This is a genomic window from Longibacter salinarum, assembly GCF_002554795.1.
Classification (GTDB): domain Bacteria; phylum Bacteroidota; class Rhodothermia; order Rhodothermales; family Salinibacteraceae; genus Longibacter; species Longibacter salinarum.
In genome coordinates this window covers 173014-230684 of record NZ_PDEQ01000006.1, presented here as the reverse complement: position 1 = coordinate 230684, position 57671 = coordinate 173014, and the positions used below count along the sequence as shown (strand labels likewise).

The following is a 57671-nucleotide window of genomic DNA, read 5'->3' as shown; positions in this document are numbered from 1 at the left end:
GCCATTACACGTCAAACAAGTTCTGGAATTTGGTCGCCATCGCCATGGAGCCGGAAACCGACATCTCGCCCTGCATCATCAATGACATCGGGTTGGCCTCTCCACGGTGAATGTCCAGCCAGTGCTGGGCCGTCGTCTTAATCGTGACTTCCGGGTCGGCGTGTCTGCCTTCCTCAATGTCTAGCGATTGATCCGCAATCTCGAGATAGTAGGTCCCTCCCTTCTCTCCAGAAATGTCAAGTTGCACGACGCCATCCATTCCCTTTGCCGCCTCCGGATTAAAGGCGTTCGGGTACAGCTCAAGCAATTCGGGCACAGTCGAAAAAGCAGGCATCGTGTTCAGCGGTTTTTGCCGTCATGTAGGGATCGAGAGAAGCGTCCACCCTCACGCACAAAAAAGCGGACAGGGTATTTCGGCAATCGTCCCTACAATCGCAGGTTTCCCCGTCGAGGAATCATAACAACTTTGTGGGACCACACTCGCACCGCTTTCTCTCGCTCGTCGCGCTACGCATTGGCTCGCTCGCGCTCCTGCTTCACGAGATCACGACGTAGGATTTTACCGGAAGCTGTTTTCGGAATCTCATCAACGAACTCGACGAGGCGGACCTTCTTGTACGGCGCAACCTGGGATGCCACGAATGTCATGATGTCCTCCGCGGTCAGGTCTCGGGCGTGCTGCTTGCGCACGATGAATGCCTTTGGGACCTCGCCCGCTTCTTCGTCTGGACTCGGGATCACGGCCGCATCGGCCACGTCGTCGTGCGACTGAAGCACCTCCTCAAGCTCTGCCGGAGCGACCTGATATCCCTTGTATTTGATGAGCTCCTTGACGCGATCGACGATGTACACGTATTCGTCCTCGTCGACGACCGCCACATCTCCGGTGTGAAGCCAGCCATCTCGATCAATCGTATCGTCGGTCGCCGCCTTATTGTTGTGATAGCCTTTCATGACCTGCGGTCCACGGATCCAGAGTTCTCCTTTCTCGCCCGGATCCACATCGCTCTCGCCCGCCACGTCCACGACGCGAAATTCGGTATTCGGCACGACGTGGCCGACGGAATCGATCGGCGTATCCGTCGCATCGCGCGGCACCAGGTGGGTCACGGGACTCGTCTCGGTCATTCCGTAGCCCTGCTTCACCATACAGCCGATGCGTTCTGCACAGTTTTCAGCCACCGAAACAGGGAGCGGCGCGGCCCCGCTTGTAATGTAGTCCAGACTCGAGAGATCGTAGTTGTCAATCACCGGCTGCTTCGCGAGTCCGAGGATGATCGGCGGGACCAGGTACGCGCTCTTGATCTTGTGCTCCTGGACGAGGCCACAGAACGGCTCCATCTCGAACTTCGGCATGGTAATCACCGTCGCCCCTTGACGGAGCGCCATGCTGAGGATGACGGTCATCCCGTAAATGTGGTAGAACGGAAGTATGCCCACCGTCCGCTCCTCAGGCTGGATTCCCTCGATCGGAACGCACTGGCACACATTTGCCACGAGGTTCCGGTGGGTCAGCATCACGCCCTTCGGTAGACCCGTCGTGCCGCTCGAGTACGGCAGGGCGGCGACATCATCTGAAGGGTCAATATCAAGCTCCGGCGCTGGCGAATCCTGTCGCATGAGGCTGGAGAACGGCGTCGCCCCCTCGGCCTCGCCAAGCACAAAGACCTCCTCTATCCCGGATGCGTCGGCAGCCTCCTTCGCTTTGTCGAGGAAGGGCGGGACCGTCAGAAGGAAACGAGCGCCGGCATCCTCGAGCTGATGCTGCGCCTCGTTCGCCGTGTAGAGCGGATTCAACGTCGTGACGACGCCCCCCGCACGCAAAATGCCGAAAAACGCAATCGCGTATTCCGGCACATTGGGCATGTAAATGGCAAACACATCGCCCCGTCCGAAGTCGCGTTCGGCGAGACCCGCTGCGAAGGCTTTGATCGCACCTCCGAGTTCACCGAAGCTGATCGTGCGACCGCTGGGTCCATCGATCAACGCCGGCTGTTGCCGACGGTCTTCGAATCCGGACATGACATACTCCGGCAGCGATACATTCGGAATTTCGACGTCAGCGTACGGGCTGGTGTAAGGCATGGACGGATCAATTGGCTCGCGGACGGGAGGACGAACACCGGCAGCGGCTTCTCTCAAACGCTAGAAGCTCTCAACGGCCGCACCGGCAGCAACACGTCCATCATACGGCGCGGACACCGACTTCGCAAATCCTTCACGGTGCCCTTATCTGTGCCAGAACCGATCCATGCAACGGGAATGGTATTCCTCGTTGTCGGGCGCCGATGCATCTGCGTCACGTCGCAGACCCACAGAAATCCGTGCGCAGCCCTTATGCCAGAACCGTATGTCCGGCCGTTGATCCGACTGGTCAGGCCGACCGTTCGTGAGCAGTCACTTCCGGTGCCTCAGACGCGGCTCCGTCCGATCCAGGGGCATCGCCGAGCGCGTCGGCATTGCGGACGATCTGCATGTAATAGGCGATCATCGTCCGGTAGCAAGAGATAGAAATACGCTCGTTGATCCCGTGAATGCGGTGCTTATCATCCTCCGTCAGGCGGAACGGTGCGAAGCGGTACACATGCTCCGAGATCGATGCGTAGTGGCGACTATCCGTCGTCCCCGGCACCAGGAACGGGGCAACAACAACACCGTCGGCGACCTCTCGGATGGTGCGCTGGACGAGATCGAACCACTCATCGTTCATCGGAGAAACGCGCGTCGGCTCGCCCTGCTGTTGAGGATGCAACGTGATCGGCAGGTCGGACAGTTGGGAGCGAACGTGATCCATGACATCTTTCACGCTCTCGCTCGGCCGGATTCTGAAGTTGACAACGGCACGGGCGGTGCTCGGGACGACGTTGTCCTTGACTCCGGCATCGAGAATGGTCGGCGCCGTCGTCGTGCGGATGGCAGCATCCGTCGTGGGATCCTTCGTCAGAGCCCACGTGATGAGGCCGCGCAGCAGCCACAGGTTCGCAAATGCCGTTTTGCCGGCCGGTCCCATCTCGGGAGCGATAAACTGGAGCGTTTCGCCGGTGACGCCCGACAGGCTCGCCCGCAGCGGGTTGTCCCGAAGACGCTGGACCGCCGTGGTGACAACATCGATGCTCGTTTGCTCCGGTGGGATGGACGAGTGACCGCCCATGCCGTCGGCACGAATTTCTACGCTGAGGTAGCCTTTCTCCGCGACCCCAACGAGTGCGACCGGCTCAGACACATCCGGAACGGCGCCCACCGTGATTGCTCCCCCTTCGTCAATAACAACCGAGGGCGACACCCCGTGTTGCTCAAGATAATCTGCGATCGCAGCGGCACCATCTTCCCCGCCGACCTCCTCATCGTGACCGATTGCAAGGTACACGGTACGGCGCGGCGAGTAACCCGCGGCGATGAGCATTTCCATCGACTCGAAGAGCGCGATCGCTGATGCCTTGTCGTCGAGGGCACCGCGACCGTAGACGAAGTCGTCTTCAATCACCCCGTCGAACGGACCGTGGTCCCACTGGTCAGGCGCATCGACCGGTACGACATCATAGTGTGCTGCAAGAACGACCGACCCCGAGTCGGAATCGGTTCCCTCCCAGCGATAGAGGATGCTGTGCTCATTGATTTCCGTCCGGTCCATGGCGTCATGAACCTTCGGAAAGGCCTCCTCCAGGTACTCCCGGTAGGCACGATACGCATCGGCGTCGATCTCAGACGGATCCCGCTGCGTGATGGTCTTAAACTGAAGTGCCCGCGCGAGCCTCCGAGGTGCCTCAGGGTCCAGGTCAGGAGCGTCAATTCCGCGGACCGCGACCTGACGGGTCCGGAACATTGCCGTGCGAATGGCAAGGACGGCGAGCAAGACGAGCAGGGCAAGACCCGCCAAGAGCAAGGGATCGAGACTCATACAGAGTGGAAAACCGGAGCGATGCTGGTAGTCTGTGGAATATAGCGCCGTGATCGGGATCCAGAGCCGCGCACACTAGATCGAGATGCGCTCAACCTCACGGTAGGGGCTACGCTTAGAAAGCGCAATCAACGCGTTGACGTTTCGGTAACGCCTCAATGGGTCTTGACGGCTTCTCCATGCGCAGCAAGGCTCATCAAAGGAGCAGACGTTATTCAGGTGCTTCTTCCCTATTTGCCGGAGAAGTTCGGCGCACGCTTGTCCATGAACGCCGAGACTGCTTCCGCAAGATCTTCGGACTGCAAAAAGGCGCTATTCCAGAGAGCGACATGTTCAAGGCCTTCCTCGACCGTCTGAGATCGTCCGGCACGAAGGACGGACTTCGCACCCTGGACCGCGAGCGGAGAATTCGAGGCGATCTCCTGTGCCATTTCGCCGGCCGCACGATGAAGGGATTCATCGCTATCGTACCCGTGGTTGACCAGTCCGATTTCCTTTGCTCGCACCGCGTCGACGTCTTTTCCCGTATATACCAGTTCAGCCACGTGCCCGTCGGAGACGATTCTGGGAAGGCGCTGAAGCGTCCCGAGGTCTGCGACCATGGCCAGCCTCGTTTCTCGGACGGAGAACGTCGCGTCGGATGCGGCAAGCCGGATATCGCAGGCCGTCGCGAGATCGACCCCTCCGCCGATGCACGCACCATGAATCGCTGCGATCACCGGTTTCCTGCATTCGTCCACCGTGGTCATCGCTTTCTGCATGTACCGAACCTTCTCGAGAAGCTCCTGTCGGTTCTGCACGGGTGATTTATCAGCGTCCGGCTGCAGCACATCCATTCCCATCGTCTTAAGGTCGAGCCCGGCGGAAAAGGCCGATCCTCGCGCTGCAATGACAATGCACCGGACCGACGAATCCTCGCTAAGTGCCGCCATAGACGCCGGCATGTCAGCGAAGAAGTCCGGGCCCATCGCATTGAGTGCACCCGGCCGGTCGAGCCAGACCGTTGCGACCGCTCCATCGCGCTCAACGCTAAGGACGTCGGAGTCAGGAATCGCTTGCGCTTCAGTAGACGTGTCTTCAGGCATCGACAGATTTCGGAACCGGTGTAGGAGACGGCGAACATTCGCTGATCACGCATACAATTTACGTCATGCTCCTGTACCCGATGCGACGGACTTCGATCCAACTCCGGTCAAGCAAGACGGAATCCCTTTCCCTCCACCAAGGGGAGTGGATCGGCGCTTGCGTTTCGTCAAGCAGACCATCACTCTGATGGATGATACCGTTCACTCACCGGCCGCTCTCTGCCGGCTGTCCCGGTCGCGAACAAAGTGCCCACATGGTACTGAGCACCTCCGCGAACGGTGACCGCAGAAAGAAATGCATCTTTCTGGTCCGGCGCGCGTCCATGTTTATGCATCGGGCGTCTGTACCGGTGCCCCTATGTTCTCGCCTTTCAACTGCCCACGCTTCCCACATGTCTAAGCGTACCCTCGCCCTCGGCCTCCTCGTGATCGTGATTGGAGCGATCGGCTATTTCGGATATGGAATGCTAACCGAGTCCGAAGCGGAGAAACAGGCTCAGACGCAACAGCAGCAATTCCCGAGCGGCATCCTGCAGACCACTGGCGGCGGCACATTTGAATTTGCCAGCGTCCCGAAGGACCGACCCGTTGTGCTGATGTTCTTCAGCCCCACATGCCCCTACTGCCAGCAGGAAACTGCAGAGATCGTTCAACACAAGCAGCTTCCACAGGACGCAACGATCCTGATGGTCTCAACCTTTGCGCGGAATGCCCTGCAGGCCTACGTGAAAGAGTACAACCTGGACCAGTTCGACAATATTCGCGTGCTTCGCGATTTCGGTGGATCCCTCTTCCAGAAATACGGCGTGGAGGGCGTGCCGTACACGATCGTATATGACGAGTCGCACCGGTACGTGCGCGCTTTCAAAGGAAAAGCCGACGTAAACCGCCTCTACGCCGCAGTCTCATCACCGGAAACAGTAGAGTCCGCCAACTAGGTACATCCTTTAACCGGAAAACGCCGGGTACGGCTTACAGAGCGCCCCACCCCGTTCTCTGATTCTCGTCAGAGAACGTGCGGTGCGGGCGTTTTCCTTTTGCCATTCGATGCGCGAACGGCCCGCCACCGGTCCGTTCCATTACGCCTCCGCTTTCTGCGAAGCATCGGTCAGCAAGATGCCGGTCAGGATAATGGCGAGAAGGACCAGGTTACGCACGAGGGTCCCTTCAGCCGATAGATCGAGTCCCAGCGCCCCGAAACAACCACAGGTGGCGACCACCTGATCGCTCATCACGATGGACCCAACGACGAAGGTAAAGATCGCCACCAGAACGAAGGTCGCTGTAAACGCAGCCATTAGGTGCCGTCCCCAGGCCAGCCAACCGACGAGGACGAGCTCACTCAGTGTGACGAGATAAACGATGAGCGTGGCGTAGTCGACGAACACAGAGTCCGCTCCCATGACCACGCCGACAAGAGATTCGGCGCCCGTCGGATCGAGCAATTTCCCAATCCCGGACAGGAGCAGAACCAGACCAAGGAGGAAGCGGACCGCAATGCGGCCGATGCGGGTCAGAGATGTGCTCATAACGATTTTTGCGTGTCGAATCAGGGTCGCGCTTCTGACGGAGTCGCTAACTCGTTCGAGAAGCCGAAATCAGTATGCAGAAGCCTCCGTGAAGGTGTCCACCGACCGGCGTGCCCCCGGCACCAGCTCGCGCGCAACAGCGTCCTCGGGAGCAACGATGACCGTATCTCGTGCCTGCAGTTGACCGCTCACCTGGGCCACAGACTCCGAACGCAAGCCGACAGCCACCTCGACCATGTGGACCACACCGCCTGTTAGCACGAACACGACGCGTCGGAGGTCATCCGGTTCTCCGGTGGGCGGGCGACGCAACCGTGCGAACTCTGCCACGGCACTGGAGTCCAGTCGTGATACGTTCCTCGTCGTGACGGCCGCCCTCGGGACGGCGAGTGCATCCGCGATCGACGCCGCCAGAATTCGCACCTCCCCGCTCATCCCCGGACGCAGCACGGGCACGCCCGATTCGTCAGCAGAATCGGTAGCGGTCACCGACACGGGCTCGAGCCGGGCTGCTAATTTATGTGGGCTCGTGACTCGAACGTGGACCGGATACTCGGGCTCCGACGCCGATCCGATCCCTCCCTCTCCCATCCGGGCGGCATTTGCCAGTTCGACGACCCGCCCTTTCAGGAGACGCTCGCCGTACGACTCCGTCTGAATCTCGGCCGCGTCGCCGACATCCACGGTGCGGATCTGGTCTTCCGGGACGGAAACGACAAACTCCATGGCTTCGGGACCGCCGAGTCGCATTATTTCCGTCCCTTGAACGCGCATCGTTCCGAGGACACGCTCACCCACCTCCACGTTGAGCTGGGTAACGATTCCTGTTATCGGCGTAGAAATACGAGTCTGCTGCGCCAGCTCGCGCGCCCGATCGAGTAGGGCTTCCGTCTGCTTGACGGCCGCTTCTGTAGCCTCCAGCCGGGCAACGGATTGATCGTAAGCGGACTGCGCTTCCTGCACGGACGACTGCGGCACCATTTCGCGTTCGAACAAACGCTCTTCTCTCGCGAGCGTCCGGGCAACACGGAACGAATCCGCACGGGCCGCCGCGACATCTGCCTGTGCCCGAAGAACCGACGCACGACGCTGCTGGATGGCCGCTCGATAGTCGTCGTCGCGAAGACGGACCAGTGGGTCACCTTCTCGCACACGATCGCCCTCTTTGACGTAGAGCTCCATGATCTCGCCGGATACCTCCGACCGGATCGGGATCTCAACCGACGGGCGGGCACGGCCGAACCCTTTCACGACGCTCTCGATGGGCCGCTCGGAAATGCCGGCCGTATGAACACCCGGCTCATCGGACCGAAAATACGTTTCGTACGCAAACGCGCCGCCGGCAGCAAAGAGAATCAGAGCCGCGATTCCGGAGAGGACCAGTGACTGTCGGCTTAACTCCATGGGGGTATCGGTAGAGAGAGGATGGGGACCGGCCCATGGTCGGCCGGATCGAGGTGAAAAAGCAGGGTCTTGAATGTCAGCCTGTTTTGCGAGTTTCCCAAACCCACCCTCTGTCGCAACGCGACCGTAGGCAAAGCCTGGCCGATCCGAGCAGGCGAAACGCATAGCACCTTCGCGCGACCATCACATTGCCTTTCGCGACGGATCGTCCTATGTTGCAGCATCAACTTAACGACGTTAACCGACCGGGTTCATCCATGAGCGACACGCCGACTCCAGACGCGCTTTCCGCTGACGCACCCACGTACGAAACCGTCTTGTTCGAACGAGACGGCGCGGTCGTCACGCTGACCATGAACCGGCCGGAACGCCGAAACGCCCTTCATCCCTCACTCGACCGCGACCTGCGAGACGCTTTCGATCATGTAAGCGAAGATGACTCGATTCGAGCGGTGGTCCTCACCGGCGCGGGAAATGGGTTTTGTGCCGGAGCTGACCTTTCGGTGCTAAAAGACAGCCCCACGCCTGAGGATCTGTACGATCACCTGACGACGCGGTATCTTCCGTTGATCGAGGGAATCCAGTCGTGTCCCAAACCGATCATTGCCGGCGTCAACGGGATGGCTGCTGGAGCCGGAATGGCCCTCGCCCTTGCCTGCGACCTGATCGTCATGGCCGATGACGCCGCCATGATCATGGCCTTCAGTCAGATCGGCTTCGTCCCCGACAGTGGAGCGTCATACTTCCTCGTCCGCCAGGTCGGCTACAACCGAGCCTTCGAACTAGCGGCCGAGGCCCAACCCATCGGCGCCGAGCAGTGCCATGACCTCGGCATTGCAAACAAAGTCGTCCCCTCTAGCACCCTCCTTGAGGCGACCGCAGACTGGGCGCAACACCTTGCGGAGCGACCGACGACCGCCCTTGCGCTCACGAAGGAAGCCCTACAGTTCGCACAGGATCACGACCTAAAGGAAACCATCGAGTTCGAGTCGGAACTCCAGATGAACGCGATCCAGACGCGAGACCATCGCGAAGGGTTGTCGGCCTTTCTTGAAAAGCGAGAGCCTGAGTTTCGCGGTGACTGACCCGCCGGCTACATCGCCTTCCCTACTCCCGCCCTCCCCCTGTTTTTCCTGGAAACACCTCATGCCCGACCCCAACGCTCGCTTCGACGTCCAGGATCGTGTTGTTCTCATCACCGGTGCCAGCCGCGGTATCGGGCGAGCCTTCGCTGAAGCCTTCGCGGATGCCGGCGCCCGTGTCGTGCTAACGAGCCGAACGCAGGAGACGCTGGATGAAGTCGCGTCAGACATCGAGGCGGACGGTGGCACCGCTCTACCCGTCGCGGCGCACGTCGGGGAAATCGATGCCATCGACGACCTCCTGGACACCGTGGACGAAGCGTTCGGGGGCGTCGATGTCTTGATCAACAATGCAGCCACCAACCCGCACTTCGGCCCGCTACTAACGGCCGAGGACAGTCACTGGGACAAGACCTTCGACGTGAACGTCAAGGGATACTGGCGGATGGTAAAGGCGTGCTATCCACGCATGAAAGCACGCGGAGGAGGCAAGGTAATTAATATCGCGTCCGTCGCCGGTGAACAGCCGATGGCAGGCATGGGCGTCTACGGCGTCACGAAAGCCGGTGTACTTATGCTCACAAAAACGCTGGCCGCTGAACTCGCTCAGGCAAATGTTCAAGTCAACGCGATCGTGCCTGGCTTCATCAAGACGAAGTTCAGCAAAGCCATCTGGGCGAATGACGACCTCAGCGAGTCGGTCCTGAAGTCGACACCGCAGCATCGCATGGCGGACCCGGACGAACTCGCGGGGCTCGCGCTGTATCTGGGCTCACCAGCATCTGACTTCGTCACCGGCTCCGCCTTCCGGGCCGACGGTGGACTCCTCGTGGGATCCGGGATGCTTGAATAGTCCGGGATGCCCATCACACTCGCTCTACAGAACCGAGCCACGCACTTCAGTTATGACGACGACCACGGCGACGGACATGGACACCCTCCTCTCCGATGTGCGGAATTTCGTGGAGGAACGCCTTATCCCTCTCGAACCCAAACTTCGAACCGACGGTCTCGCGGCGATATCCTCCGGCATTGAGTCGGCTCGCGAGGTGGCGAAGGAGAACGGCTGGTGGTGCCCGCAGATGAACGCCGAGCACGGTGGCATGGGGCTCTCGCTCCACGACTTTGGACGCCTGAGCGAGGTCCTCGGTCGATCGCCTCTGGGACACCTTGCATTGAACTGCCAGGCACCGGACGCAGGCAACATGGAGATCCTGGCTGATCATGCCTCTGAGGCGCAAAAAGACGCCTTCCTTGACCCGCTGACTGCGGGCGAGGTCCGGAGTTGCTTTGCTATGACGGAACCGGAAAACGCAGGCTCGAATCCAAAGCAACTCTCGACGACGGCCGAGCGCGTCTCCGACGAAAATGGTGAAGCATACGTTCTCAACGGGCATAAGTGGTTTACGACGGGGGCCGACGGCGCGGACTTCACGATCGTTATGGCCGTCACGAATCCCGACGCCGACAACCCCTATCAGCGGGCCAGCATGATCATCGTGCCGATGGACGCCGAGGGACTGGAGCACGTTCGCAAGATCCCGATCATGGGCGAAGAAGGAGAGGGCTGGCTCTCCCACTCCGAGCTTCGATTTCATGATGTGAGAGTGCCGGTGGACAACCGGCTGGGGCCGGAGAAGCACGGATTCACGATTGCCCAGGAGCGGCTCGGTCCGGGACGCATCCATCACTGCATGCGATGGATCGGCATCTGTGAACGGGCCTTCGAAATGATGTGTGAACGGGCCGCCTCGCGGGAACTGTCACCCGGGACGCCCCTGGCCTCGAAGCAGACGATCCAGAACTGGGTCGCCGAGTCCCGCGCCCGTATCGATGCCGCGCGGCTGATGGTGCTGAAAGCTGCCCGGACGATCGATGAGAAAGGCGCTAGAGCCGCGCGCGTCGATATTTCGACCATCAAGTACTTTGTGGCGGATACACTGCACGAGGTTCTCGACCAGGCAATTCAGGTTCATGGCGCCCTTGGCGTGACGGACGACACACTCCTCAGCTTCTGGTATCGCCATGAGCGCGGGGCGTCGATCTATGATGGGCCGAGTGAGGTCCACAAATCCGTTGTCGCTCGGCGCGTCTTCAGGGAATATGGAGTAAACCTGTAGACCACGTCTTTGTACTCGTAGCGTATGACCCCTCCAAGTGCGGGCGTGTTTACGCTTTATGTTACACCTCCGCGGTTACGCCAATTTTACCCCATCCGCTCGACCGATATGCCGTACGTTACCGTCAATGGTTGCGAGTACTTTGTCAAAGATACAGAAGAGGGTCCGGAGACCATCGTCTTTGGACACGGCTACCTGATGACACACCGTCTGTTCGACGCTCAGGTCGACGCGCTTAGTGACTCCTATCGCTGCATCGCATTCGACTGGCGGGGGCAGGGGATGACGCAGATTACGACCGGTGGCTACGACGTCCGGGATCTCGCGCGAGATGTCGCCTCCCTACTCGACGCGATGGACGTGGACCGATGTCACTACGTGGGGCTGTCCATGGGCGGGTTTGTCGGCTTCCGCCTGCTGGCTCACTACGGCGACCGCTTGCACTCGGCCGTCCTTCTCGACAGCGATGCCGGCGCGGAAAGCATGTTGCGCTGGCTAAAGTATCAGGCCATGCTCACCATGGTTGAGCATTTCGGCTACGACAGCGTGATCGACCGTGTGATTCCTCTCATGTTCGGTGAAACCTTCCGACGAGAACAGCCCGAAGCGGTTGAAATGTGGACCGAGCGCATCACGGCGCAGGATCCACGCGGCATCGTTCCGGCCGGCCGGGGCATCTTTTCGCGGGAAAGCGCGCTGCCGCTCCTCGGGAAAGCGCGGACGCCTACCCTCCTCATGGTCGGTGGTGAAGATGTAACGACCCCTCCCGAAAAAACTGCCGCTGCACACGACGCCCTCCCCAATTCGAAGATGCTCATCGTCCCACAGGCTGGCCATTCCTCCGCGGTCGAGCAACCCGAAGCCGTAACGCATGCGATCCGAAGATTTTTGGCCGAGGACATCTCCGTACCGTCCTGATCGCTGAAAGCAACCGATCGAATCCATACACACGAGCAATCCCGCTGGCCACAACCCGCCCCTGCTCATTTCTGGCGCAATAGCAGGGTTTTTCCCTGCGTGGGTTTCGCTTAAAGTGCTCGAAGTAACGACGAGTTCGGCATAGTGACTGCAGTATTTTCAGACTGCGCAGTGACTGCCCAACGTGCGCACTGTTAGACGCTGACCTTTTGCACGACGACGCCTCGGCTGCATGCCTCCTAACGCCTCCAAAATTGCACAACTCGACAATCAGTTCTCCGATGACCGCGTTCTCCAGGGATATCTGGAGCGCCTTCTTCCGGACAACGTGCTCAACGACGTACGCCCCGATCTCGAAGCATTGGGCGAAAAGGCAGGGGGCGAGCTTTACGATCTACAGCTGTCAGATCGCACGTCTCGCCCTGAGCTAACTCAGTGGGATGCTACCGGCAACCGGATCGATCATGTCGAGCTGACGGATAGCTGGAAACGCGCCATTGAGGTAGCCGCGGAGCACGGGATTATCGCCACGGCCTACGAGCGGGAGCACGGCAAGTACAGTCGCGTCCATCAGATGGCGAAAGCCTACCTGTTTACGCCATCCACCGACATGATCGGATTCTTGATGGCGACGACCGACGGGGCGGTGCGTACGCTGCTTGATCTCGGGCAGCCCCGCGACACGGCCGAGGCCGTCCAACACTTTCTCTCCCGCGATCCGGAATCCATCTGGACATGCGGGCAGTGGCGCACCGAACAGGCCGGCGGAACGGATCTCTCCCGGATCAAAACGAGAGCTGTGCCAAATGACGACGGCACGTGGTCCCTCCACGGCCGAAAATGGTTCACCTCCTCGAGCGCTGCGAATGCAGCTCTCGTCCTGGCGCATCCAGAACGTCCTGGGAAGAGCGCCGAAAACGGCGAAAGCAATCACGACGAACTCGGTCTCTTCTACGTCCCGATTCGCGAGAATCCCGACACGCCTCCGAACGAAGGGATTGGCGTCAACCGAATCAAGGAGAACCTCGGCGCCCGAAAGATTCCCGTTTCCGAGATTCGTCTCGACGGAGCGAAGGCGCTTCCTCTCGAAACGCGTCATGGCACGCGGTACCTGACGCCGATGGTCGAGATCGCGCGCGTCTGGAATGCCGTGATGGCGACCGGTTTCATGCGTCGCGGCCTGGCACTGGCCCGCGACTTCTCCCGGAAGCGCGAGGCCTTCGGCACGCCGATCATCGAGAAACCCCTTCATTACGATACGCTCGCCTCGCTTCAGTCGACGATGGAAGGAGCCTTCCACCTGACGTTCCGGACGGTCGAACTGCTGGGCGAGCTTGAAGCCGGTGAACTGGATGACGACGGCGTCCAGCTACTTCGCGCACTCACGCCCATCGTCAAACTACTGACGGCGAAGCAGTCGGTGCAGGTGATCGGGGAAGTCGTGGAAGCCTTCGGCGGGGCCGGTTACGTCGAGGAAACAGGCATTCCCCTCTTGCTCCGCGACGTCCACGCACTCACGATCTGGGAGGGAACGACGAACGTCATGTCCCTCATAGCACTCCAATCGCTTCGTCGCGAACGCCGCCTGAAAGCCATCCGAAACGAACTGAACCGGTGCCGCGAGGCCGTTGAATCGCCTGTCCTCGTTCAGGCCGTCGAGTCCGCACAGTCGGCCTTCCGGTCGGCCGTCATGTGGCTGGCGGAATCGCTGGAGGAGTCGCCGGATGCCACCGAAGCGGGCGCACGCCGCTTCGCCATGACCATTGGCAAAAGCCTCGAACTGGCCCTTCTCGCCCGTCACGCGCAGTGGGCAATGCCGCGCGAAGGAAATCGCGCCGTCGCGGTCGTCGAGCACTTTGCCACCCAGGGCATCGACGACATCGCCGCGCGCCGAACCTACGATGCACGGATGCTTGGCCAGGACTCCACGGCCCAGTCGCTCTTCCGCTCCTAGCTGCAACCTGTAACGACCCGGCTCTGGACGGTACCGAATGGGCGATTATTCCATAATGAACGGCGCATTCACTCTCATGCGGCGTACAACAATAAGGGTCTGTTGACATCTCCGGTGCACCGATTGAACTCGGCGTACGTGATTCTACCGATGTCCATCCTGACCGAAACGTTTTCCACGAAAGCCCTCGCCCCGCCATGACTCCCTCCGATGCTGACGTTACACAGGAGCCGCCCGCACTCGGAAATCAGTATGACAATGACCGCGCGCTGGTAAGCTATCTCGCTCGCACGCTTTCAGCCGATCAGCTTGAACGCGTCGAGGGAGAGCTTCGGTCACTCGGCGAGCTCGCGGGAAACGAGCTGTACGATCTGTTTCTAAACGACCTGCAAAACGAACCTGTTCTGACGCGGTGGGGCGCATGGGGGGATCGCGTCGACGAGATCGAGGTCACGGATGTGTGGACGCGCGCTGAGCGCGTCGCGGCAGAGTATGGCGTTGTAGCTGCAGGCTACGAGGGCACGCTGGGCGACTGCAGTCGCGTTCATCAGTTCGCACTCGCGCATCTCTTCATTCCCTCCACGGACATGTACGGCTGCCCCCTCGCGATGACGGATGGCGCGGCCAGCACGCTTCTCGCCTCCGGCAATGAGGACCTCATTGAGAAGGCCGTTCCGCACCTGACGAGTCGCGACCCAGCGACCTTCTGGACCTCGGGTCAATGGATGACCGAGTTATCCGGTGGCTCGGATGTCGGTCGGTCGAAAACGACCGCGCGACAGGACGAAGATGGAACGTGGCGGCTCTACGGTCGAAAGTGGTTCACGAGCGCGATCACGGCAAACATGGCGCTCGCACTTGCCCGACCGGAGGGAAACCCGGATGGTGGTCGCGGCCTCGCCCTGTTTTACGTGCCAATCCGTGAAGACGATACGCTTGCCAACGGTATCGCCGTCAACCGGCTCAAAGACAAACTGGGGACGCGCAAACTGCCGACCGCGGAGCTCGACCTCGATGGCGCGCGCGCCTACCCCGTTGGTGAGCTGAAGAACGGGACGCGCAACATTGCGCCGATGCTCAACGTGACGCGGACCTGGAACGCGGTGACGGCGACGAGCTTCGTGCGGCGGGGACTCGCCCTCGCCCGGGATTATGCGCGGAAACGAGAAGCCTTCGGCGATACCATAATCAACCATCCGCTCCATCAAGAGACCCTTGCCGATGTGCAGGCAACCTATGAAGGAATGCTGCATCTCTCGTTTCGGGTCGCTGAGCTTTTGGGGAAAGCCGAGCATGGCACGTTGACAGGTGAGCAGCAGGGCCTTCTTCGACTCCTTACGCCGATCACAAAGCTCACCACGGGCAAACAGGTCGTTCCCGCCGTAAGCGAACTCCTCGAAGCATTCGGCGGAGCGGGCTACGTTGAAGACACCGGCCTTCCAACTCTGCTTCGCGACGCTCAGGTGCTACCGATCTGGGAAGGCACGACCAACGTGCTGTCCCTCGACACCCTGCGAGCGATCCAGTCGGTCGGAGGCGTTGCGCCGCTCAAGGAAGAATTTCAGCGATGTGCACGTGGCGTTCAGGCCCCTCGCCTGCAGGAAGCGATGGCCGTGGCCGTGCGCGCCTTCCGGGACGCTGTCGTTTGGCTGAAAGAAGCGATGGGCGACGAAGACGCCATGCAGGCCGGTGCTCGTCGATTTGCTCTCACGCTCGGCAACTCGCTCGAACTGGCGCTCACCTGCAGCCATGCCCAGTGGGCGCTCGATAACGAACAGGATGGTCGATCCGCGGCCGCGGCAGAGCGCCTCGCGGCACAGCGAATCTCACACGTGACAGACGTTGACCACCATGGCGCCTACGTGCTGGTGTGGGATTTCAATTGCCCGACCCTCTACGAATGTCACTCGACGTCCGGTGACGGAGCGTCGCGTGCAGATGAACGGCTCACCGAACTTATCGACACGTCGGACGACTGACCGCCCCAAAATACGCTGACACACAAAAACCTCCCGGCGCTTTCGTAGCCACCGGGAGGTTTACCCTTTTTGCCCAGTAACCTTGCTCAGGTTAGCTGCACACCGAGAACGTCAGGTCGTCGAAGGGCGTCCCCGCTTGAAACGAGTCATCCAGGCAATAGCCATTTTGACCAGCAGCGGTGATGTCCTCCACGCGCCCGAGTTCACTCAAGCGGGGGGGCTCATACGACTTGCTCTTCTTGTTATCCATTGGAAGGCGAGTGATTGTGAGAAGAAACGAAGACCGCCGAAACGGCCTTCTCGATCAGGCGCGGCACGAAAACGACACCGGCGCCCGAGTTTGACGGGCATGAGTCAAATCGACCCTATGCCATAGTGAATTACCTCATCGGCGGATGGGTAAATGCGGTCTGAAGGGAATAGGGAGCCAAGATCGTGGTGCCGAACCGGTATCGTATGCTCCATCCCTCCATCGCCCCTTCCGTTCTTGGTTTATTCCGCAACTGTTTTTTCTGGGGGCTTCTCGCAAGAACTCCCTCCTCGAATCTCATCTACGATTCTGTTCGCCATCTCCGGAAGCGCCGACAGATCCGCTGGGCGAACCAGGTGACGCACGGGGACATGGCTAACGACTTCTCCGTACTGCGCCACGGGTGTTGCGGCGCGGTCAGCCGTTTGGAGACGCTCTCGTAAATCGGGTAAGTGATACGAAAACGAGTGCAGCGTAATAAATGCCTTCGATGGGGCGAGCGGCTCGATCGCCAGTTGATCGCCTCGCTTGAGAACGAACAGTCGACGGAGCGGAATCGGCGTATCCGGCGCAACTTCAGGCGGTAGCGTGCAAAGACGTTTTTCGACACGTTCGTGCAAGGTCGGCCAAGCTTCCGCTCCTGTCCCTGTTGCGGGCGAAACCGACTCGGGCCACAGCTTCAGTACGGGAAAACCCGGCCAGACCAGCGGCGTCGAGCCGTCCTGCGGGACATGCACCGCGAGAAGGTCGTCGGCGATGAGAGGATGTCCCTGCGCGTGAAGTGCGGCAGCGGTCGTCGACTTTCCGTATCCCTTGTGGCCGAGAAATGCGACGACGCCGTCGTCCACCACGACGGCACTCGCGTGCAACACCAGAAACCCACGCTGAAGGAGGATGGCCCCGAGCACGAGTCCCAACAGAGGGAGCCGTGCGATGTCCGGATCGACATTATCGTTTAGATCTGCGATCACGTGTTTTCCCCGACGCGCCTCGAACCGTCCCACCTCTTCCCACGAAAAGTATGCTGTGTCCGGTTCGTCCATCTCTTCCCGATCCGGGTCGAGAGACTGCAGGCGAATAACGACATCTGGGGCTGCGTTGCCTTCTGCCGGGACGAGTTCGGGAAGAGGGAGGTCGGAGTGAATACGTAGACCGTACGCGATGTATCGATTCATCGGTGTCAAGGGGTGGGGATAGCAGGGTTGGCGTGTGAGCCTTGGCGCGGAAAACAGGCGGATCCCGAAGCGACGGAGTCCAGATCATCCTGAAGCGTTTTGAGCCAGGCAAAGAGAACGAGGACTCGCCATAGAAGAAGCAGGTCGCCGGGATGGGTTTCCGGGTCGCACGCCACGTTCAGCAGAGAGCGGACCGTATCAATCTGAACGAACGGTCGCGCAGGATTCGATTCGTCCTCAATGAGGTTACGGGCGCTCTCAATCTCGGCCCGCAAGCCATCGCGAAAGGACGGAAAGAAGTTGGTTTTTTCCGTACGCCAGCGGATCGCATCGGGAAGGACGCCCGCCGTCGCGTCGCGGAGGATGTACCGATCCCAACCGTCCCTTAACTTCCACTCGCCTGGAAGGGAGAGGCAAAATTCCACCAGGTCACGATCCCAGAAGGGAAACCGCAATTCCACGCCGTGTGAGGCTGCGAGACGCGTCAGTGATTCTAGAAAAAACGGCTGGTCAGTCCCGCTTACGAGCCGACGGTGGGCTTCGTGACTGGTGGACGCGGCCCTGTGGTCAAGCCGACGAGCCTGTTCTACTCGTCCGGAACAGACGTCCACGAGGTCTGGACGCAGCACGTCGCGCCATGTCGCCGTGGGTGATCCGCGTTCGGGCGAGGCCATTGCCTGCATTCGACCTATCAAACTCTGAACTCGGCTTCGAACGCGGTGAGGGAGATTCTGCGTCAACCGGTGCCCGACGCCACGATAGACGGCCAACCCCCAGAGGAGCGCAGCGTGATGAGGGATCGTCGGATCGGCCATTCCCCGCGCCTCTCGCGCGAGCTGCCACCAGCGACCGCTCACGGCCAGCTCTCTCATTCGCACCGGCCCGTGTGACACGACTTCGTCGCCTCCGTGTCCATCCAGAAGGATACGGACGCCGGCGTCGCGGGCCGCCTCGAACCGGTCCTCCGAGGCGGAGGCATGTGGGGCAAAAAGAGGCTCGCGTAGCCGAGAGACGATCTGCAGAAGATGATCGATTGGACGGAGATCGTCCGCCGGAACGGGCATCCAGTCGAATCCGCCGGTTTCGGTCACGGCCTCCACGAAGTCGATTTCCGAACACTCCTCCCGGGAATAGACCGACGTGAGTGCGGTGACGGGTCCGCGGTCGCGAGTCTGGGCATGATCTCGTGCACAGCAGGCGATGAGCGACGAATCCAGGCCTCCGCTCAGCAGAACGGCCGGCGGACGATCATCCAGTTCGTCCGGGGTACCTCCGGCATCACAACGCACTCGAACGGCCGACCGGAACCGCTCAAGAAAAGCAGCCCGAACATCGGACGGGTCCTTTCGGCGAAAACAAGCATCGGAGTGAAATGCATCATAGCGCTCCACCCGTGTACCCGCACCGTCCGCCACGAGCATATGCCCGGGAGGGACGCGGTGGACCCGCTCGTACATCGTTGCGGATGCCAATCGTGGGGCACCTGCAAGAAATTCGGCTACGGCGTCCTCTCGTACCCGATCCAGCCCGCCAAAGGCCCTAAACGCGACCAACTCGGATGACACAACGATGCCATCGCTCGTTTCCTGGTAGAAGAGCGGGCGCGTTCCAATGCGATCCCGTGCTGCCAGAAGCTGTTCCTTGCGTTCGTCCCAGATCACGATGGCCAGATCCCCCGGAAGGTATCGAGGCGCATCTCCATCATATTCCCGATACGCAGCCTGGACAATGTCCGCAGCGGGTGCGTTCGGAGAAACGGGGAATCCGGCTCTGAGGTCATCGATGTGATCGAACCTCGCGTCTGCTACGCACGCCGTTTCCCCATCGTCCGCGATCCACGTTCGCTCGGTCGCTCCCTCCGGCCGGACGCACGACATGCCAGCAAACGGAGACACCAAGCTGACGTCCAGCACGCCGGGGACGACCTCGAGCAACGATGCCGCCTCCTTGCGCAGTTGAGATGCGGTGAGTGGAGCACCTTGGCGCCGAACGTGAACAAACAGAGGGATCATGAAGCGCGAAGGGCGGGCAGCGGACCTGTCGGATCGGAAGGGATAGCAGAGATGCTCCACAGTATCCGCTGACCGGCCTCGCACATTGTACCGACTGCGGCGCATCGGTGCGCAGGATTAGGCATCAGCGAGGCAATCCTCTGGAGCACGCCGTCGCGACACATACGTCGTCAGACTCTCCCAAGTCGCCACATATCCCCCACGGACGTGGCTCATCATGATCCACTCATAAAAAGTTATGATATGGATACACGATAAACCTCAGTGCGCTCATCCAGATGGCCCTTCGCCATCACGACCACACTAAGCGTACGTTTTTTATGCCCACCTACACGCCCACAGTTCGCTATTCTTGTTCTTACGAGAATCACATACCGAGTTTGCCATCGCTCGACGAGTCTGAAATAACACATGTATGCCTGCAGTCATTCACGCGCATTCGCGCATTTGCGCCTAGAATGCAAAGGAAGAGCACACTCGTGGTTGGGCTGTGGGTCTTCAAAGGTTGTACATCAATGATCCAGAAGTAATCGATACCGATCCTAGCGTGGTTGACGCGATAGCACGTACAAGAACCATACATTCAATGTACTCAATCTCTCCCGGCCTCCTGATGCTCGGTTAAATACAGAATGAATCGTAGCAAACAGGTTGGCCACCTCCCATTTCTACTTCCGGCTGAATCATGAGCGGTTTACGAAGAGTCACGCGACGGTATTTTACGTCCTGGGCGACGACCCTCAATGGATACCTGTTCCTCCTCCTCCTCCTCGTCTCGCTGCTGTTATACCCTGTCTCTGCAGTAGCGCAAAGCTTTACTACCAGCACGCTGCAAAACCTCGATCTCTCCGCTCCAACCTCGCTCCAGTTTGGCCCGGACGGTCGACTGTACGTAGCCCAGCAGAACGGACTGATTCAGGCCATCACGATATCCAAAGGTTCAGCTAACAACTACACAGCGACAGCGGTCGAGTCGATAACCGCCATTCAGAGTATTCCGAATCACAACGACGATGGGACGCTGGCACCGTCTGAGTGGCAAGGGCAACGACAAGTAACCGGTATTTACGTTAGCTCGAATCCGCAAGATGAGTCGCTGCCAGTGCTTTACGTCGGATCAAGCGACCCACGCATAGGAGCAGGAAGCGACGGTTCAGATGCAAATCTCGATACGAATTCCGGTGTGTTGACGAAATTGACGTACGATGGCACGTCATGGTCTGCCATCGACTTGGTGCGAGGTCTACCAAGATCCGAGGAGAATCATTCCGTAAACGGGATTCAAATGGACGCGACCAGCAATACGCTCTACGTCGCGGTCGGCGGCCACACGAACGCTGGTGCCCCGTCGAACAATTTTGCTCTAACAACGGAATACGCCTATTCGGCAGCGGTCTTAACCATCGATCTCGCAACGATCGAGGCGCTCCCGACGAAGACGGACTCGAACGGGCGCATGTACAAATATAACATGCCGACCTTGAACGATCCGACACGAACCGATGTCGGAATCGGGGTGTGGCAGACGGATGCGGCCGGCATTGAGGACCGACATGAAACGTCGTTCATCAATGTTGACGGCCGATTCTACATGATCGGGAGTCGCGAATCTCAAACTGTTCAGACCTACGACCCAGTTTCGGCGTCTTGGAGTGCAGGATCCACCATGCCAACCGGTACGGGCTGGCCGGGCTCGCTCCACCACTTCCAAGCCGTAGAAATAGGTGGGGTTGTGTACGCAGTCGGGGGAATGACAGGAGCCTGTTGCAATGAACCACCGGCCACCAACGTTTACGAATACGATACCGCTTCGGACTCCTGGTCGATTGGAGCGGAAATTCCGGTCGATCGTCGACGTGGCGGTGGAGGCGCAGCCGTCTATAACGGGCAGATCTACCTTTTGGGCGGCAATGCTAACGGCCACAATGGCCCGGCGACTGCTAAATTCGACGCGTTCGATCCCTCTACCGGCACATGGACAACGCTTCCTGATGCACCGCACGCGCGCGACCATTTTTTCGTAACGGTATACAACAACAAACTATACGCGATAGGAGGACGCGAGTCGGACCCATCCGATGGGACAATCTTCAATCAAACCGTCCCGGAGGTGGATGTATACGACTTCGACTCAGGGACATGGAGCACGCTAGCTGAGTCAAGCAATCTCCCTACGCCTCGTGCAGCTGCCCCTACAGGCCTTATCAACGGCGAAATTATCGTCGCAGGAGGGGAAAGCAACCTTCAATCGAATGCCTACGACACGGTCGAGGCCTTTAACGTCGCCACAGAAACTTGGCGAACGCTCTCCCCCATGAACTCCGGTCGGCACGGGACGCAGGCCGTCGTATACGACAACCAGATGTATGTAGCTGCCGGTTCGCCTTTCCAGGGGTCTCCGCAGGGTGTAACACTAGATGTTGAAGTACTGGACCTGTCCCCCTCCTCTGGATACACCGACGAAAACGACCCATTCGGAGGAAATGACGGACTGAACCAGGCAAAAATCACCACCGACAGTCCGGTCCAGATCTATTCCCCTGGATGGCGCAATGCGTATGACCTCGTACTGACCGAGGGCGGAAACCTGTGGGTAATTGATAATGGAGCCAACCCCGGCTGGGGAGGACATCCATTAGGAGAATCTGACTATCCCAGCGATCCAGATGGCGATCTCCCCGGCACGTGTACCAATGCATACGATCCAAACGAACCTGGCTCGACGAGCATGGGCCCGGGCGGAGATCCCAAGGTTAACAACAAAGATAATCTCCATCTGGTGACAGCCGGCTACTATGGTGGTCACCCTGCCCCTGTTCGCGGAAACGACGAAGCTGGCCTCTATCTGAACGGCGCTTGGCTCGAGCCTGGGGACCCCCAACTCCCGTCGGACTGGGCCGAAGTCGTTCCTACCGCGAACCCGATTGAGTGTGACTACCGAAGCGCGGGCGATGATGACGGTGCTCTTGCAACGTGGCACAAACTGTCCGTGAACGGAATTGCAGAGTACCTGGCGCAGGGCAACCTGCAAGGCGACCTCATGCTTGCAAGCCTGAACGACGGGACCATCAAGCATGTCGATGTCGATGCGTCGGGAACAGGTGTGGTTACGACCTCCAATCTCGCCTCAGGACTGTCCGCACCGCTTGACCTTACCATTACAGGAGACGACTCACCCTACCCGGGTGTTATCTGGGTTGCGACGTACGGCGGTGGAGGCTCGATTGCTATACTCGAGCCTGACGAAGACCTGCTGTGCAGCGGAACGTACGACGATACGATCGACGAAGATGGCGACAATTACACAAACGCAGATGAGATTGACAACGGCGTCAACGCATGCTCCGCATCAGACGTCCCGCTCAATAATGACGCTGCCCTGGAGCAAGAAGAGATTGACAGTGGCACCCGGGACTTTCTCGTATCGGATCTGAATGATCCGGATGACGACAACGACGGCGAAGCCGATCTAACCGACCCGTTTCAGGTTGATGGATCGAACGGCACAAATCTGAATGTCCCCGCCTTCAAGGACCTGTTCCTTGCGGATTTGAACGTCAATCTCGCCGGCGGCATCGGATTTACTGGGCTCATGACGAATGGGTCGACCGACTACAAGTCCATGTTTGAGCCCTCAAACCTCTTGACGGGCGGAGCAACCGGACAGTTTTCTATCATTGAGGTCGGAAGCGGCACAGCGTATGGCACAACGAACAATCTGAGCAATGGCTTCCAATTCGGAATCGCACCGCCCAGCGTACCATACCGCGTCGAGGCCCAGCTAATCGGGTCGTACTTTAACAACGCGCCGACCGACGGTTTTGAGCAGGGCATATTCGTGGGTACAGGAGACCAATCCAACTTTGTCTCGCTCACCCTCAGTGCGAGTTCTGACTTTTCCGCGCAGGGAGCCGATGGAGGCCTTGAGTTTGTAATTGAGTCCGATGATAGCGTATCGCGCCAACTATTTCCCGTAAATGGACTCGTCGATACAGCAGAGAATGTCAGCCTATTTATCTACATCGACCCTGACGCATCTACGGTACAGGCGGCATATGCAGTGGGTTCGAATCCTGAGGTGAAGCTCGGAACCTCGGTCTCGGTGTCCGGCGCGCTGTTGGACGCGATGACAGGATCGCATACGCTTTCCAGCAGCGGTCTACCCACGGGCCTTGCGGTTGGTACCATGGCCACAACGGGGGGCAGTGCAAGTACATTCCAGGCTGATTACGAGTACTTCCGGATTGAAGAGGCGCCGCAGACATCGGCTGGTACCTTAGCCGTAACGCAGAATGGGACCATCGACGCCACAACTTCCTCATCCGGAGCATTTGTTGTGACAAACGATTCTGCCGACGGTGAGCTCATCCAGTCCGTCCGTATTGACCTTCGATCTGCTCTGATTTCCGACGCTGTATTCGATCCACTCGGAACGGCCGGTGCAACTGATGCTGTGACACTGACCCCTGCAGACGGAGGTTCATCAACAGGCTTTTCGGGACATTCCTTTGTCGAACCCACAAACGGGACGGATGGGGACGACGGGTACGGTGTGCTCGAACTGACGTTTACAGAGTTCGACCCGACCGAAAGCTTTTCATTTTCCGTCGATGTGGATCCAACAAGCATCAAAGGCACGGAACCTCCGGGGCCAAACAATGCCGCCCATGTTTCTGGCCTTGAGCTTACGGGCACAGATGTCCAGATGACATTTTCGACGGGGTTGAGCTACTCGAGCAAGATCTTCCGTGGATATGGATCTTCGACGACTAGCGGGGGCGTGGCGATAGCGAAAAGCGGTCGACCCGCAACGCCATCGATTTCTATTGATGGAATCACCACGCTCCCCACAACAGTGAACAGCGCTGGGCAGACCGTCCGCGTAACGGGCACGCCCGGCGAGACCGTTCGACTCCTGCAGACCGAGGCTGCCCTCCATCTTCCGTCAACCGGTGGCTACCAGGTCTCGCCGTATGATGTGAACAGTGTTAAGCAAGTCCAGGAGTATACGGCTACGCTTGACAACAACGGCACAGCGGAGATCTCCATCAACTTGCTGAATAGCTCTGCAGACGGCGGCTACAACGTACTGAGCGCGGTCGTTGTCGACCAATCCGGCTCTCAGAGCGACCCGTCTGACCGGGTCCTACTTAAATATGAGCCCCTCCAGCTGGTATCGGAACAGCGCCTGAACACTGGCGGGTCAGCATACACAGCGACCACGGGTGAAGTATGGAGCGGTGATCAATACAACTCCGGCGGAACCAAATATAAGGTAAGTAGCACCACCGCGATTGCGGGGACCCAAGAGGACCCACTCTACCGAACGGAGCGGTACGGGGACATGACCTACGACATTCCGGTGAGCGACGGCTCATATACGGTCCGACTACACTTTGCGGAACTGTTCTTCGGCGTCGAACGCGGGACGAATGACCCTGGACAGCGGGTATTCGATGTATCCGCTGAAGGCTCACTGATCCTCGACGATTTCGACATCCTCGCAGAGACGGGAGCCCCCTTAACGGCGCTCGTTAAAGAAGTATCAGGGATAACAGTCTCAGACGGATCCCTGACTCTGAACTTCACCAGCGTAGTAAACAACGCGAAGGTCAGCGCAATCGAAGTCTTGAGTGAAGACACATCGGTGTCTTACACGCTGACGACAAATGTCCAGGGAAGCGGGACGGTCACCCAATCCCCGGACCAAAGCACGTATGCACCTGGAACGATCGTCGAGCTCACGGCCACGCCAGCAGCCGGCTGGGAGTTCGTCGAGTGGACCGGTGATGTCACGGGATCGACAAACCCAATCAGTGTCACGATGGACTCCGATGTGACCGTTAGTGCAACGTTCACCGAGTCCACAAGCGCCACATACACGGTGTCGACCTCGACCCAAGGCACTGGAACGGTGACGAAAACTCCGGATCAAGCATCGTACGATGCTGGATCAAGTGTCGAACTCACTGCAGAGCCCGGCTCAGGGTGGCTTTTCGCTGGCTGGTCCGGTGATGTGACGGGCACGTCAAACCCGATTTCGGTCACGGTCGACTCCAACATTGCTGTTACAGCAACCTTCTCCGAGCAAATCGAGCAGTACACGCTTAATACGCAGGTCGTGGGCGAGGGAAGCATCGTGAAAAGCCCTAACCAGGACTTTTATGATCAAGGCACTGTCGTGTCGGTCGAAGCCGTACCGGCAAGCGGATGGTACTTCGCAGGTTGGTCTGGAGAACGCACCGGGACAAACAACCCGATCGAGTTCACCATGAATGCCGACTATCTCATCACGGCAACGTTCGAGCCTTTGCCGACGTCTGACTCGTTCGTCGCCTCGATGTCCGTTACCTCTGGTTCAGTAACCCTTCAACGTTCGTTCGGCACGTCGGGAACGGCAACCAGTGGCTTCGACCCTGGCGAGGATGTCAAGGCACCGCCTACTCCGCCTGTGGACGCATTCGACGCGCGATTCATAGGAGGCAGCTTTGACCTATTCACGGATATTCGTCCGAGCGTAACCTATCCGTCTACCCTCGAGTGGACACTAGATGTACAAGGAAGCACGAATCCAATTACACTTTCGTGGGAGCCTGCACTGTTACCGTTGGGCACGTTCGAGATGAGCTCATCGTCGAGTTCGAACGTCGTGAACATGAAGTCTCAGTCCTCGACCACTCTTTCGGGGACTCCCTCAACCCTGACGATCACATTCTCACCGTATGACCCGGCCGATCTGGCGAGCTTTACGGAGTCAATTGGAACCGGTTGGACCCTATGGGGACTGTCTTATGACGTAGGAGCTGTGCCGTCGGCGACCTTGCTTCCCCTCATTGAGCCAGGTTCGATCCTGGGGTACAATGGTGGATATGTCGCCTTCTCGCAGGTCCGGAATGGTCAAGGGTACTGGATAAATGCCCCCGCGGGGGGATCCCAGACGTACGATGGATTCCCGCTTACATCCGTACGGGTGCACCTGAACACGGGCTGGAATTTGATTTCGGGGCCGAACTGCACGGTTCCTCTCCCCTCCGAGGTGGTTACTGCGTACCGTTATAGCAACGGAAGCTACACCACAACGACATCGACGGTGCCATTCGAGGGGATCTGGGTTCGTGTTTCGGACCCAATCACTATCACGCTCGATTGTACTTCCTCCGCCACGATCGCGAGCTCAAAGTCGATGTCCGATGCCGAACCAGTCGAACCTCGGATGTCGATGCAATTCAAAGATGCACATGGGGCGACGCAAGTCCTTCAGATCTCGGACGTGAATAACCCTGCCATCGTGGATCAGTATGCGATGCCTCCTAAACCACCGACGGGCTCATTCGACGTCCGTTTCGACGGAGATAGTCGTCTACTCACTACAACAACGAGCACGATTTCGCTGCAGGCGTCTGCGTATCCCATTTCCGTATCCGTCTCCGGAAAGGCTGCGGCCGGGACCGCAGAGGAAGTTGGAGGCGGAGCCAGCAGACGAACGTATGACCTGAGGGATGGGGCCACCTTTGTTCTCAACGATTCAACCGTGTCCTCGCTCAGACTGTCGTTGCCACTTAGTGCTTTGAAGGACGTCCCTTCGTCCTTCGAGCTGAAAGGGAATTACCCGAACCCATTCCATTCGTCGACTGACATTGTGCTTGACGTACCCATACCTGCTGTCGTTAGCATGGACGTCTACAATGTCCTGGGACAACGCGTCATCCGCGTACCGGAACGCGGCATTCAGGCCGGAAGAAACCAGCGGCTGACACTGGAGGCAGGTAACCTGGCGGCAGGAATGTACTTGTATCGCCTGACGGTGAAGATCGATGACCGATCGATAAGTCGAACTGGAAAAATGACCATCATCCGATAGAACCGGTGACACCAAGAGAGGAGACCGGCTCATCTCTCATTCATTCATGAGGCCGACGTTTTTCCAGTTACAAAAAAAAGAAACTGAATGGTCTCGCGGCTGCCGCGGTTACTCCCGTGGCAGCCGTATTTCAGTTTCTGGCATGATCGCGAACCTTGATGTTTATGCCCAAATTGATACCCCTCAGTAATCCAGAGGAGTATCCACGTATCTCGTCGTGCCCGTAATCTTCTCGCACACTGAATTCCCCCTTCCGTGATAGGTCTATGTCCAACTCCGAGCTGCGCCGTCTTGCGTCGTTTCTGACTGTGATTGTTTTCATTACTGGCGTGCCTTTATCAACGTATGCGCAGGGCGTAGCCGGTTCAGGAAGCACCCCGACGGACGCAAATATCCAAACATACGCCCGCCCTGGAGAAGCCACGATGATTGTGAACGTCTGGGGAGAAGCCAATCGACCCGGTATTTGGCGCGTTGAGCGAGATGTCGATCTCGTCGAGTTTCTCTCCGTCGTTCAGGTTCCAGGAATCGGCCTCGATCAAATCGGGCAGCGATCGACTCCATATGTCGTGATCTACCGATCCGTTGGTGGCGAACGAAAACAGATCTACCGGGAAAAGATCGAGGACATATTGGAGGAGGGGTCGTCATACCCAGATCTTCAGAACAACGATATATTAGCTATTGAAGTGAAGCGACGCCGAACGATCGGGCTACGCATGATCAGCACACTGATCGGCACAGCCTCAAGCCTGACCCTTTTGGTGCTCCGATTGTCCCGTTGATACGTCCACCGCGCGAGGCAGGTGCCCGATCCAGGACGATTGTCGAATTAGTCTGCTTGCACCATTCCGTCGAGTCGTTTCACAACTCAGCACCATGGGGGAATTCCCCTGTTTGACTACTGGCCCGCCCCTTGATGTTTCGTCGAACCGGTCCTCGACTATGCGCACACACCCTCTCTCCCTTTCCATCGTCATCGCAGCCTCGAGCCGAACGGAAAAACTGTCGCGCACAATTCAGTCGCTTGCTTCGTGTGATTTTCCCTCATGCTACAACAAAACGGTCATTGTAGAGAACGGTGATTCTGCGACATTGCGTCATCTGTCCTCTACGAACACGGGCATCCCAAATCTTCAGTATATCTTTCGCAGTCGTCCGGGAAAAACATCGGCTCTGAATGCAGCTCTCCGCGCGATCGAAGATGGACTCATCTTCTTTACGGACGACGACATCACCTTCCATTCCGACATTCTAAACGCATACGTTCACGCAGCAGAATCTGCCCCCAAACGAGCCTATTTCGGAGGGCCACATGAAACGCCAAAAAACCGTGTCATTCCAACCCATATAAAAGCATACCTCCCCGCTTCAGCGCAAGATCGAATCCACAACCCCGTTACCAAGGATAGAAGGTTTACGGGATTTATGGGCTTTAACTGGGCGGCCTACGCACACGACCTGCGCGCGACCGGAGGATTCGATCCACGGCTGGGTCCCGGATCCACCTTAAATTCGGTCGGGGACGAAACGGAGATGCAAATTCGACTTCAGGAATCAGGCTGCGAACCGATATTTGTCCCCGACGCCCGTGTAGAACATCGCGTATCTCCCGCAACATACACGGAAGAATGGATCCTCGATCGTCGGTATCGCGAGGCGTTGTGGCCGGGATGGACGTTATGCGCGAAACATTTGGCGTCGAATAAGACACACACGCCGGTGTGGCTCTACATGAACTGGATTACCCAGGGTCTTCGGTCAATCGTGGCGCGTTCCTTCGCTTCTGACAGACGATTTATCGAAGCCTATCAATTTGCGTGGCATCGAGGCTTCCTAACCGGCTACACGCGCGCCAAGCGCCGTGATGACCTGTTGCTGTCCGTATCGGCGATAACGGGCATGAACGGCCGTTCGAAGGCTACGTCTTCCTTGTAGCCTTCGTGTTTTGTACTCAGATATTTATCCCTCATGTCGCGCGCTCAGAAAATACTCACGATTACACCAGGATTGAAGACGGGCGGGGTCCAACGTGTATCGACGAATTACGCAACGGGTTATGCTCGCTGTGGACGTGATTCCCGGCTGTGGGCGGCTGAAAGCGGTCCGATGTATGCAGATCTTGAAGCAGAGGGCGTACCGACCTGGATCGGCGTCATGAATCCCGGTACGGCGAGAACGGACGCCGTATTACGGGAGGTCGAGGAATGGTCTCCTGACGCTGTTCATATTCACTCCCACAGCGTCCCAGCGTCTCTGGTCCCGCTTTTGAAGAGCCGACTGTCGCGACAAACTGTTTTTATCGAGAAGAATATATGGGGTGAGCCAAGCTCCTACGAGTCTCTTCTTCATGCCAGTTGCCAGTTGTCATCGTGGTGCTGCTGGGCCTATGAACAACGCTCACTGAATCGAAAGAGCCGAGCGTCGTCGAAGCCGGTACTCGTCACGGTACCGAATGCCGTGCGTGGTGATCGCTTTTTCCCCACGTCGTCGAAACTCCGAACGGACTGGCGCCAATCGCACGGCATCCCCGATGATGCTGTGCTGCTGGGTCGGGTTGGTCAATCATATGCTGGGAAGTCTCATTCGTCTCTTCTGCCCCTTGTCCGACGCCTTCGAGCTTGTGGGGTGAATGCCTGGCTCGTCTCCGTCGCGCCGTCAGAGAAATTCAGATCCGCAGTAGGCATGCTTGATCCGAAGACGCGGCCTTACATCCGAATCCTGGATCGAATTGACGACCCGACCGAACTTAGACGTGCGTACGGAGCATTCGATATCTTTATGCACATCACACGTCAGGGCGAGACGTTCGGAAACGTTCTGGCAGAATCGCAAGCGTGCGGCGTGCCGGTCGTAACCCTTTCTACACCCAGTCGCGACAACAGCCAGTGTGAAGTCGTACGCAATGGCCAGACAGGATACGTTGTAGCAAAGTGGTCGAAGCTTTTTGACGCGGTTTACGACCTCGCAACCGATCAACGCCGTCGTGAGGCCATGGGGGCCGAGGGCCGACGCTATGTACTAAGCCACTTCAACGACGAGGTCGTCATTGAGCGTCTTCTCTCGCTGATTGATACCCTTCACGGCTTGCTCCAGTCCCCTTCCTCCCGACCCGACGAGATTCGTGAAACTCTCGTCGAAAGGGGATTGCTATCCGACATCTCTCACGAGACGGCAATGGCCGAGCGTCTGCGCGATTGCTTCGGCGGGCTTCCGCTATCGTGGTCGCTGTGGAGCCGTTTCGACCGTTCTCGGGGTATTCCCTTTCGCGTGGCTCGCCGAATTGACCATATGCGCCGGAACGTGGCCGAAGAAACCTTCTTCGCTGTGGATCCCGATCGCGCGAAAGACCCGATGACTTCGCTCATTGGTCAGCTCACACACCTACGTCTGCATACGTAGCTGGTGGGATGTCAGTCGACAACTCGCACCGGTCCAACACCCTGCATCTGGATCCTTTCCGACCCACTTTTAGCTGCCTGGTGCTGTACCGCGACCGTCGTCCGGTCGTCTTCCTTCTCTCCGTTGGATCATCCTCGACACGCTAAAAGCTCAGAGATTCTTGTGCTTGTGTAGATACCTTCAGGCTGTTGTAGGTTCGAAGCGATGATCAACTTCGCTGAGCGAAAGCCGTCGGTGTACAGATTTTCTTGGCATGACTCAAGCGTTTCGAGCCCGATCTACTTTCTGCCAGGACACCTTTTGCTTTAGCACGATGGTGGTACGTACTCGTCCATCGCCCTTCGTTCCTTCGTATGCCATCCCCGGTCGTCTTCCCCCTTCAGTAGACACATGCCAACCGGGGTGCGGCGTATGCTTCCTTTCAGGAACGCCCACTCATTCCTCTTCTCATGGCCTCATTTTTTCGGACCGATAACGGCACGCTGACGAATGAGTCCCCCTCGCGGGTGCTTCGTCTTCTGCGCGCACTGTATACGAAATATCTTCGCCCGAAGGACAAATATCGTCGATTTCTGCTTCGCCACCTCTGGTATGAGCGGAAGACGTTCGCTGTCACGGTCGTCTTTCTTGGGCTCGGAGCCCTCTTCGAGGGGCTCGGGCTCGGGCTCCTAATCCCTTTTCTGGAGGGCCTAACGTCACCAGATCAAGAATCATGGCGAAGTGGGATTGAATTCATCGACACATATATTCTGGCTGTCGATGCTGATGTCGAGTACCGATTATTCCACATCTCGGGCCTGATCCTCCTGAGCATTTTCATGCGTGCGGGGTTTGGGTATCTGGGCCAATATTTTAGCATCCGCATGAAGCAAGACATCCTGCACCGAATTCGGTGTGAGGTGGTCGACCAGATCAACGCACTGTCGTTGTCTTACTTCTCGAAAAACGACGCGGGGCGGATTCTGAACACAGTCCGTGGAGAGGTTTCGCGGGTCCAGTATTTTTTCGATACGGCGGTTCAGATCATGATCCAGGGCTACATGATTGTGATGTATTCCGCCGCGATTGTTTTGCTTTCCTGGAAGCTCACGTCGCTCGTTGTGCTGCTCTGTGGGATTCTATTCGGTGGGATGACCCTCTTCGTCCGGCGTCTACGGAAGGAAGGACGTGAAATACCGAAGGTCAATAGCCGCGTGATGTCGATCGTCTCTCAGATGATTCAGGGTATCCGTACCGTCTCGCTTTCGGGCAATAATGAGTATGAGGCTGAACGCTACAAAAGAGAGAGCCGACGCCTTGCTGACGTCGCAGTCGATATTGGGCGGATGAATTCGATGATCGGCCCGATCTCGCAGTCCGTCTCCTCCACGGCTCTGATCACACTCATCGTGATCGCAATGAAGTACTTCGTCCTTGCGGGGACGATGAGTGTCGCGACGCTTCTCACGTATCTCTTCGCCCTCTTTCGGTTGATGCCCTTCCTGCAGAACGTAAATGGCTTGCGAGGGCAATGGGCCGCACAGCGGGGCTCGCTGGAAGACGTTGTCGAGTTTCTGGACGCAGCAAACAAACCGTACATTCAGGACGGAAACCGGCGCTTACCCGCCTTTACCGATCGAATCGTGCTGGAGCACGTCAGCTTCGAATACGAACCAGGGAGTAAGGTCATTCGGGATGTGAGCTTTGAAATTGAGCGGGGACAGACAGTGGCCTTCGTGGGCGGATCCGGAGCCGGCAAGTCCACCTTGGCAGATCTAATTATCCGTGTGTACGACCCAACAGAAGGGAGAATCCTGTACGACGGGCACGACATCCGGGAGTACCGACTGTCCGATCTCCGCAATCGAATTGCAGTCGTGAGCCAGAGCACATTCTTGTTCAACGCCTCCGTGCGCGACAACATCTGCTACGGACTGGATGGTGTGGACGAACAACGGCTCCGTGCGGTCGCAGCCCAAGCGAATGCGCTCGACTTCATCGAAGAAATGGCGGACGGGTTTGATACGCCTCTGGGTGACCGAGGCGTCCGCCTCTCAGGGGGCCAGCGACAACGGATTGCAATTGCTCGATCGCTCCTGCAAGACCCGGACATCCTCGTCCTTGATGAGGCGACCAGTGCACTTGATTCGGCATCAGAAAAGCTGGTCCACGATTCCCTTGAACACCTGATGCAGAACCGAACGGTCATCATCATCGCACATCGACTGTCTACCGTAGAGTCTGCCGACAAAGTATTCGTGCTAGAAGAAGGTAAGATCGTCGAGAACGGATCCTACGGTGAACTCATCGACCAGCAGGGCAAGCTTTGGGAGTATCACAAACTGCAGGTACAAATGGCGTAGACGCCCCTCAACCCACGTTTTACCACGGGTTCGCCCCTCTCCACACGATGCTCAAGCAATTTATCGACTTCACGCGTCCCATCGGCCGAAAGGTGCTGAGCCACTTTCGGGATCGACGCGACATCTCGATTGAAACGTTCGATGACATGTTCCCGAACGTCGAAAAGACGACGCTTATCGAGCCGCGTCGTATCGAAACAGTTGAGCTCGAAAATGCCACCTTGGTTCCGGATGTAAAGCACTATCAAGCGCCGCACTTTGACTCCCCGCGTGCCTTCGCGGCGATTCTACGAAACGTGCTCTACTGCCCGTTCAATAACGTCATCCTGAACCGAGACGGAGAGGTTTTAGCGGAGTCCATGAGTACGATTCGCCGTACCGAATATCTGGACCATTACGCACTTTCAGCATCGAAAATCATTCGCATCGATCAACCGGTGACCCCGTTGCGGTCCAGGTTTAACCACTACTATCACACGTTGATCGATCACGCCCCCCGACTTTTTCTTCTTCAAGCACCGTTCTTTCAGTCTTTTGATCGTATCGGTCTCTTACTCCGAGACGGCCCAACTCCGCTCGAAGAGCTTCTCGTATCACGCATGGCTCCGTCGAATGTCCATCCGCTCAGATTGCGCCGACGGGTGCTCTATGAGTTCGATACGCTTCTATTTACCTCTTTTATGACCCGCCGCCATGCGGGCTACCTACCGGCGGAGTACCTGCGCTACGTATCGGATCGAATGCTGCCAAACCGTCCCCGTGAACGCAAGAACAGGATCTATATTAGCCGCGCAGGGAATTCGAAGGGACGACAGGTTCTAAACGAAGAAGCCGTCCTCGAAGCGCTTCGTCCATTCGGCTTTCGTTCGTATCGGCTGCAAGATCTTTCGTACGAGGACCAGATCCATCTTTTCTATGATGCCGAGGCCGTAGTCGGACCGCACGGCGCAGGCTTCTCCAACTTGCTTTGGGCCGACCGAGCATTTGTTCTAGAGCTTTTCCCGTCGCACCATCTCGTTCCATCATTCTACTTTCTGTCTGCTTCGCGTAATCACACATACAGGCGGATGCACTCGACGGGCGCATGGAGAGACGATGATTTCAATGTAGACCTCATCGAAATGCAAGAGATAATGCATACGCATCTTTCGCCTTCTGACACGTAGCGTCCGGAAGTACTTATTGCCCTCCCTCACCCCCTTCAAGACAATGAACTACGCATACTTTGGCCATCACAAATGCGCCTCGACGTGGGTGCGCACCATCATCGAGCACGTTCTCCGGGAGGCTGGTTACACGTACTCGGTCGTCGTAGACCCCGGGACGCCCCTCAAACACGCCCTGTTGACCGACTACGAGTCCAGGTTCGAGAGAAGCGAAATGTGCTCGTACATAGCATCGAAAGACATAGACTTCATCTCTTGCATTACGGCCGATGTTTCTCAGGCTGATTGCCTTATGGCGAGTAAAGATGCGAAAGGCTTTCACGTCATCCGGGATCCGCGAGACATTGTGGTCTCAGCTTATTTTTCCCACCGAAACAGCCATCCGGTGGACGGCTTGCCACATCTAAAGGCGCACCGCGCCAAGCTCCTGAGTACGTCTTTTGAGGAGGGCCTTTTCATGGAAATGGACTTCCTGAAGGCGTGTCTTCAGGATATTGACACCTGGGACTACAACCGGGACAACATCCTCGAGGTGCGCATGGAAAATCTAACAACGGATCCGTACGGGGGCTTCGTTAAGATATTCGACTTTCTTGAACTCATGGCCTGGGAGGATGACACGCGAATGATAGATAAAACGAAGCGATTCCTGCAAACTGCGTGGAATCGCCTTGTTAGTCGACATTCAGGCCTATCAATGCTTCGACACCAAACCAGTGTAAGCGGCTCGATGCTTCTCGGACCGGTCTACGATAATCGCTTCGAGAAGAAAGCGGGTGGCCGAACGAAAGGGGAAAGCGATGCTCAGAGCCACTACAGGAAAGGCGTTGCCGGAGACTGGATAAACCACTTCAACACAGCACACGCCGACTATTTTCTAGAGCGGTTCGGCGACATTCTCCTCAACACCGGTTACGAAACGAGTAACGACTGGGTTGCCATGGTCGACCGAGAGAAGCGTACCGTTCCGGCAGCAAACGTGTCTCTTACTTAACCAGCCTCCGACGTGCCATGAATGTACTTCTCGTAGCGCAGCGATATCATCCCTACGTCGGCGGCGTAGAGACCCAGACGCGTCTCGTTATGAATGAGCTCGCTAAACGGGATCATGTGGAGGTCGCGGCAGCCCAGTTCGACGACGTCGACCTCCCTAAGCGTCTCGGCGTACTAGAAGACAGTTTGTTTCTTCCCTCCGCGACCGGGTTCGACGACGGCGATGTCACGGTTCATGCGCTTACTCCTTCGCTGATGGACCGGCTTCGGATGCTTCCAATCGCCACCCGTGCCATCCCCAGGCTCGGTCGATACAAGTATCACGCGCTTCGACGTTTCGGGTATCCGTTCTTCCGACGCGTGTACGAGGAGCGATTTCGGCAGTTAATGAAGGATGTTGATGTCGTCCACTCGATTGCCGGCGGCTACCTGGGGTGGACGGCGCAACACATGGCGCAACAATTGGACATCCCGTTTGTGGTCACCCCGTATGTTCATCCCGGGCAGCACGGGGACGACCCCGATAGCGTCGCGTACTACAGGCGATCCGACGCCGTCCTCGCTCTTCTGGAAACGGACCAGGAGATGTTGGTCAATCTCGGCGTCGCACGCGATCGGATTCACCTCTACGGCGTTGTGCCGCTCTTGCCCCCGACATCCGATGGTTCCGAATTTCGCCGTCAACACGATCTGGGAGATCGACCTGTCGTCCTCTTCGTCGGACGAATGGTCGAATACAAAGGCGTAAAGGCCATGGAGGAGGCTGCGCCAATCGTATGGAAACGGAATCCAGATGTACAGTTCGTATTCGTCGGTCCAGTCTCCGATGACGCTAAAGAACGGCTTTCCAGCACAGATCCTCGGCTTCACGTGCTTGGATTCGTGTCAAAGCAAGAGAAGGCCGATGCGTACGCCGCGTGCGACATCTTTTGCATGCCATCAAAGTTTGAGATATTGCCTGCTGTTTATCTTGAGGCATGGAGCTACGGAAAGCCCGTCATCGGCGGTCCTGCTCATGGTCTCGATGCCCTGATTGAAGGCAATGATGGAGGCATTGTTGTTGACCAAACGGCCACCAGTGTCGCTGAGGGCATCTCATTCGTTTTGGATCACCCCGATCGCTCGAAACAAATGGGAGAAAATGGTCGCATGCTCGTTCAGAATAAGTTCTCCGTCGACTCGCTGGTAGACAAGCTAGAAGCGGTGTACCAATCTGTGCAGAACGCCCCATCGACATGGAACCAGGATCAGTCGAGAAATGCCATTTCCGTCTAACGGGGCTTCGCTCTGCATGACGTGATCGCAATCGATTACAAGAACGGTCCGGCCCCCATCAGGTGGGCCGGACCGTTTTGCGTTTTCTCCGTACCCACGCGCATGCGCATACAGTGGACAAAGAATATTATCCGTGCGGACCAATGGCGCAGCGAGTTCGCAGCTTTGGATTCTAATTATCATCCGAGCCGCACTTGAGGATGACCGTCACCGCACGCAATCCCCCTTCCGAATCATCCACAGGTGTGTGCGCCAAGCCGTCGTCTCGCAGTACTTTCGAAGTGCCTTGATCTCCTTCGGACCGACCTGACCTTCCAACATGACGCAAGCACGAATCTTCATCACCGGCGGTGCCGGATTCATTGGGCGCTGGATCGCAAAACAGTGCTTAAACCGTTCATACGACGTCGCAGTGTATGACAATTTCTGCGCGGGCACCCCAGAAAACATCGCCGAGTTCGCGTCTGATATCGACGTGTTTGAAGATGACATCTTGGATCGAGCCGCTGTTCAGCAAGCGATGAGCACGTTTCAGCCGACCCATGTCTTCCACATGGCCGCGCATCACTTTATCCCCTTCTGTAATGAGAATCCCGACGAAACACTACGCGTCAACGTAGAGGGAACGAACATCGTCTTGGACGTCGCAGCACAACATGGTGTTACGACCGCGGTTGTGGCCTCCAGCGGCGCGATATACCCAAGCGTCGATGATCTCATCTCCGAAGATCTTCCCCATGAGCCCGTGGATGTTTATGGCTTGAGTAAGCTTCTCACGGAGAATGTCTGCGAACACGTCGCGCGGACAACAGACCTGCAGGTCGTCGCTGCTCGGCTATTCAATACATATGGGGCCTACGAAACCAATCCTCATCTCATTCCCCACATCATAGAGAGTCTGCATGCAGGGCCGGTGGTCCCCCTTGGTAATATCCATACGAAACGCGACTACATCTACGCCGAAGACGTCGCTGAACTTCTCATCGCCGCCGCCATGGCCGATCTGACCGACCGCAAGAACGGGTATGCCGTCACCAACGTGGGGACCGGGGTCGAATATTCGGCGGAAGACATCATCGATATTCTTCGTGAGCTGACCGGAATCGATATTACGATTCGTCAGCGGGCAAATCGCAAACGATCTGTCGACAAGCTGCACCAACGAGCGGACACTACCCGACTTTTAGCACTCACTGGCATCCGAGCCCAACATCGTCTCGAAGAGGGATTGTCGAAGCTGCTCACGCACGAGAAACTTCCCGTCATTGCTTAGGAGGCAACTGTTCTCGCTCCCCCGTTGGCGCTCTTCTTCCCCGCTATGAGCCGCTCCCCCCGACCTGCCCTCATCTGCATGACGCCGGTCAAGAATGAGGCATGGATTCTCGACCGGTTTCTTCAGTGTGCCTCAACCTGGGCCGACCATATCGTCGTGGCCGACCAACACTCGGACGACAACAGCCGCGCGATCGCCAAAACATTCGACAAGGTCCATGTCGTCGACAATCCCTTCCCGGGATACGATGAGGCCGGCCGTCAGCGTCTCTTAATCGACGAAGCGCGGCGAATCGATATCGGCGATCGGCAACGTGTTATGATCGCTCTCGATGCCGACGAGATTTTGACAGCCAACTGGATGAGTCATCCCGAGTGGGACACGCTCATCCACTCTCCACCTGGTACCGTCCTCGGATTTCGGTGGGTGAACGTCGGCCCTGATGTAGCTGGAGGATGGCTGGACAATGAATCCAAACCATTCGGATACGTCGATGATGGTGCCGCCCATGAGGGAGAGCTAATTCACAGTCCGCGCGTCCCGGTGCCGCCGGATGCCCCATGGCAGCATGCTGAATCTATCCATGTGCTTCACTATCAGTACGCCAACTGGGAGCGCATGCTTAGTAAGCAGCGCTGGTATCAATGCTGGGAACGAGTCAACAAGCCCGACAAGCGACCTGTCACGATTTATCGGCAGTACAATTTCATGCACGCCGATATCCAGAACATGAAGCCACTCGCAGACGACTGGCTGGATGGCTACGAACAGCGCGGAATCGATATGCGCACGATTGAGAACGACGCGCCCTACCACTGGGACGAATCCGTCGTAGAGATGCTTCACGACCATGGGCCGGACACCTTTCGAAAAATCGATATCTGGGACGTGGACTGGCGTGAAACAAGCCGCGAGCTCGGCATGCCCAGCAACGGTGACCTTTCCGACCCGCGGGGACCGTTCGAGCGGCAGATTCACCGTTGGCTTTCTCAGACGCAATCCAATATGCACTCTACCACGGTGCGCAGTGTCCAGGCCCTTCTTCGCCTTGCCGGATGGTGAAGGTCTGCCCCTCCCGTCCACTGCGTGCAACGCGGCCGCGAGGGCCTGACTTGACGCTGGCTCCTGACCTCATTCGGCAACTCTACTCCGACGTGACCGATGCTGACCATTTTCACTCATATACCCAAGACCGCAGGCACGAGCTTCTTCCGTCGGGTCTTCCACCCGAACGTCGAGCCGAACGAGATCCTTTCACAAACTTCGCTCCTCTCCTTCCGGCGATCTCTTCGACCCGATCACCGCGTTGTCACAGGCCATCGAGCGTTCGGGCTTCATCGTCTCACTCGTCGGCCCTGCCGCTACGTGACCATGCTTCGGCAACCTGTAGACAGAGCCATTTCGGCCTACCACTTCATCCTCCAGTGCGACCCGGCTCTCTGCGAACACACGCTCTACGATATTGCACGAAGGAATTCGATTTCCGATTTCTACTCCATGCCTCGATTCCAAAATGAGATGACGCAGATGCTGGCAGGAATGGAATACGAACTGATGCGGCGGTACATCGGTCAGCCATGGTTCGAGAAGCGAATGCTCGACCGTGCCAAATACAATCTTGAGCATCGGTACATCGCTTTCGGGATCAAGGAAGAGTTCGCGACCTCGGCGGCACACGTCTCCCGTGCCCTTGGCTTTCCTGCTGATCCGCCGGCTGATGAAACCGGAAGAAGACACAAACAGACGCGCGCCCGTCCCACCATCAATGGATTGTCCGAGCAGACGCGTCGAACATTGATCGAAAGTCACCAGCTTGACATGGAGCTCTACGAATTTGCATGCGAGCTCTTTCAAAGACGGATCCAAACACAGCAAACCGTCGCGCCCTCACCGACCCGTTCCGCCCCAACATCAACCTCAAATGCCTAGAAAACTACTTGTTACCGGCTCATCTGGACTCATTGGATCTGAGGTATGCACGTACTTCTCAAAGCGAGGATGGGCGGTGCACGGTGTCGACGCAAACTTGCGACGCGAATTCTTCGGTGCCGAAGGAGATACACGATGGAACCAGCACCGACTGGAGTCGACGCTTAAGGACTTCACGCACCACGAACTCGATATCCGGAATCGAGAGGGCGTGCTGAACCTGATTGACCACCTTCGACCGACCGCGATCGTCCATTCGGCCGCTCAACCCTCTCATGACCGAGCAGCAGCTATTCCGTTCGACGACTTCGACACGAACGCCGTTGGGACGCTGAACTTGCTCGAAGCAACACGCCGGTTCACGCCGCAAAGCCCGTTCGTGCATATGTCGACGAACAAGGTCTACGGCGATCGACCCAATACGCTTGACCTCGTCGAAACGGAAACGCGATACGACTACGCGGACCGTGATTTCGCGAACGGCATTTCAGAGACCTTTCCAATTGACCAATCAAAACACTCGCTCTTCGGCGCCTCGAAGGTGGCTGCCGACGTAATGGTACAAGAGTACGGACGCTACTTCGACATGAAAACGGCCTGTCTTCGCGGCGGGTGCTTAACCGGTCCGAACCACTCAGGTGTCGAACTACATGGGTTTCTGAGCTATCTCGTCAAATGCAATATGATCGGCCGAAAGTACACGATTTTCGGCTACAAGGGGAAGCAGGTACGCGACAACATCCATTCACTGGACGTTGCGCGATTCATGGAGGCATTCATCGAAGCGCCGCGGACGGCAGAGGTATACAACCTCGGCGGCGGCCGGGAAAACAGTTGCTCGATTCTCGAGGCGTTCTCGATAATTGAGTCTATTTCCGGAAAAGAAATGCTGTATGATTACGACGAGCAAAACCGCTCGGGTGACCATATCTGCTATATCTCCGACCTCACGAAAATGCGATCCCACTACCCGTCATGGGATATCAGCAAATCGCTCGACGACATCTTCGGAGAGATCCATGAAAGCTGGGCGTCGCGGCTGGCACAGCTCAAAACCTGAATGCCCCTATGATTCTTTCTGTTCAGCCATTTGGACTTGCGTCTCCGGGTGGCGGTGCTCGTATCCTCCGATCGCTCTTTGAGGGCGCACCCGTACCGATTCTGAGCGTGTGTACGAGCCCGCAGGCGCCCAACGAGATGGACACAGAGCGAGAACGGCACCTTCCCGTGCGTCCCTACTTCGGACGTATTGAGCATACGCGACTGTCGTATCCGATTTCCGCCGTCACGCTCGCTTATCGCCCGCAGTTTCGTCAGCAACTTCGGTCGCTTTGCATCGAACAGGACGTCAAGCTGATTCACGCTATCCCCCATGGAATCGACTTTTGGGATGCGTACCTCGTGTCCCGTGACCTCGGCCTTCCGTATATCCTCACGGTCCACGACGATCTGACGTACAACCTCCAGGATCGTGTTTACTTAACGCAGGCCATGAAGCGCCTAGCTACTGTTTGGCGTAAATCGGACGCTCGAATGGTGATATCGGATGCAATGGGACAGGCCTACAACAACCGCTACGGGGACCGACAATACTCCGTCGTAACAGATGGCGTTCACACCATTCAACCCGCGCCACGGAGCGCCCACGACGGTTCCTTCCATCTCTACTTCATGGGCTCGGTGCACATGACGTATCGTGAACCATTTCAGGCGTTGGTTCTCGCTTTAGAGCGCTTAAAAGCGTCCGACTCTAGCCTTGACGTGCGACTGACCGTCCGAGGGAGCATCCCATTCGAACTAACGACCGGATCGGTCCCGGTCGACGTTCTCGGTTGGGGTACGCAAGATGACGTAGAACGAGAAATAGCCGAAGCAGACGCTTTATATCTGCCTCTCCCATTCGACAGCGAGTTCAGTACGTTTGTCCGGTTCAGCCTATCAACAAAGATGATCACCTACGTAGCGTCCGGGGTTCCGATTCTGTATCACGGACCCGAACAGTCCGCCGCCGCAGACCTGCTCCGACGACACGACGCCGGCATTCTCTCCGAGTCCCTCGATCCGAAGGACATCCTCTCGGCCGTGCGTTCCATTCCAGAGCGGCGTGCGCACGTCGTGAAGGGAGCGCTTGAATTAGCCGAATCGCGCTTCCGCATCGAGGAGCAGCGTCGGCGGTTTTGGAATGTGGTCCTCGACTGCTATCCAGCCAAGCACGCTATCGCCTCGTAAGCTCACACTTCTCCTTTCCCCACCACTTCGGGTCCCGTGCGCATCGACATCCTCTTCCCCACATTGCCTCCATCATTAGACGGGATCGGCGATCATACCTCGAGGATCGCGCGAGAGATGACCTCTCGTGCGGACGTGAGGGTGCTCACAGCGGCATCGGAGGTCACCCCTATCCCAGATGTTCGCGTCTGCCGCAACGCCTTCGCGACTCAACCCATCTGGCGCACCAGCGAGTTTATCGAAACGGTTCTCTCTGACCCGCCCGACTGGCTGCTCGTTCAATTCAATCAGTTCAGTTATGGTCGATGGGGGTTGAATCCGTTTCTTCCCTGGGCACTCCACCGCCTCAAACGAACAGATCCATCCATCGGAATTGCCTGGATGGCCCACGAGGACTTCGTACCGGCAATCTCTTGGAAGTTTGCCATAATGAGCGTGTGGCAGCGGGCACAATTTCGGGCTCTGGGACGAGTGGCAGACCGGATCTATTTTTCCATTGCTCCCTGGGTGGATAGATACAATGACTGGTTCGAAGATACACCCGTCTGCCATTTTCCAATCGGATCGAATATACCCCTCGTCAATGAACGCTCAACAGACCTGAAGCAATTCCTTGAGCTCTCTGATGACCGATTCGTCATTGGTTTCTTTGGCACCCTTCGTGGCCGACTCATTGACCACATCGACGCGGCCGTCCAGGCAATTCGACGCCGGGCACAGTCACGAGGAGAACAAGATCCTGTGCTTCTCTACGTGGGCCCGAATGGGACCGAACTTAAGCAAATGTTACCGGCACATTGCATCGTTGACGCCGGCCGTCTTCCCGCCGAAGACGTTTCGCGTCACCTGCAGATCATGGACCTTCATCTGACGCCATTTCCGGACGGCATCTCGTCTAGACGCGGATCATTTATGGCCGGCCTCCAGCACGCCGTGCCAACACTGGGCACTCGAGGCCACCTCACGGATCAAGCCCTGATTGAAGCTGACGGAACGGCCTTTTGTCTCGCCCCCGCCGACGATCCAGCGTCTTTCGGTGCCCGAGCATCCGAGCTTTATGAAGACACACGTCGACGAAAAACGATAGGTCAAGCGGGACGCCGGCTGTACAATGAAACGTACGACTTTCGCATCACAGTCCCCCGTTTCATGGACTCACTCGAACGAGCGATTCCAACAAACCCAAACGATGCCACGACACCCTCCCCTCTCATCGAATCCTCCCTGCCATGACAGTAGACGTGATCGTCGTAATGCCTTTGGCGGAGCAGCGAGGCGGAGCGGAGTTAATGCTTAAACAACTCGTTACCACGCCGCCGGAAGCCGCTCCCACAACGATCCACTGGCATGTGGTCTTCCTCGAAGATGGCCCCATGGTGGACGAGTGCCGGTCGGAGTGGTCCGATACGCACGTTTTTCCTGCTGGACGCCTCCGCCATGTGATGTCATATGGGCGGACGATTCGCCAGCTCGTTGAGCTTGGAAAAGACGTTCAAGCGCGGGGCATTCTCGGCTGGATGAGCAAGGGGCACGTGTATGGAGGTCCAGCAGCGTTTACGCTCGGCTGCCCCGCCTTCTGGTTCCAGCTCGGTTTGCCCGCGGATGTCCACTGGATGGACCGACTCGCAACCGCCATTCCCGCCCGTCGCGTCCTGACGTGTTCGAACGCCGGCGCCAAAGCCCAGGCGGCTCTCTTCCCGCACCGTCGGACCGCAGTCGTGCACCCCGGGACAGATGTTAGACACTTTGCACCTGGACCTGAACACCGCAGCGCCATCCGACGACGCCTTGGACTGGACGAAACTGCGCCAACGGCTGTTATCGTCGGCCGGCTTCAGCGCTGGAAAGGCATGCATGTTTTCATCGAGAGTATCGATCAAGTCCGGCAGGACTATCCCGATGTTCAAGGGATTGTGGTTGGAGGGAAGCACGATCTAGAGCCGGAGTACCCGCAGTACCTCAAGGATCTGATTCAACGGAGAAACCTCGAGGAGTCTATCCACATGGTCGGATTTCAGTCCAACGTTCGCGACTGGATGCACGCAGCCGATGTCGTCGTCCACGCATCAGACCGTGAGCCGTTCGGCATTGTCGTGATCGAAGCCATGGCGTCTGCTCGACCGGTTATTGCCTCCGATACAGCCGGACCGACCGAAGTCATCGAGCATGGCCAAACCGGCCTTCTTACGCCGTATGGTGACGCTGAGGCCATGGCAAAAGCGATAGTTCGGTACTTCGGCGACGCAGAGTTTTCGGACCGCGTTGCGCACAATGCAGCGATTCGAGCCCGCAGCTTTTCCGTGAAAGCCTTCGCCTCCAGAATCAACGAGTTGCTTATCGCTGAGACGACAGATGCCGTTGACGTCCCCTCCCCTCGGCCTACCCTAGCACGATGACCACGCTAAGCTCCCTCACCATGTCGCGCGAACGCTGGCTACGCCTTGCGATTGTCGTCGCTATGTTTCTCGGCGCTGCGACGATTACAGTGCTCATTGATGCAGGACACGTTCGCCTTGTTGTGGCAGGCACATGCGGTTTGATTCTTTTTGGAATCGCGCTCAAGAACGTGCGACTCGCGATTCTCGCGCTGCTTATCTACCTAACACTTCTCGGAGACCTTCGCCGTCTTCTCGTGCCGATATCGGGGTGGTCAGGGAATGATCCGATTCTGCTCGTCGGTCCCGCGCTTACGCTCATTCTTTTTATTGCCGCTGTAATGTGGAGACGAGTTTCGCTGGACTCCACGGCCGCGAAGGTGATCGCCCTGTTCATGGTGTTCATGACGCTGCAGATCTTCAACCCCAAGCAAGGAGGATTGATGGTCGGGGTCGCCGGCGCGATGCTTTATTTGGTACCGATGCTCTGGTTCTGGATCGGACAAGCGTTTACGACAGAGCAAATGATGCGCACCTGGTTCTTGCGCATTATGCCTGCCCTTGCTCTCGTTGCTGCTCTGATGGGCCTGTACCAGGTGTTCTACGGTTGGCTTCCATACCAGCTCGACTGGTACCGGATCGCAGGATACAGTGCACTGGGCCCAAACGAACAGATGCTCCGATCGATCTCAATATTCCCTAACATCAGCGAATACATCCAGTACATCGGAATCGTCGTGGTCGTGGCAAGTGCCGCCGCCTTTAAAAAGCAGCGCGGCCTTCTGCTTCTCTCCATCGTGATCTTTGCGGCGCTCTTCCTAGCGGGGAGCCGCGGCCCGATCGCCAAGATCATCGTCGCCATATCGATTCTATATACAGTCCAGGGACGAAGCATCGCTACGTGGGCCCCACGCCTTGCTTTTACAGTTCTGATCGGCGGGATGGCCCTCTTCTGGGGATTGAGCCAGGCAGGCCAACTGGCAAGTAGTGGCTCAATCGATCATCAGCGCGTGAGTCGGGTTCTCGATCGGCAATCCGACCTCATTCCGACGACACCTGGGGCTGGGGGGACCGTGGCGATCCATGGTCACTTGTTCTGGATCGGGATCAAATCGGGCTTTACAGATCCGCTCGGCAAAGGAATCGGCGCGACGACGTTGGCCGCATCCAAGTACGGAGACAGCGGCGGAAGCACGGAAAAGGACCTCTCAGACATGTTCAAGGGCGGCGGTTTGATCGGAGGCTTCCTCTACCTGTGCATCCTAGTCCTCGTCGCCGTCAAGGCCGTCCGATATTGGCAACGAGAGCGATCGCTTATCGGGCTCGTCTTTGTCGGCATGCTAGCCTTTACCGGTTTATCGTGGCTCAAGCCGGGGTTCTATGTATTGACACCGCTTACCTGGCTGACGATCGGCGCTCTCGACCACCTTGATCGCACGTCCGAGACGGACAATGCCGAGTCTCGATAGGTTGCTGCTCCCATCACCTCTTCCACCTACGTCGCCAGGAATCCATGCACATAACGATTGTCACGAATCGCTTAATCAAGGGTGAGGGACAGGGTCGTGTCAATTTAGAACTCGCTCGCCTCTCCGCCCAACACGGACATACCATCACATGTTTGGCGTCTGACGTCGACAACCGACTTCTGATGGAGCCGAATGTGGAGTGGGTTCCGATGCCTGACGCGAACGCTCCTAATGCGTTGTTGGGAAATCTACGCTTCGCCCAGGAGAGCACATCGTGGATACAAGAACACGGACAGGACGTCGATTTAATCGTTGCGAACGGCGCCAATACCTGGGCACCGGTAGACGTCAACATCATTCACTTCGTTCATTCTGCCTGGCGCACCTCCAACGTTCATGATTCCAAAATTCGCCGCGACGTGAAGGGAATGTATCAGTGGGTGTACTCGAAGGTGAATGCGAACATTGAGCAGCGAGTGTTGCCGAGGGCAAGACGGCTGGTTGCGGTCTCTGAGAAAGTAAAACGCGAACTAATCCATGTTGGCTGCCCCCCCGAGAACATATCGGTCATCCACAACGGTGTCGACGCAACTGAATTTCATCCTGGTCCTGCATCACGGCAGCAGTTGGGCTTACCCGATGGTGTGCCCATAGGGCTTTTTGCCGGTGATATTCGAACGCCGAGGAAAGGGCTCGACACCGTGATTAAGGCCCTTCCCGATGCGAAAGGTATTCACATCGCTGTTGCCGGGCGAATCGAAGGAAGCCCCTTCCCACAAATGTGCTCAGAAATCGGCGTTGCCGATCGCGTACACTTCCTTGGGTTTCGCAGTGACATCCCCGATCTGATGCGTGCATCCGACTTCTTCGTCTTTCCTTCTCGTTACGAAGCCTGCTCGCTCGTACTCCTCGAGGCGCTTGGCTCGGGGCTCCCCATTCTGACTGCTCAATCCGCCGGAGGCGCAGAGCTGGTCCAGTCGTCAGCCGGCGTCGTGATTGACGATCCCGACGACGTGACACGCGTTGCGGTCGAACTGCGTCGGCTCGCTGCAGAAACACGTACCTCCGACTCCATGAGCCGGGCGGCCCGAAGAATCGCCGAGAACCACTCTTGGAATGGGATGGCTCGGAAGTACTTATCTCTTTTCGATACGCTGTCCATCTCCTCATGCGAGCCGTCCTTTGTCTAGCTCTCGCTCACGCTCGTCGTCAGGTACAGATCTATGTCCATTGACCCCACATCGATCGAATCATGGGTGTTCGTTACGGGCATGATCCGTAGCGGCACGACATTTTTGGCCTCGGTACTGAGCCACCCTGTGAGCGTCGACTACATCCACGAGCCATTTAATGGAGGCTATACGATTCCCGAGGGGATTGCTCTCAAGGCTCGGTACGTCGATAAAAACGACCATTCGCATGCCGCTCGTCGATATCGCGACCATGTGCGACACATTTTTACGTACGACATCGGGATGTCGTCTGCGAAATACGACGATGACCCCCTCGCTCGAAAGGTCGCGAAGAGACTTTTCGGGAGTCGCGGCCCCTTCTACCTTCGACTCGCTAAAGCAAATTGGTTTCGGCGTCACGCTTTAATCAAAGACCCGATGGCGGGCCTAACGACCGACTTTCTCTACCGAGAGTTCGGTGTCAAGCCGGTTGTGATCGTCCGTCACCCGGTTTCGCTTGCAGCCAGCTTGAAGCGATTATCATGGTTTCCGGAAGTGTACGACTTCGCATTGCAACCCGACGTTATCGCCAACCACCTAGAAGATGACCTGCATCTCTTGCACACCAACTGGGAGGATCGCCTGCTGGAGTCTATGGCACACTGGCGCATGCTTTATCGCGTGTTGCTTGATCAGGCTGAAAAACACGGTGACTGGATCGTGGTCACACACGAAGAGCTCTCTTCACACCCGGTGAGGGTCTTTCGCCGAATCTATCGAGAGTGCGGGCTCCCCTGGTCTGATGGCGTACATAAGAAAATCCTATCGCTAACGACCAACAACGGGAAAGCGTACGCTTCGGATGGTCGGGTGCAGGACTTTAAGCGTGACAGTGCGAGCATCTTCGAGATGCGGCGTGACTCTGTCCCGCTCAACACAAGGCGCGATATTTTTGAGATCACGTCAGAGATAGCACTTCGCATCTATGATCGCGAAAGTTTTAAACTAGGCGATTTAACCCCTTCCTGACTCTTTGTTCGGAATCCCCCGTCGGTACAAGATGAAACTTCTCGTCGTAAGCCACGACTGCGCGACACCTACCAATCAGCAGTTCTACAGCGTCGTCGAACGGGTCTCAGACGTTGATATCACGCTCGTCTCTCCATCCATGTGGGTTGACGATTACGGAAACCAGCGCTCTCTCGAACGATGGCCCGCATTTCGGGGGCGTCTTGAAGCGATACCTGTCTGGATGAATGGCAGCGTCCCTCTCCACGTCTACCGTACCACCTTTCGGCACATCCTAAAGCGAGACAAGCCCGATGTGATTTACGTGCGCCACGAACCATACGGCGCCGCTACCGCTCAGGTCTACCAGGCAAATCGGTTGTGGCACGATTGCCCGATCGGCTTTTTTACCTGGCAAAATATTCAGAAAACTTATCCGCCGCCCTTCGCCCAAACCGAACGCATGGTACTTCGAGAAAGCGCCTTTGCATTTGCCGGCTCCGACAGCGCTACAGAGATCCTTCGAGCAAAAGGATATGACGGTCCGTGTGTGCTACTGCCGGGTAGTGTGGATCAATCGGCATACTACCCACGGGAATCGAACGACGAGCTTAAAGCCAATCTAAATGTCGGGAGCGATGAGATCGTCATTGGGTTCATGGGCCGCGTAAGCCAAGTGAAGGGTCTCGATACGGCGCTCGACGCGCTGTCGTCCATGCGCGACATTCCATGGCGCTTCGTGGTCGTAGGAAATGGAGATTATGCCGAGGTCCTTCGTTCCCGTGCTGAGTCTTTGGGCATTGGGGATCGGCTTCGCTTTACAGGATATGTTCCGCACGAAGAGGCCCCCGACTACCTCTCTTTGTTTGACGTTCTCGTACTTCCATCCGAGACCCAAGCGAACTGGAAAGAGCAATTCGGCCGTGTCCTGATTGAAGCCCTCGCCTGCGGGACTGCATTGATCGGATCCGACTCTGGGGAAATCCCGCATGTTATTCGACGGTCCGGTGGTGGAATCTCCTTCGAGGAAGGCAACTCAACCGCACTCTCCAACGCACTGAGATTCATGGCCCAGCATCCGGACAAGCGCCGACGCTTTGCAGAAACAGGTCGTCAACACGTGCTCCGTACGCACACCGACGAGGTCCTCGCGAACAGATTCGTGTCGACCTTACATCGTGTGTTGGCCACCGAGGCCCCTGACAGCGGCTCACCCGGTCATTCTACCACGTCCTCGAAATCCTCTTCAGCAGAAACGGCATGAAGACCAAAGTACTCTACATCGCGGGTCGTGGGCGAAGTGGTAGCACCATCCTCGCCAACTGCCTCAACGAGATCACCAGCTACGTGAACATCGGGGAGGCTAATTATGCGTGGGAGAATATCTTCGTCGGAGGCCATGCATGCGGGTGCGGAGAGAAAATATCGTCATGCGCACTCTGGGGGCCGGTGTTTCGCTCGCTATATGGTTCTGTGGACGCTGTGCCAGTCGATGACCTGATACGACAGCGAAAGGCCCTCCCCTCAAACATTGAGATCGCTGCCGGTCTTGCGCCGACCAAGCAGGATGTACTGAAAGAATACGGTGCGGCCATCCAGGCGATCTACGAAGAAGTAGCAACGGTATCGGGAGCCGAGGTGATCGTCGACATGTCAAAAACGCCGTCACACCTGTATCTCTTGCTGAGCGCCACAAATCTCGACACTCGAGTCTTGCATCTTGTTCGCGATCCCAGGGGCAATGCAAACTCATGGTCAAAAAAGAAAAAGCGAACGGACGTGGCACCACAGGAAGACCTCTACATGCCCACGCTCTCTCCGGTCGGCAGCTGTCGAAGATACGTCGCGTGTAATCTGACGCTGGAGCAGTTACTGCGTCGACACGACGTTCCGAATATTCGCCTACGGTATGAAGATTTCTGCGCCAACCCCGCGCGAATGTTGGAGTCCACCGTCCGAGCACTTGGCCTCCCCTTTCCGGGGAGTCCATTTCACGGACAGCGCGAGATAACGCTTGGAACGAATCATACGATCTGGGGCAACCCAGGTCGCGCAAAATCTGGTGTGACCCGTATCCGAGAAGATGCTGCATGGAGGGTTAACATGGCGGGGATACATAAGGTACTCGTTACGGCACTCACACTGCCATTTCTGCTTCGATACGGATACAACGTCGTCCCAACGTCTCATCAGGCCGCTCTACCAGAAGCTGCCTGAGTGATTCCCCTCTATGCGACACGACTCCATGTCAATACACATTTATCAAATTGGCAAGACACGATTCTCCCCGTCATCCGGAGGCGGGTCCGATCGTGTGTTTGAGGCCCTACAACATCACCTACCAGCGACAGATGCGTACGTGCATGGACTCGTGGTAGACGGGTCAGGGAAGCAACGATCTCCGATTAGGGGACTTCACGGGGTCGCAGATGAGAAGGCGTCGCTGACCACGCGTTGGCGCGCGATCCGAAATCACGTTCAGTCGACAATCCAGGAAGTCGACCCTGATGTCGTAACCACGCATTTTGCCCTCTATACGCTCCCCGTTCTCGACTTAATTCGCGGTTACCCCACGATCGTCCATTTCCACGGCCCGTGGGCGCGCGAATCGCTGATGGAGGGCGAGTCTCGTCTCAAGGTCACCCTCAAGTCGCACATCGAGCGACTCGTGTACAACCGGGCGGACCGATTCGTTGTCCTATCGGAGGCGTTTCGGGATATCCTGAGCAGCGATTACGGCGTTCCGCCGGATCGTATCAGCATCATACCAGGGGGTGTTGACGTCGGTGCATTTGATCGAACTCACATTTCCCGCACCGACGCTCGACAGCTGCTAGGGTGGCCGACCGATCGTCCGATTTTCTTGTCGGTGCGCCGCCTCGTCCGCCGCGTCGGCCTCGAACAACTAATTGCTGCCCTAGATCGCGTCCGGCAGGTATGTCCCGACGTGATGCTCATGATCGCAGGTACGGGTCCACTTCGACCTCATTTGGAAGAGGACGTCGCCAATGCCGGCCTCAACGATCACGTACGATTTCTCGGCTTCGTCCCAGACGAGGACCTCGCACTAACCTACCGCGCCGCAACGGCTTCGGTCATGCCTACCGTCGCATTAGAAGGTTTCGGGCTCTCTGCAGTCGAGTCCCTGGCAGCCGGCACACCTGTGCTGGCGACTCCGGTGGGAGGACTCCCATCCATCGTGTCAGGGTTGAGCGATGATCTCGTCCTGGATCGGGCAGAGGTCCCATCCATCGCACGAGGGCTGCTAGAGGCACTCAATGGCGACCGTGTGCTCCCCGACGGGGCAACATGTAGAAACCATGCCGCAGAACATTTCGACTGGTCCGTGATCGCACGCAAAACACGAGACCTCTATGCGCGAACATCCGATCGACGTGCCCCAGCCGCGCTGCACTGATACGACATCTTTCGTCAAGCAAGACCGATATGTTGCCGCGCACCCTTTTTATCGACCACACGGGCTCACTCGGTGGCGCTGAGTTATATCTGTTGGACCTGGTCCGCGCCACGCCTGACTCCACCGTCTTGACGTTTGAACGCGGCCCGCTTGTAGAACGTCTTCACGCACAGGGACATGATGTCCGCGTGGTCGAAGCCCCCGCATCCGTGCTACGGGTTCAGAAAACTGCCACCGCTTGCGACGCGATCGCCGCGATCCCTGGGCTTACTCGTATGATCGCAAACGTATCTCGCGTCGCTCGCGACTACGACGTTGTCTTTCTGAACTCTCAAAAAGCCATGCTCATCGGTGCTCTTGCAAGCTGGCTTGCAAATCGCCCCGCAATATGGAGCTTGCACGACATCCTATCGAACGACCATTTTAGTCGTACCAATCGTTTTCTGGCGACGCGAATGTCGAATGCATTCGTCGACCGTGTCGTCGTCAATTCGCAGGCAACGGAAGCCGCCTACCGGTCCAGTGGGGGCCGCCGACCCACCGAGGTCGTGTACAATGGCATTGAGGAGCACTCCCACGCATCCACCTCCTCTCAAAATGGGTCGATTCGACGGGAGTTGAACCTCGGAGACACCCCTCTTGTCGGAATCTTCAGCCGACTCGCTCCCTGGAAGGGACAGCACGTTCTCATCGATGCGCTGGCATCGTTGCCAACGGTGCATGCCCTCGTTGTAGGTGACGCCTTATTTCCCGACGATGTCGCATACGCGGACGAAATCCGGGATCGATGCGAAAAGCGTGACGTCGCTGATCGCGTCCATTTTCTCGGCTTTCGCGACGACATCCCTCGTCTAATGCAGGAAGTCGACGCCGTCGTCCACGCGTCAACCGCTCCCGAGCCCTTCGGTCGGGTGGTGGTAGAGGGAATGCTCGCGAACCGACCCGTCGTTGCCTCCCGTGCGGGAGGCGTCAAGGAAATCATAGATCATCGCAGAACGGGGTACTTCGCCGAACCCGGCGACGCGCAATCACTCGCATCCGTTCTCGAGCAGATTTTCGAGAATGGCCGGGAAAGCACGATCATCGCCCGCCGAGGGCGGGAGGTTGCACGACACCGGTTTTCCGTCAAGCAGATGACGCACCGCCTCCACGACGTGTTACGGCAGACGCACGCCGATCATGCGTCCCACGAGCCCCACGTGTAGCCCTGAGCCCGCTTCGTGCTGTGCCAAGGATGGGGGTTCTCTCTACCCATCAATACGGAAAGAGGTGGATCCTGAATGTCGCCGCGGCGGTCATCCTATGGATTGTCCAAGCTGTAGCGTTTCACTAAGTGTCTCGATGAAACACCGCTGATCGCGCTCTGACCCACACAGAACTGGCTGACACGAGGACATTACACCCCGAAACGCCACGGCTAGCTGGGATATAATGGGCTACGAATTGTACGATACAGCTCTTTAGGCGCACTATAGCTGATCCGAAAGCTTACCCGATGCTCCACAAGGATCTTCGAGATGCGAATGATATCCCGAAGTGAGATTGAGCCAAACGAGGGATGCTGCCGATAACTTCAACGTTATTTTATATTCGGGAGGTTGTAACAAGACGACGATGTCCCACGGACTGCCCAAAACCCCTCTTTATTGAGCTAGCACCGGGGGTTGTCATGTTTTACAGTAGACGAAGATGACGCATCAGTTGGGTTCATAAGCGCAACGATACTGGACCAAAGCAAAAGTATCGCCTTCTTTAAACGCAGGAGATAGCGGGGAAATGTCACGTTTCCAGCGTTGTGACGTGGAAAATGGCCAATCCGGTACGCCACTTGTAGATCGTATCCGACGGATGACACGGGAGTCATTTCAACCTTCGTCGCTCAGTCTTTTCTCTGGCTGACGTTGTTTTCTGGATTACTCCAGGCTCATCCACTCTCACGTTGCATAACCTGAAGCGAAACCACGCACGTGGTTCAGTATCGCTACGTCGGTGTGCGGACAGCGTGATCTAGAGCCGCTCAAAACATCTCGATTGTGAAGCAATGCCTTACCCCCATCGGGACGACCAGAACAAGCAGTCTAGCCTCTGGTCGACCTTATCCCTCTTCTTTCTCTGTGTTGCTGCCATTTTCGTGGCGGGAGCCTACTCTACGTTCCAAACCGCAAGCAGTGGATCGGTCCAACTCCCACTTGAGGTCATCGGCGACAAAGGCCACACGGTCTCTGTGAATGTCGATGTCTCTGATGCAAGCGGAGTGGACAACCTGCATCTCGAGGTTCACAATCTCGCCTATCACTGGAGCGAGTGGGCTGAAAACGGTACCGACCCACATGTCACGAACGGAGGCGAGCGGTACGACCAGAAGGCCAGCTTCCGAATCAACGGCGGACCGTGGGTTGGCATGACAAAGGAGCGCATAACGTGTGATTCTCCAGAAAGTGAATTTGGCTGCATGGACGGCCCACTTTCGAATAAGACCATGCGCATAGCGGTAGATGCAACCGAGTCCGGCTCCTGGACATCGGGCCAAAACACGATCGAGTTTCGATTCAATGGCACAGAGGGGTACTCTAGCGGATACCGGATTCTCGATCTCGACGTGCGTGCGGGTACTCAGAGTCGTCTCGGCTCGACGACATTTACATGGGACGATCCGGCCTCCTGGTCCCCCCCGTACAGTAGTAGCAGCGACATCAGCAAGGGGAAGGAGCTTTGGCACGCTCGGGGCATTCTCGTTGAATCACCGCTCGACGGCAAGCCGATCACTGCTTCGTGCGCCGATTGTCACGCTCGTGATGGCCGCGACCTGAAGTACTTCAACTTCTCAAACAAGTCGATCGTAGCACGCTCGACGTTCCACGGTCTAACCGACAAGGAAGGTCGACAGATCGCAAGTTACATTCGGTCCGTCGATCTTGAGCTTCCGTCGGGGTATGACGTGTCCGATGCGGGTCGTCCATGGAACCCTCCGTATCAACCCGGCCCCGGTCTTGATGAGCGACCGGTTGAGCTATGGGCAGCAGGCGCCGGAATCGACTGCGTTGTCGATCGCGACGAAGACAGTGCTCCGTTCCTGTTCCCGAGCGATGGATCCGAGACGGTGCTGCGCAACGCCGACCACGACCCCGATCGCGGCGTCGACTGCAACAAGCTCGCCGATCAGATCTCAATGACCTCTGATCAGTCGAAGATGTTCGCGATGGCGCACACCGACTCCACGATGAACAACCGTGAGGTCCCCGTCCAGGTGCAGTGGCCGGATATCTTCGAGTGGTGGCCCGACGTTCACCCCGTGGATATCTGGGATGTCTCAACGGTGGAAAATCAGGACTGGTACAAGAACTATCTCTCCATCCACGACGACCTTGAAACGAGTCGGGAGCAGATGATCGCTACCGCACGAGACAACGTCGGCGAGCGTAGAGGCGGTAACACCACACGACTTGATCGCCGAATAAGCAAATTGCTTGATCGGTGGAATAATTGGGATCCTCCAGTCGACGCGAGCTTCTCGACCGAATTCGAGAAACGCTACTCAACGCGGCAGTTTCTTTCGATGAAGCTCTGGGAGATCATGCACGAGCACAAACTCGAAGGACTCGGTGCGGAGATTTACGGTCCCGAGGGACAACCGGACCGCCTCGCATGGGGCCCGGAAGCAGGCTCACTCCCGAATGGGATCTTTGCCGGAGGTCAGGATCGCGTCTGGTTCAATAACGCGAATGTGTACGACACAAGCCCACACAAAAATCAACGGAAGTGTTGTGGCGCGGGTGGAGGAACGCCCCAATATGGGCAAGGTGCTGGTACACACCGGAACGCGCGGTCTCGTAACTACTGGGGAGATATTTGGTACGATCTGGCTCTGACTCTGGCGCCAGGCAACCGGCTCGCAACCGGGAATAACCCGTACGACTGGAATTATAACTCGATGCACATTCAGTCGACGAGCGAGTACAACAGCAACCAGGGGGTACGTTACTTCCGACACTATATCTCGGCCATCCAGCAGTTCAACCGATTCTATCAGCCCGATAGCGACATAAAAGCCGAACGAAAGGGTTCATGGCCATGGTCGATTCACGGTCACAGCCTGCAAAAGCTCGAAGTGTGGGAAGTGCAGAATATGCTTACGTCCATGAATTCGAACCTGCGCAATCGATTCACCGAAGCAGCGATCGATTCGTGGATCAAGCAAAATAATGAATGGGCCGTGAGCGACTGGCGAAGAGACGACAAGGGAAATAGCCGAATCCCGGACCAGACGTATAAGCCCCAAAAGGTAAATTCCATTAAGTGGTCAGCCAATCGCGCAGACATGTTCTACTCGATGATGCACCTCTGGTCGGGACGCAATCTCGACGGACGTGTACTGGATCGAGCCGCCCGTTGGGGGGAGAAAATGTGGCCGAATGGAGACTGGGAACAGTGGTTCGTTGAGCAGTCCTCGTCGGACATGTCTCTCAACTCTGGTTGGAATATCGTGTCGAGCTCGATCGCTCCAGATGATGCCTCAATGGAAACGGTCTTTGGTTCGATCGTGTCGGACGTCGTGCTTGTAAAAAATGAAGTCGGAGAGACGTACATCCCAGACTATGGAATCAACACTATCGGCTCATGGTCTTCCGACGAAGCCTACAAGGTTTACCTGACGAAGGACAGCAAACTGTCGATGAATGGATCAGTGCTAGACCCCACAGCACCGATCAAACTTGAGCAGGGTTGGAACCTAGTAGCGTACTGGCCGGATGGTTCGATGTCTGCCGAGGAAGCCTTCTCGTCAATATCGAGTGAGCTCGTAATCGTTAAGGATTATGCAGGAGATGCATATATTCCGTCTGAAAATTTGAATACGCTTGATGCCGGAAGCGGTCTTGTTCGACCGGGACAGGGGTATCAAATTTACGTAGACAACGCGACAACTCTTACTTACCCCTCATCAAAGGCTGCGTATGCGAAAACGTCGTCCGCAAAGGCACGGCGCGGTCATGCTGTGACAGCGACGGCGATCGTGGAATCACCATCCATGAGCGACGGAACATCATTACTCGCCAAAACAGCAAAAGGACGAATTGTTGGTAAGGGAATAGTGAGCGATGGTCGCGGGATCGTCCGATTGTGGGGTGACGATCCACAAACCACACCCGTTGATGGGGCAACGTCCGGTGAACGCTTATCCATCTACGTAGGAAGCGAGACTGGGGAATCCCTCGACGTCCAGAAGGTAGAGGACATGCTCTCTGACCGTCCCATCTCTAAGATCGCATTTCAGGAAAACGCCGTCCTGAAATTGGTCGCCGGTGACCAGAACACCGAGTTGCTGCTGCGTGGAATCGCACCGAATCCCGTCCAGGGATCTGCTACGATCGAGTTCGTCCTACCGAAGCAAGAACGTGTTTCGCTGGAGGTATATGATGTTCTCGGTCGTCGCGTCGCAACACTCGTCGATGAATTGCGCCGCGCGGGTGAGCATAAAGTCCGTATGGATGCAAGCCGACTCGACAGCGGTCCATATTTCTACCGCCTACGTGCCGGTTCGACTACGCTCACCAAGAAGATGACGGTCGTGCGTTAGGAAGGAGTGGCAATGTTTTACCCTTAGCACGTCGATGCATAACACGAAAGGTCACTCTGCATTGCGCGGAGTGACCTTTCTTCTATACACCGGAGCCTTCAACTTGCCGTAATCTGAAATGCCTGTCGGCACGCCAGATTGCTCTCTACCGTACACGATGTACAAGGAGGAGAAGAACGTTTTGGACTTTCAATCCCACAAGACCATGCTACATAGGCTGTTACTCTCAATCTGCGCCTTCATGATCGGTGCGTTGCCACACCCCGGCTACGCGCAACCCACATTCCCGACCGATTGCGTTGAGAATGTGAATAACGCAACGGTCGTCATTGAGACAAGTGCAGCGGCGAATGCGGTGCAAAAGAGCCCTCTCACCGAGGGAGATGTCTTGATAGCCGTAACCCCAGATGGGAATACCTGCACCGGCGAGACACGTATCGACTCGTCGGAACCAAACAGTTTTGCGATCGCAGAGCAAAACCCACAAACCTCCGCGCCGGGCTACCGCCCTGGAGATACCTTACGATTCTGGGCACAGACATCTACCGGGGATATATACGAACTAACGCCTACATTCCAGCCATGTCAGCCGGATGAGAACTTGTGTGTTGATGAGGCAATCTATGACCGGAATGGCATTTACACCATTACCGACTTCGATCCCTTCTTCCTCCCCGTCGAATTGGTTTCGTGGCAGGCCTTCGTGGATGGGAGCACAATTGTCCTAGAATGGGAGACAGCAACGGAAACGAATAACGCGGGCTTTGACGTGATAATG

The 57671-nt window shown here is 57.2% G+C and carries 40 protein-coding genes (1 of these 40 running past the window's edge); 31 read left to right on the top strand and 9 right to left on the bottom strand.

The features are described 5' to 3' along the window. Window positions 1-4: 4 nt before the first annotated feature. The 4 genes from CRI94_RS12650 to CRI94_RS12635 all read right to left on the bottom strand — a co-directional run bounded on the left by CRI94_RS12650 (window position 5) and on the right by CRI94_RS12635 (window position 4983). Window positions 5-334, bottom strand: coding sequence for an SCP2 sterol-binding domain-containing protein (locus CRI94_RS12650; protein WP_098076275.1), 330 nt, complete (start codon window positions 332-334; stop codon window positions 5-7). A 173-nt stretch (window positions 335-507) separates the two neighbouring features. Further along, window positions 508-2085, bottom strand: a complete 1578-nt coding sequence (locus tag CRI94_RS12645) for a 4-coumarate--CoA ligase family protein (RefSeq protein WP_098076273.1) — start codon at window positions 2083-2085, stop codon at window positions 508-510. Between the two features lie 289 nt (window positions 2086-2374). Then, on the bottom strand, window positions 2375-3898 hold the full coding sequence (locus CRI94_RS12640) for a M20 family peptidase (RefSeq protein WP_098076271.1): 1524 nt from the start codon (window positions 3896-3898) through the stop codon (window positions 2375-2377). Window positions 3899-4128: 230 nt separating this feature from the next. Next, window positions 4129-4983, bottom strand: a complete 855-nt coding sequence (locus CRI94_RS12635; RefSeq protein WP_098076269.1) for a crotonase/enoyl-CoA hydratase family protein — start codon at window positions 4981-4983, stop codon at window positions 4129-4131. A 392-nt stretch (window positions 4984-5375) separates the two neighbouring features. On the opposite strand from CRI94_RS12635, the gene CRI94_RS12630 reads away from it, so the two are divergent. Continuing rightward, window positions 5376-5921, top strand: coding sequence for a peroxiredoxin family protein (locus CRI94_RS12630; RefSeq protein WP_179862290.1), 546 nt, complete (start codon window positions 5376-5378; stop codon window positions 5919-5921). A gap of 141 nt (window positions 5922-6062) precedes the next feature. Here CRI94_RS12630 and CRI94_RS12625 read toward each other — a convergent pair whose 3' ends face one another. Continuing rightward, window positions 6063-6512 carry a MauE/DoxX family redox-associated membrane protein gene (locus CRI94_RS12625; RefSeq protein ID WP_098076265.1) on the bottom strand — a complete coding sequence of 150 codons (450 nt, stop codon included), beginning with the start codon at window positions 6510-6512 and terminating at the stop codon, window positions 6063-6065. Window positions 6513-6581: 69 nt separating this feature from the next. Further along, window positions 6582-7916 carry an efflux RND transporter periplasmic adaptor subunit gene (locus CRI94_RS12620; protein ID WP_179862289.1) on the bottom strand — a complete coding sequence of 445 codons (1335 nt, stop codon included), beginning with the start codon at window positions 7914-7916 and terminating at the stop codon, window positions 6582-6584. Window positions 7917-8173: 257 nt separating this feature from the next. Here CRI94_RS12620 and CRI94_RS12615 point away from each other — a divergent pair, with 257 nt between their 5' ends. The 6 genes from CRI94_RS12615 (at window position 8174) to CRI94_RS12590 (ending at window position 15969) form a co-directional block, all read left to right on the top strand. Then, window positions 8174-9001 carry an enoyl-CoA hydratase/isomerase family protein gene (locus CRI94_RS12615; protein WP_098076261.1) on the top strand — a complete coding sequence of 276 codons (828 nt, stop codon included), beginning with the start codon at window positions 8174-8176 and terminating at the stop codon, window positions 8999-9001. A gap of 61 nt (window positions 9002-9062) precedes the next feature. After that, window positions 9063-9851, top strand: coding sequence for an SDR family NAD(P)-dependent oxidoreductase (locus tag CRI94_RS12610; protein ID WP_098076258.1), 789 nt, complete (start codon window positions 9063-9065; stop codon window positions 9849-9851). 52 nt (window positions 9852-9903) lie between these two features. Continuing rightward, entirely contained in the window at window positions 9904-11118 is a 1215-nt protein-coding gene (locus tag CRI94_RS12605; protein ID WP_098076256.1) for an acyl-CoA dehydrogenase family protein, read from the top strand. Window positions 11119-11226: 108 nt separating this feature from the next. Continuing rightward, entirely contained in the window at window positions 11227-12036 is an 810-nt protein-coding gene (locus CRI94_RS12600; RefSeq protein WP_179862288.1) for an alpha/beta fold hydrolase, read from the top strand. 232 nt (window positions 12037-12268) lie between these two features. Beyond that, complete coding sequence (locus CRI94_RS12595; protein ID WP_098076252.1) at window positions 12269-13990, top strand: acyl-CoA dehydrogenase family protein; 1722 nt, start codon at window positions 12269-12271, stop codon at window positions 13988-13990. A gap of 197 nt (window positions 13991-14187) precedes the next feature. Beyond that, complete coding sequence (locus CRI94_RS12590) at window positions 14188-15969, top strand: acyl-CoA dehydrogenase family protein (RefSeq protein ID WP_098076250.1); 1782 nt, start codon at window positions 14188-14190, stop codon at window positions 15967-15969. A 91-nt stretch (window positions 15970-16060) separates the two neighbouring features. On the opposite strand, the gene CRI94_RS12585 is transcribed toward CRI94_RS12590, so the two are convergent. The 3 genes from CRI94_RS12585 to CRI94_RS12575 form a co-directional block, all read right to left on the bottom strand. Beyond that, window positions 16061-16219, bottom strand: coding sequence for a lasso RiPP family leader peptide-containing protein (locus CRI94_RS12585; RefSeq protein WP_098076248.1), 159 nt, complete (start codon window positions 16217-16219; stop codon window positions 16061-16063). 242 nt (window positions 16220-16461) lie between these two features. Then, a complete protein-coding gene (locus tag CRI94_RS12580; protein ID WP_098076246.1) occupies window positions 16462-17394 on the bottom strand; it encodes a hypothetical protein in 933 nt (310 codons plus the stop codon). A 5-nt stretch (window positions 17395-17399) separates the two neighbouring features. Continuing rightward, window positions 17400-19406: an asparagine synthase-related protein gene (locus CRI94_RS12575; protein ID WP_179862287.1), complete on the bottom strand. Its 2007-nt coding sequence runs from the start codon at window positions 19404-19406 to the stop codon at window positions 17400-17402. A 685-nt stretch (window positions 19407-20091) separates the two neighbouring features. Between CRI94_RS12575 and CRI94_RS12570 the strand changes: the two genes are divergently transcribed. The 24 genes from CRI94_RS12570 to CRI94_RS12455 form a co-directional block, all read left to right on the top strand. Further along, entirely contained in the window at window positions 20092-27267 is a 7176-nt protein-coding gene (locus CRI94_RS12570; RefSeq protein ID WP_098076242.1) for an InlB B-repeat-containing protein, read from the top strand. A gap of 266 nt (window positions 27268-27533) precedes the next feature. Next, entirely contained in the window at window positions 27534-28052 is a 519-nt protein-coding gene (locus tag CRI94_RS12565) for a hypothetical protein (protein WP_098076240.1), read from the top strand. Between the two features lie 160 nt (window positions 28053-28212). Beyond that, a complete protein-coding gene (locus CRI94_RS12560) occupies window positions 28213-29205 on the top strand; it encodes a glycosyltransferase family 2 protein (RefSeq protein ID WP_179862286.1) in 993 nt (330 codons plus the stop codon). A gap of 33 nt (window positions 29206-29238) precedes the next feature. Then, complete coding sequence (locus tag CRI94_RS12555; RefSeq protein WP_098076236.1) at window positions 29239-30669, top strand: glycosyltransferase family 4 protein; 1431 nt, start codon at window positions 29239-29241, stop codon at window positions 30667-30669. Between the two features lie 449 nt (window positions 30670-31118). Continuing rightward, on the top strand, window positions 31119-33011 hold the full coding sequence (gene hepA, locus CRI94_RS12550; protein ID WP_098076234.1) for a heterocyst formation ABC transporter subunit HepA: 1893 nt from the start codon (window positions 31119-31121) through the stop codon (window positions 33009-33011). 47 nt (window positions 33012-33058) lie between these two features. Beyond that, complete coding sequence (locus CRI94_RS12545) at window positions 33059-34177, top strand: glycosyltransferase family 61 protein (protein ID WP_098076232.1); 1119 nt, start codon at window positions 33059-33061, stop codon at window positions 34175-34177. 43 nt (window positions 34178-34220) lie between these two features. Continuing rightward, window positions 34221-35171, top strand: a complete 951-nt coding sequence (locus CRI94_RS12540; protein ID WP_098076639.1) for a sulfotransferase domain-containing protein — start codon at window positions 34221-34223, stop codon at window positions 35169-35171. A 17-nt stretch (window positions 35172-35188) separates the two neighbouring features. Then, window positions 35189-36445: a glycosyltransferase family 4 protein gene (locus CRI94_RS12535; protein WP_098076230.1), complete on the top strand. Its 1257-nt coding sequence runs from the start codon at window positions 35189-35191 to the stop codon at window positions 36443-36445. A 319-nt stretch (window positions 36446-36764) separates the two neighbouring features. Continuing rightward, complete coding sequence (locus CRI94_RS12530; protein WP_098076227.1) at window positions 36765-37718, top strand: NAD-dependent epimerase/dehydratase family protein; 954 nt, start codon at window positions 36765-36767, stop codon at window positions 37716-37718. Window positions 37719-37763: 45 nt separating this feature from the next. Next, window positions 37764-38780 (top strand): glycosyltransferase family 2 protein, encoded by a 1017-nt coding sequence (locus tag CRI94_RS12525; RefSeq protein ID WP_098076225.1) that lies wholly within the window; start codon window positions 37764-37766, stop codon window positions 38778-38780. A 99-nt stretch (window positions 38781-38879) separates the two neighbouring features. Continuing rightward, window positions 38880-39647, top strand: a complete 768-nt coding sequence (locus CRI94_RS12520; protein WP_098076223.1) for a sulfotransferase family 2 domain-containing protein — start codon at window positions 38880-38882, stop codon at window positions 39645-39647. Continuing rightward, window positions 39640-40707, top strand: coding sequence for an NAD-dependent epimerase/dehydratase family protein (locus tag CRI94_RS12515; protein WP_098076221.1), 1068 nt, complete (start codon window positions 39640-39642; stop codon window positions 40705-40707). The genes CRI94_RS12520 and CRI94_RS12515 overlap by 8 nt, the downstream gene beginning before the upstream one ends. 8 nt (window positions 40708-40715) lie before the next feature. Continuing rightward, window positions 40716-41876 (top strand): glycosyltransferase, encoded by a 1161-nt coding sequence (locus CRI94_RS12510; RefSeq protein ID WP_098076219.1) that lies wholly within the window; start codon window positions 40716-40718, stop codon window positions 41874-41876. Between the two features lie 36 nt (window positions 41877-41912). After that, window positions 41913-43109 (top strand): glycosyltransferase family protein, encoded by a 1197-nt coding sequence (locus tag CRI94_RS12505; protein WP_179862285.1) that lies wholly within the window; start codon window positions 41913-41915, stop codon window positions 43107-43109. Next, complete coding sequence (locus CRI94_RS12500) at window positions 43106-44272, top strand: glycosyltransferase family 4 protein (protein ID WP_098076215.1); 1167 nt, start codon at window positions 43106-43108, stop codon at window positions 44270-44272. Before CRI94_RS12505 ends, CRI94_RS12500 begins: the two co-directional genes overlap by 4 nt. Before the next feature lie 20 nt (window positions 44273-44292). Then, complete coding sequence (locus CRI94_RS12495; RefSeq protein ID WP_143815399.1) at window positions 44293-45720, top strand: hypothetical protein; 1428 nt, start codon at window positions 44293-44295, stop codon at window positions 45718-45720. Window positions 45721-45764: 44 nt separating this feature from the next. Then, window positions 45765-46910 carry a glycosyltransferase family 4 protein gene (locus CRI94_RS12490; RefSeq protein ID WP_218919393.1) on the top strand — a complete coding sequence of 382 codons (1146 nt, stop codon included), beginning with the start codon at window positions 45765-45767 and terminating at the stop codon, window positions 46908-46910. A 33-nt stretch (window positions 46911-46943) separates the two neighbouring features. Continuing rightward, window positions 46944-47921 carry a sulfotransferase family protein gene (locus CRI94_RS12485; protein ID WP_098076211.1) on the top strand — a complete coding sequence of 326 codons (978 nt, stop codon included), beginning with the start codon at window positions 46944-46946 and terminating at the stop codon, window positions 47919-47921. 31 nt (window positions 47922-47952) lie between these two features. Beyond that, on the top strand, window positions 47953-49164 hold the full coding sequence (locus CRI94_RS12480; RefSeq protein WP_098076209.1) for a glycosyltransferase family 4 protein: 1212 nt from the start codon (window positions 47953-47955) through the stop codon (window positions 49162-49164). Continuing rightward, window positions 49161-50117, top strand: a complete 957-nt coding sequence (locus CRI94_RS12475; protein ID WP_098076206.1) for a sulfotransferase — start codon at window positions 49161-49163, stop codon at window positions 50115-50117. Before CRI94_RS12480 ends, CRI94_RS12475 begins: the two co-directional genes overlap by 4 nt. A gap of 28 nt (window positions 50118-50145) precedes the next feature. After that, window positions 50146-51318, top strand: a complete 1173-nt coding sequence (locus CRI94_RS12470; protein WP_245846185.1) for a glycosyltransferase family 4 protein — start codon at window positions 50146-50148, stop codon at window positions 51316-51318. Window positions 51319-51347: 29 nt separating this feature from the next. Then, a complete protein-coding gene (locus tag CRI94_RS12465) occupies window positions 51348-52523 on the top strand; it encodes a glycosyltransferase family 4 protein (RefSeq protein ID WP_098076204.1) in 1176 nt (391 codons plus the stop codon). 836 nt (window positions 52524-53359) lie between these two features. Then, entirely contained in the window at window positions 53360-56893 is a 3534-nt protein-coding gene (locus tag CRI94_RS12460) for a T9SS type A sorting domain-containing protein (RefSeq protein ID WP_098076202.1), read from the top strand. A 307-nt stretch (window positions 56894-57200) separates the two neighbouring features. Beyond that, on the top strand, window positions 57201-57671 hold the 5' portion of the coding sequence (locus CRI94_RS12455; RefSeq protein WP_143815398.1) for a T9SS type A sorting domain-containing protein. The gene runs 465 nt beyond the window's last position; 471 of the gene's 936 nt are visible here — the first part of the coding sequence; the start codon lies at window positions 57201-57203; the stop codon falls past the right edge of the window.

Coding starts and splice junctions, on each gene's coding strand:
- CRI94_RS12650 (WP_098076275.1), bottom strand. CDS start 334: ATGCCTGCTTTTTCGACTGTGCCCGAATTGCTTGAGCTGTACCCGAAC.
- CRI94_RS12645 (WP_098076273.1), bottom strand. CDS start 2,085: ATGCCTTACACCAGCCCGTACGCTGACGTCGAAATTCCGAATGTATCG.
- CRI94_RS12640 (WP_098076271.1), bottom strand. CDS start 3,898: ATGAGTCTCGATCCCTTGCTCTTGGCGGGTCTTGCCCTGCTCGTCTTG.
- CRI94_RS12635 (WP_098076269.1), bottom strand. CDS start 4,983: ATGCCTGAAGACACGTCTACTGAAGCGCAAGCGATTCCTGACTCCGAC.
- CRI94_RS12630 (WP_179862290.1), top strand. CDS start 5,376: ATGTCTAAGCGTACCCTCGCCCTCGGCCTCCTCGTGATCGTGATTGGA.
- CRI94_RS12625 (WP_098076265.1), bottom strand. CDS start 6,512: ATGAGCACATCTCTGACCCGCATCGGCCGCATTGCGGTCCGCTTCCTC.
- CRI94_RS12620 (WP_179862289.1), bottom strand. CDS start 7,916: ATGGAGTTAAGCCGACAGTCACTGGTCCTCTCCGGAATCGCGGCTCTG.
- CRI94_RS12615 (WP_098076261.1), top strand. CDS start 8,174: ATGAGCGACACGCCGACTCCAGACGCGCTTTCCGCTGACGCACCCACG.
- CRI94_RS12610 (WP_098076258.1), top strand. CDS start 9,063: ATGCCCGACCCCAACGCTCGCTTCGACGTCCAGGATCGTGTTGTTCTC.
- CRI94_RS12605 (WP_098076256.1), top strand. CDS start 9,904: ATGACGACGACCACGGCGACGGACATGGACACCCTCCTCTCCGATGTG.
- CRI94_RS12600 (WP_179862288.1), top strand. CDS start 11,227: ATGCCGTACGTTACCGTCAATGGTTGCGAGTACTTTGTCAAAGATACA.
- CRI94_RS12595 (WP_098076252.1), top strand. CDS start 12,269: ATGCCTCCTAACGCCTCCAAAATTGCACAACTCGACAATCAGTTCTCC.
- CRI94_RS12590 (WP_098076250.1), top strand. CDS start 14,188: ATGACTCCCTCCGATGCTGACGTTACACAGGAGCCGCCCGCACTCGGA.
- CRI94_RS12585 (WP_098076248.1), bottom strand. CDS start 16,219: ATGGATAACAAGAAGAGCAAGTCGTATGAGCCCCCCCGCTTGAGTGAA.
- CRI94_RS12580 (WP_098076246.1), bottom strand. CDS start 17,394: ATGAATCGATACATCGCGTACGGTCTACGTATTCACTCCGACCTCCCT.
- CRI94_RS12575 (WP_179862287.1), bottom strand. CDS start 19,406: ATGATCCCTCTGTTTGTTCACGTTCGGCGCCAAGGTGCTCCACTCACC.
- CRI94_RS12570 (WP_098076242.1), top strand. CDS start 20,092: ATGAGCGGTTTACGAAGAGTCACGCGACGGTATTTTACGTCCTGGGCG.
- CRI94_RS12565 (WP_098076240.1), top strand. CDS start 27,534: ATGTCCAACTCCGAGCTGCGCCGTCTTGCGTCGTTTCTGACTGTGATT.
- CRI94_RS12560 (WP_179862286.1), top strand. CDS start 28,213: ATGCGCACACACCCTCTCTCCCTTTCCATCGTCATCGCAGCCTCGAGC.
- CRI94_RS12555 (WP_098076236.1), top strand. CDS start 29,239: ATGTCGCGCGCTCAGAAAATACTCACGATTACACCAGGATTGAAGACG.
- hepA (WP_098076234.1), top strand. CDS start 31,119: ATGGCCTCATTTTTTCGGACCGATAACGGCACGCTGACGAATGAGTCC.
- CRI94_RS12545 (WP_098076232.1), top strand. CDS start 33,059: ATGCTCAAGCAATTTATCGACTTCACGCGTCCCATCGGCCGAAAGGTG.
- CRI94_RS12540 (WP_098076639.1), top strand. CDS start 34,221: ATGAACTACGCATACTTTGGCCATCACAAATGCGCCTCGACGTGGGTG.
- CRI94_RS12535 (WP_098076230.1), top strand. CDS start 35,189: ATGAATGTACTTCTCGTAGCGCAGCGATATCATCCCTACGTCGGCGGC.
- CRI94_RS12530 (WP_098076227.1), top strand. CDS start 36,765: ATGACGCAAGCACGAATCTTCATCACCGGCGGTGCCGGATTCATTGGG.
- CRI94_RS12525 (WP_098076225.1), top strand. CDS start 37,764: ATGAGCCGCTCCCCCCGACCTGCCCTCATCTGCATGACGCCGGTCAAG.
- CRI94_RS12520 (WP_098076223.1), top strand. CDS start 38,880: ATGCTGACCATTTTCACTCATATACCCAAGACCGCAGGCACGAGCTTC.
- CRI94_RS12515 (WP_098076221.1), top strand. CDS start 39,640: ATGCCTAGAAAACTACTTGTTACCGGCTCATCTGGACTCATTGGATCT.
- CRI94_RS12510 (WP_098076219.1), top strand. CDS start 40,716: ATGATTCTTTCTGTTCAGCCATTTGGACTTGCGTCTCCGGGTGGCGGT.
- CRI94_RS12500 (WP_098076215.1), top strand. CDS start 43,106: ATGACAGTAGACGTGATCGTCGTAATGCCTTTGGCGGAGCAGCGAGGC.
- CRI94_RS12495 (WP_143815399.1), top strand. CDS start 44,293: ATGTCGCGCGAACGCTGGCTACGCCTTGCGATTGTCGTCGCTATGTTT.
- CRI94_RS12490 (WP_218919393.1), top strand. CDS start 45,765: ATGCACATAACGATTGTCACGAATCGCTTAATCAAGGGTGAGGGACAG.
- CRI94_RS12485 (WP_098076211.1), top strand. CDS start 46,944: ATGTCCATTGACCCCACATCGATCGAATCATGGGTGTTCGTTACGGGC.
- CRI94_RS12480 (WP_098076209.1), top strand. CDS start 47,953: ATGAAACTTCTCGTCGTAAGCCACGACTGCGCGACACCTACCAATCAG.
- CRI94_RS12475 (WP_098076206.1), top strand. CDS start 49,161: ATGAAGACCAAAGTACTCTACATCGCGGGTCGTGGGCGAAGTGGTAGC.
- CRI94_RS12470 (WP_245846185.1), top strand. CDS start 50,146: ATGTCAATACACATTTATCAAATTGGCAAGACACGATTCTCCCCGTCA.
- CRI94_RS12465 (WP_098076204.1), top strand. CDS start 51,348: ATGTTGCCGCGCACCCTTTTTATCGACCACACGGGCTCACTCGGTGGC.
- CRI94_RS12460 (WP_098076202.1), top strand. CDS start 53,360: ATGCCTTACCCCCATCGGGACGACCAGAACAAGCAGTCTAGCCTCTGG.